We start from the raw sequence: 56,395 nt of genomic DNA, 5'->3' as shown, positions 1-56,395 counted from the left end.
TGACATCATCATGGGCTGCGTCGATCCTGTCATGGATGCCGGCGCGGTGATCCCGAAAGCCGCCGCCTTTGAGGCGGGTTACTCCAACAAGGCGCCGGGTATGCAGATCTCGCGCTTCTGCGCCTCGGGTCTCGATGCCATCAACTTCGCAGCCGGCAAGGTCAAGGCCGGCTCGGACGATATCGTCATCGCCGGCGGCGTCGAAAGCATGTCGCGCGTCGGCATGGGCATGTCTGGTGGCGCCTGGTACATGGACCCCTCGGTCAACTTCCCGGCCTTCTTCATGCCGCAGGGCGTCTCGGCCGATCTCATCGCCACCAAATACGGCTTCTCCCGTGACGATGTCGACGCCTATGCCGTCGAGAGCCAGAAGCGCGCGGCGGATGCCTGGGAAAAGGGCTATTTCAACAAGTCGGTCATTCCGGTGAAGGACCAGAACGGTCTGACGATCCTTGATCGCGACGAGCACATGCGCCCCGGCACCGATATGCAGGCGCTTGCCTCCCTCAATCCTTCCTTCCAGATGCCCGGTGAAATGGGTGGCTTTGAAGCCGTCGGCATCATGGCCCACCCGGAAGTGGAGCGGATCAACTACGTGCACCACGCCGGCAACTCTTCCGGCATTGTCGATGGTGCCGCCGCCGTGCTGGTCGGCTCCAAGGCGGGCGGCGAGGCGATGGGCGTGAAACCCCGCGCCCGCATCAGGGCTTTCGCCAATATCGGTTCCGATCCGGCGCTGATGCTGACCGGCCCGGTGGATGTGACCGAGAAGCTCCTGAAAAAGACCGGAATGTCGCTTGCCGATATCGATCTTTTCGAACTCAACGAAGCCTTCGCCGCCGTCGTCCTGCGTTACATGCAGGCTTTCGACATCAGCCATGATCGGATGAACGTCAATGGCGGCGCCATCGCCATGGGCCATCCGCTGGGTGCAACGGGCGCGATGATCCTCGGTACTGTCCTGGATGAGCTGGAGCGGCGCGATCTGAATACTGCGCTCGTCACACTCTGCATCGGCGCGGGCATGGGCACGGCGACGGTTATCGAGCGGGTTTGAGGCAGGCCATGAGGCGCGAGGTTTACGAGCGGCCCAAGAATGAGATCGAACAGCAACTGGCGCGGCACAATCTGGAAAAGGATATGGCACAGGATCATAGGGCGTCCATCCGCCCTGTTTCCGCTGTCCACATCCGACGGCTCCGGGCAGAGCGTTGGGGCTTGATCGTGTTTCTCGTTCTTGTGGTCAGTTGTATCGGCCTTGCAATCGGACTGTCGTAACCGCAGGGAAATTTGAGGGAAGAGGAATCCCAAATGAGCACTTACACCAATTTCACCATCGAGACGGACGCAGACGGCATTGCCCTCGTCACCTGGGACATGCCGGAAAAATCCATGAATGTCTTCACGTCAGAGGTTCTTGAGGAACTGAACGCCATTGTCGATGCCACCGTTGCCGATGGCGCGGTCAAGGGCGTCGTCTTCACTTCGGGCAAAAGCAGCTTTTCCGGCGGTGCCGATCTGTCGATGCTGAAGTCCATGTTCGCCCTTTATAATGACGAAAAGGCGAAAAGCCCCGACGCTGCCGCGGCGAAGCTGTTCGAACTCGTCGGTCGCATGACCGGCCTGTTCCGCAAGATCGAGACCAATGGCAAGCCGTGGGTCTCGGCCATCAATGGCACCTGCATGGGTGGCGCGTTTGAGCTTTCGCTTGCCTGCCATGGCCGCGTGGCCTCCAGTGCCAAGAGCCTCAAGATCGCTCTGCCGGAAGTCAAGGTCGGCATCTTCCCTGGCGCCGGCGGCACCCAGCGCGTCTCGCGCCTGACGGACGCGCAATCCGCCTTGCAGATGATGACGACCGGCCAGTCGCTGACCGGCGCGCGCGCCAAGGCCATGGGGCTGGTTCATCAGGTGGTGGAGCCGGATCAGCTGGTCGCAACCGCAAAGCAGATGATCAAGGACGGCCTGAAGCCGGTTGCCCCTTGGGATGAAAAGGGCTTCAAGGCCCCCGGCGGCGGCATCTGGACGCCGGCCGCAGCTCAGCTCTGGCCAGCCGCACCGGCCATCCTGCGCCGCGAAAGCGCAGGCAACTATCCGGCCGCCCTCGCCATCCTGAAATGCGTGTATGAGGGCCTGCAATTGCCCTTCGATACGGCACTGAAGGTCGAGCAGCGTTATTTCACCGAAATCCTTCGCTCGAAGGAAGCCTTCGGCATGATCCGCTCGCTGTTCATTTCCATGCAGGAACTGGGCAAGGGCGCGCGCCGCCCGGCGGGCCAGCCGAAGACGGAGTTCAAGAAGGTCGGCGTCGTCGGCGCGGGCTTCATGGGTGCTGCCGTGGCCTATGTCACCGCCGCAGCCGGCATCCCCGTCACGCTGGTGGACCGGGACCAGGAAGCCGCCGACAAGGGCAAGGGCCATTGCGAGGAAAGCGTCAAGGCCGCCATAACCAAGGGCAGGCTGACGCAGGATGAAGGCAAGGCCCTGCTCGGCCTCGTCACGCCCACATCCGATTACGCCGCGCTCTCCGACGCCGATCTCGTCATCGAAGCCGTGTTCGAGGACCGCGACGTGAAGAAGGCCGTCATCGAGGCCGTGGAAGCCGTGTTGCCTGAAGGAGCGATCTTCGCCTCCAACACCTCTACCTTGCCAATCACTGGTCTTGCGAAGAACTCCAAGCGCCCGGTGGATTTCATCGGCATCCACTTCTTCTCGCCTGTCGAGAAGATGATGCTGACGGAAGTCATCCTTGGCAAGGAAACCGGCGACAAGGCGCTCGCCGTCGCGCTGGATTACGTGGCGAAAATCAAAAAGACGCCGATCGTCGTCAACGATACACGCGGCTTCTTCGTCAATCGCTGCGTGCTGCGCTATATGGCGGAAAGTTACGACATGCTGATCGAAGGCGTTCCGCCCGCCATGATCGAAAATGCCGCTAAATTCGCCGGCATGCCGGTCGGCCCGCTGGCGTTGAACGACGAGGTGGCGATCGATCTTTCCTACAAGATCCTGAAAGCCACCGTCGCCGATCTCGGCGAAAAGGCGGTTGATCCGCGCCATATGGAACTCGTGAAGAAGCTGGTGGAAGGCGAGGGCCGGTTCGGCCGCAAGAACGCCAAGGGCTTCTACGACTATCCGCAAAAGCCCGCCAAGAAATCCCTCTGGCCCGGCCTGAAGGACCTCTATCCGCAGCAGAAGCCTGAAGCGGTGGATATGGAGGTACTGAAACAGCGCTTCCTCGTCACCGTGGCGCTGGAAGCCGCCCGCACGGTGGAAGAAGGCATCGTCACCGATCCGCGTGAGGCAGATGTCGGCTCCATCCTCGGTTTTGGCTTTGCGCCCTATACCGGCGGCGCTCTGTCCTACATTGATGGCATGGGCGTCAAGACCTTCGTGGCACTTGCCGAAAAGCTCAGCGAGACCTATGGCCCACGCTTCAGGCCGACGCCGCTGCTGAAGGAGATGGCCGCCAAGGGCGAGACCTTCTACGGTCGCTTCGATCCTTATGCCAGCGCCGCCAAGGCGGCCTGAGGCTTCACGCGAGACATTGAACAGGCCCTTCGGGGCCTGTTTTATTATGCCTGCCTCCCCGCTTTCCGTGCATCCTTTGCTCAGTTGAGGCGTTGAAGGGGCTGACCGGGCAAAACTGCCCGCCGCAGCAATTTAGCATGCGTCAGGAGACAACGATGAAAGCACCACTGCGATCCCACGGTTTCGACAAGCCATCCGACCTGGACGACGAATTGGCCGAACTGGAGGAAGAGGCCGAAGCTGTAGGTGCCGAAGCAAAGGCGGAAAAGCCCGCAGCCAGGAGAACGCGGACCGCAAATACCATCGACCCGGCGCTGCGCGCCGAATTGGACGAGCTTCGCAAACAGGTCGACAAGATCCGCCGCGATGTCAAACGGCTGGAGGCTGCCCAGCATTCCCGCCACGCGCCCGCACGGCCCCACCACGAGCGCGACGGCGAGAATTCCCGCCTGATGACGGTGGTGCGCTCCGTGGCCGTCACCTCGCTTGCCAGCCGCATCTTCGCTTCCTCGCCCGTCATGGCGGCGCTGGTGGCCGTTGTGCCAATTGCGCTTGGCCTTGCCGCACGACGCAATGAGGGGGCGTAAGTCGCTACCTGCCGCGCCGGCACCCGCTGGCCCGGCGGATGCCCAGGAGCGGGTTTTCCGCCGCAATCCGGCCTTCGCCGGGCAGACTTTCGAGCCATCCACAGGCGCCGTGAAAAAACTGTCAAAAAACTTCGCAAGGGCGCTTGCCATGTCCGAACAAGATGTTATAACCCCGCTCACTTTCGGGGCACCAAACAGCCCTGCCCGCCAAAAGCGGAGGTTCTTCAAGGACCTGAAGTGCCCGGATAGCTCAGTTGGTAGAGCAGCGGATTGAAAATCCGCGTGTCGGTGGTTCAAATCCGCCTCCGGGCACCATTTCTCATTATCATCAAATAAGTTTTGTTATGGTGCGGGTGCTCGATGGTAGCGCTCTCAATGTCAGATTAAAAATTTAATACTATCGACCTGTGTATAGCAAGTGAAGCAATGTCGCTTAATTCGCAAATATGCTGCATAATCTTTGCATGACAGATGATGCTGAATATCACTGGAAGAAGCAGTCGGACCGCACTTACATAAGTCGTAGGATAGTCCCTGGGAACAACGAACCTTCGATGCGAATTGCTTCCAAGGTTTTCGATGTAGGCGGAGGCTATGTCTACGCTAGGGAACATGATGAACTTGTCTTGCGAAAGACGTTTTCAGGTAGGCATGAGATAGTCGTTAAGTTTACCGAAGACGACAGGCAAATATTCACCTTAACTATTCAAAAATTCAATAAAACTTCTGGGCCATCTGATAAGTATCACTTTTCATTCGTTGGCGAAGAAATAGACAATCTTATTGAATTCTTGCTCAACATCAAGAATTTCCATTTTCCAGATACTGGAAAGGTGAACATTTCAGATAGTGATCTGAGGCAGATAATTATTGATGAGGATCAGGCTCGCCGTGTTTTTTTAGAAAATCGCGAAATGATAGAGCAATTGGTTCAAAGTGAAGAGTTGACAAGAGATATAGTGGCCCTCGGTTATCGGCGAAAACAGCTTGATGTTTTTGAGCGTCTACTAATCGATGCCGAGTATTTTGCAAAACAGCAATCGAGATTATGCACAACTGCTGAGGGACTTTGGCAAAAATTCTTTGAGAAGAATAACTGGATTTTCGGATATGGGCTATCCTTTTCATTTTTTTCTAACTTAGACGGGCGAGGATTAGAACAACCTGTTGTCGGACATTCTATCGCTACAGTCGGTAAACGGGCAGATGCTCTGCTAAAAACGCAAGCTTATGTGAGTGCCCTTTGTTACGTGGAAATTAAGAGGCACGACACGGCGCTTTTGGATTCAAAGGCCTATCGTTCCGGTGCGTGGAAACCTTCGGAGGAATTGTCGGGTGGAGTCGCCCAATCGCAAGCTACCGTCCAGGAAGCAATGGAATTGTATTCTCGAAAGGTTCAGCCGACAAATAGTGGTGGCGATCCCACAGGGGAGGTAGTCTTCAACTTTGAGCCGAAATCAGTGCTTGTTATAGGTAGTTTGAACGAGTTTCAAACCGACAACGGCCTCAATGAAAATAAGTATCGTTCATTTGAATTATTTCGCAAAAATCTACATCGCCCAGAGATTGTTACCTTTGATGAGCTTTTTCACCGAGCTAAATATATAGTGGAGCATAGCGGCAATCAGACGATTGATTGATTTGCGTACTCATTTGATTCATTTTCATTATTTGGTCCCGTGATTACGGCTTTCCAGTGAATGCCTCCAGCATGCGGGTGACACGCACAAGATCGTCCTCATTCATATGTGCCAGCGCTGCATTGACGCGGTGAAGTAAACGACCGCGTTCGCCTTCCGGCGCGATAACAGTACCGGTGCCAAAGAACGCGATGGCGGGAAGGCTGAGGGCTTTTGCGATACTCTCGATGGTTTCAAACGAAGGCGAGGCGTCGCCCCGTTCCAGACGTCCCATCATCTCAATCGAAAGGTCGGCCTTTTCGGCAAGGGCTTCTTGCGTCAGGCCCAGCGCTTTCCGGTGATGGCGAATATTGCTGCCGAAAATCTTTCTAAGTTCCAATCGTTTCCCTCCGAACTGAAGGGACAGTCGTCTTTGCGAGTTCGCGACTTAAGGCATTGCTATTGCTGAAAATCAGAAATATGCAATAATGATGCAGTATGTGAAGTTTCTGTCGTGAGATTGCAGATGTCCCCTATCCACGCGGACCATTTCCCGTTCCTCGCGCTCGGCGCGTTCGTGCTGATAGTCTTCCTGTGGGTGAAGTGGGAAAGCTTTATCCGGCCGATGTTCATTCCCCGTGTGGAAATAAAACGAATAGTCGACGAACTGGTTCAGCAACATGGAGAACGCGCCGCAGAAATAGCCTGCATGGAGGAAGATCGCGCTTGGCGATATTCCCAAAATTTCGAACAAGGCAAATGGCGACGAGTGCGCGCAGAACTTCGCCGCCGAAAAGAGCTTTAGCCTAAAGATGCTCCCGATTATCCGAATTCTGTTCCGCTCGGTCCCGATAAAGCGCCGCGCGCCCCAGCAGCATCAGGGACACCGGCGTCGTCACCGTCATAAAGATGCCGATGAAGATTTCGTGGAAGGCGAAGCGGTCGCCGGAGACGGAGAAATAGATGATCGAGGCCATGACAATGCCGCCGGTGCCCCAGCTGGTGCCGAGCGTGGGCGCATGCAGACGCTCATAGAAGCTGTTCAGTCTGGCAAAGCCGATGGTGCCGATCAGTGTCAGCGAGGCGCCGAGCAGCACGAAGAAAGCCACGGCAATGGCCGCCCAGAGCGGGAATTCGTGTGCTTCGCTCATTCGATCACCTCGCCGCGCATCAGGAATTTGGAAAGGGCGACGGTTGAGACGAAGCCGAGGATGGCGATCAGCAGCGATGCCTCGAAGTAGATGTCATTGCCGGTGCGCAGGCCGAAGGTCAAAAGAAGCAGCATGGCGTTGACATAGAGCGTATCCATGCCCAGCACGCGGTCCTGCGCGCGCGGGCCGATGGCGATACGATAGACGGAGATCGCCATGGCGATGGCGAGCATCAGCTGCGCCAGCGAAAAGGACCAGAAAAGAATAATCGAACTCATTCGAATATCTCCATCAGCAGTTTTTCATATCGGTTCTTGATAAGGCTTATCCAGGCCGCCTCATCCACATCGTCGAGAACGTGAAGCAGAAGCGTGCCTTGGCTGGAATTATATTCGAGCCATGCGCTTCCGGGCGTCGAGGTGAGGATCGTCGCCAGAACGGCCAGCGCCATCGGGTCGCGAATATCGAGCGGCACCGCCAGGAAGCCGGATTTGCGGTCCCTTTCGCGCTTGAACAGGATGATCTTCACGACCGAGATATTGGACCTGATGATATCGTAAAGCACGATCAGGATCAGCATCGCGAGCTTGTGCCAGTTGCGGATGCGCGGCTTGGCGGGCCTGAGCGACGCCATCGCCCAGGAGGCAATGAGCGCGACACCGGTGCCAAGCAGCAAATGCCCCGGCGAAAAGCTGTTGATCGTCATCCAGAAGAAGATCAGCGAGATCGTCAGCAGCGGGTAGGGGAGGAGACGGCTCATCATGGTTCCGCCTCCGGGTTGCTGCCCGCTCGCGGTGCGGAAATGACGCCCTGAATATAGCTCGCCGGCAGATCGAGAATACGCGCCGTTTCCTGCATGTATCGCATCACCGGTCCCGCCTGCACGGTCATGGCGAGTGTCAGCCCGAGCAGCAGCATCACGGGGGCGATTTCGATGACGAGCACGCGTGGCACGGTGCCTTCGATGGAGGCCCAGAAGGTGCGGATGCCGGCGCGGGTCATCGAAATCAGCGAGGCGAAACCGGCAAAGACGATCAGGAAGACCAGCCACCAGGACAGCGTTGAGACGCTGTCATTGGCGCCAAGGCCCGAAGGGTTGAGAATGGCGGTCAGCATCGAGAATTTGGCGATGAAGCCCGAAAGCGGTGGCAGGCCGGCCAGAAGAATGCCGCAGGCGGCAAAACACGCGCCGAGCACCGCCATGGTGGCGGGCATGGTCACGCCAACCTCCTCTTCCTCCTCTTCCTCCTCGCCCTCGCCATAGGCCTCCATGGTCACGGCAAGAACGTTCGCACCCGCATCCTGTCCGCGCTCCACGAGTTCGATCAGCATGAAGAAGGCACTGATGGTGAGGGTGGAGCTGACCATGTAATAAAGCGCGCCGGCCGCAACCGTCGGATTGCCGGTGCCCATGGCGGCGAGAAGCGTTCCTGACGAGACGAGAACCGAAAAACCGGCAAGCCTCCCCAGCGCCTGCGACGCCAGAACGCCGATAGCCCCGAAAATGATGGTGGCGATGCCGCCGACAAGCAGGGCATCATGGCCGAAGCCGGCAGATTCTCCCGCCGTCTGTCCGAAGAGCAGAAAGGACAGGCGGGCGATGACATAAATCCCGACCTTGCTCATGATGGCGAAGAGCCCGCCCACCGGGGCCGACGCCGCACCATAGGCGGAGGGCAGCCAGAAATTCAACGGCCACATGCCGGCCTTGACCAGAAAGGCGATGCCGAGGACGGCAGAGCCGGTTTCCAAGAGCATACGCTGATCGGGGTTGAGGCCCTCGATACGATGGGCGAGGTCGCCCATGTTCAGTGTGCCTGTCACGCCATAGATGAGGCTGACGCCGATCAGGAAGAACAGCGCGGCGACAAGGTTGATGGCGATGTAATGCAGCCCTGCCTTCACGCGCTGCTGGCCGGAACCATGCAGCAGCAGGCCATAGGAAGCCGCCAGCATCACTTCGAAGAACACGAAGAGATTGAACAGGTCCCCGGTCAGGAACGCGCCGTTGACACCCATCAGCATCATCTGGAACAGCGAATGGAAATGCGCGCCCGACCTGTGCCACTTCGCCATCGAATAGATCAAGGAGGGAATGGCAAGCAGCGCCGTCAGCAGCACCATCAGGCCTGAAAGACGGTCGGCGACGAGCACGATGCCGAAGGGCGCCGGCCAGTTGCCGAGCAGATAGACGCCGCTCGAAACAACGGCGGCGATCTCTGTATTGACCGTCGAGTTCACCTCGCGGAACAGCAATATGGCGACCACCAGCAACAGCACGGTAGAGGTGAGGCTGATGGCGGCCTTCGCCACGCGCTGGCGCTCGTCGAAGAACAGCAGAAGGGCCGCGGTAATCAGCGGCAGCAGGATAGGCGCTATGACGATGTGGAAGGGGAAAGACATCATTTCGTCTCCCTCCCGTCCACATGGTCGGTGCCGGTGAGGCCGCGGGCGGCAAGCAGCACGACGAGGAACAATGCGGTGGTGGCGAAACCGATGACGATGGCCGTCAGCACCAGAGCCTGCGGCACGGGGTCGGCCAGCGTGGAGCTGTCGACACCGTTGACCAGCACCGGCGGCGCGTTGGTCTTGATGCCGCCGACGCCGAAGATGAAGAGATTGACAGCGTAAGACAGCAGCGAAAGCCCGACGATGACCTGATAGGTGCGCGGGCGCAGCACCAGCCAAACGCCGGAGCCGGTCATGATGCCGATGCCGATGGCGAGAATGAGTTCCATTACACGTCCTCCGCTCTTGCGGCTTCAGGCGTGCGAACGCGGTAGTTGCGCAACGATTGGTGTGCCAGTGCTATCAGGATAAGAACAACGGAGCCGACGACCAGCGAGAAGACGCCGAGATCGAACAGCAGGGCGGATGCGGTTGGCATTTTGCCGATATAGGGTATCTCCGTGTACTGGAAATAGGAGGTCAGGAACGGGTAGCCGAAATACCATGAGCCGATACCCGTCGCCGCCGCCATCAAAAGGCCGAAACCCATCCAGCGCAGCGGCAGGATGCGGATGCGGTCCTCCGCCCAGCGTGCGCCGCCGGCGAGATATTGCAGCAGGAAGCCGATGGCCATGGTGATGCCGGCCGCAAAGCCGCCGCCCGGCAGGTCGTGCCCGCGCATGAACAGGAAGATCGAGAAGGTGATGATGACCGGGAACATCCACTGCATCACGATGGACGGCACATAGAGATAGTCGCGCACCGTATCGCCCTTGCTGCGGTCCGGCCGTTCGGCATCGAAGGCGTTCTGCATCTGCTGCTGTTCCGGCACTCCGACACTTTCATGGGCGGGGCGGAAACGGCGAAGCAGCGCAAAGACGGTGAGCGCGACGATGGCCAGAACCGCGATTTCACCGAAGGTATCGAAGCCGCGGAAATCGACCAGAATGACGTTGACGACATTGGTGCCGCCGCCTTCGGTATAGGCGCGTTCAAGGAAATAGGTCGCAATCGCGTTCGGCACGGGCAACGTCATCACGGCATAGGCGATGACGGACATGCCGATGCCGCTTGCGGCCGCCAGCAGGAAGTCACGGGCGCGGCGAAGCTGCGCAGGGAACTCGTTGCTGCTGTCGACTTTCTCGAAGCGTTTCGGCAGCCATCTGAGACCGAGCAGGATGAGAACCGTGGTGACGATTTCCACCAGCAGCTGGGTGATGGCGAGATCCGGCGCGGAAAGCCACACGAAGGTGAGGCAAGTGACAAGTCCCGAGACGCCCAGCATGACAAGCGCGGCGAGGCGATGATATTTCGCCTGCCAGGCCGCACCCATGGCCGCGATCATGCCGATCAGCCAGAGAATGGCGAAGATCGGATCGAATGTCGTGACGCGTGGCAGCGAGAGGGAGAATTCCGAAAGGAAGAGCGGCGAGAAACCGGCAAGAAGCGCCACGAGGATGAGAAGCCTGAGCTGCGGCTGCAGACGCCGCGTGCCGAGCGTGCTTTCCAACCACCGCGCCCATTTCCAGGATACGGTGACGAGAATGCGCTCGAAGATGCGCTGTCCCCGCAAATGCCGGAAGACCGGCGGGCCGTCGTCGCAGCGCGAGAAATAACCGCCGAGCAGGGCATAGATCGTAACGCCGCCGATCAGCGCCGCGATACTCATGATCAGCGGCAGGTTGAAACCGTGCCAGATCGACAGGCTGTAGACCGGCGTTTGCGCGCCGAGAACGGAAAGCACGGCCGAATGCAGGAACGGGCCGATGGAGAGGCTCGGAACGATGCCGACGATCAGGCAGGCAAAGACGAGGAATTCAATGGGGAAGCGCATCCAGCGCGGCGGCTCGTGCGGATGCGGGTTCGGCAGATCGACGGGCTTGGGGCCGAAGAAGACCGTGTGGATGAAGCGCAGCGAATAGGCGACGGCGAATGCGCCCGACAGCGTCGCGACATAGGGCAGCGCCCGATCCAGGAGCGAGTCGGCATGGGTTTCGACGGCTTCGGCAAAGAACATTTCCTTGGAAAGGAAGCCGTTGAAAAGCGGCACGCCAGCCATGGCCGCGCTCGCCGCCATGGCGAGCGTCGCGGTCGCCGGCATATAGGTGTAAAGCCCGCTTAAGCGTCGCATGTCGCGGGTGCCGGTTTCATGGTCGATGATGCCGGCCGCCATGAAGAGCGAGGCCTTGAAGGTGGCGTGGTTGACCATGTGGAAGATGGCGGCAACCGCCGCAAGCGGGCTGCCGAGGCTGAGCAGCGTGGTGATGAGGCCGAGATGGCTGATGGTGGAATAGGCCAGCAGTCCCTTCAGATCCTGCTGGAACATGGCGAAATAGGCGCCGAGCAGCAGGGTTATGATGCCGGCCGCACCCACCAGCCAGAACCATTCCGGCGTGCCCGCCAGCACCGGCCAGAACCGCGCCAGCAGGAAAACTCCGGCCTTCACCATGGTGGCCGAATGCAGATAGGCGGAAACGGGTGTGGGCGCCGCCATGGCGTTGGGCAGCCAGAAATGGAACGGAAACTGTGCGCTCTTGGTCAGCGCACCGCCGAGGATAAGGATAAGCGCCGGTAGATAGAGAGAATGGGCGCGGATGGTGGCCCCTGCCTCGATGATCTTGTCGAGGTCATAGCTTCCCGCCATGTGCCCGAGGATCAGCAAACCGGCCAGCAGGCTGAAGCCGCCGATCCCGGTCACGGTCAGCGCCATGCGCGCGCCGTCGCGTGCGCCGGCGTTCTGATGCCAGTATCCGATCAGCAGGAACGAAAAGATGCTGGTCATTTCCCAGAAGATCGACAGCAGGATGACGTTGCCGGAGAGCACCACGCCAATCATCGAACCCATGAAGGCGAGCAGGAAGGCAAAGAAGCGCGGGATCGGGTCTTCGGCCGACATGTAATAGCGGGCGTAGAGCACCACCAGCAGGCCGATGCCGGTAATCAGCATCGTGAAAATCCAGGCAAATCCGTCCAGCCGCAGGGTAAAGTTCAGGCCGAGCTGGGGCAGCCATTCCACATCATATTTAAGGACCGCGCCACCGCTGACGCTTGTATAAAGAAAGATGCTGCTGACAAGGCCGAAAAGGGCGACTGCGCCCGCGACGGCGGCGGGACCGGCGGCCGCACCCTCACGCGGCATGAAAGCCGTCAGGAGCGCGCCGACGAAGGGCAATGCGACAATGAATGGAAGAATGGTTGCAAGTGTCATATGCGGCGGCGGTTTTCTCTCTGGAATGGGAGCCTACGGCGGGTTTCCGACGCCTCCGATCCCTCAAGGTTCGCGATGAACCTGATGATGCTGACCGCCGGAATGACTAGTACATAATATGCGGAGGCGCGCGTGGAACCACACTGGCAAAGTCTCGGGAAGTTTGTGGCACGATGGCAACAGCAGCGAGCGAGACTTCGGCGTCATCCCTGAGGTTCGGGGCGAATGAAGCGAATTCGCTATAACGAAAGTCCGAACCGGTGTAGCCGATCCTGCAGCCGAAATCGTTGCCGCTATCGCAAGCTTTTTCGCGAAGAGAAACCGAACGGCCCGGATCGACGCTCTGCAATCGCTCAAGGCGGCTGGTTTTGGAAAGGGTCTTGACGCCAGCCTGGGCTTGAAAGCCGATCATGACGAGCAGGCTCGCGACCACGATACCGATCAGCACTTGCGGATGGCGCCTTGAACTGCGGCCTTTCTCCATCCATGGCAAGTTGGCATCTCCTTGATCGTAAAGGTCTCTTTAAGCGTCACCGTTGAGCGAATATCGTGTTGATTTGTTTTAGGGGAAGCCTGACATGCTTGTCCAGCGCGCGTGCGGGAAAAAGCGCCGACCGTGTTCGATTCATTTTTGTTTTTGTGCGTTTGCGGCAAAGTGAGGGCGCCATTGGCTAAAAGCTTTTACAAATTTTACCGTTTGACGCCGTCGCCTTTGTTTCTTAACTTTCAAGCAAGGAATTAACCATAAAGATTGATGGTATTTCGACGGCGGAATGGGGTTCTCTCCCCTTCCAGGCATGACGCCGCACTGCCGTACCGGTGCCGATCCGGTATTTTCGTTTCTTGGTTCAAGAAGGTCTGGCAAGCGTCGATGCCGCATCGTCCGCGATGGGTATGTTCGTTCAAAAATCCCCTTAGGGTGCTGGCATTCTGAACCTTGGCAAAATTGGCCGGGTTTCACCGGCCGTCATGTTGTTGGGGATGTCGGTTGGGGCAGGACTTGCCATCAGATCAAGCGCGCAGATCGGCAGGCGGAAGCCTGGCGGGACGGTTGCGTTTTGCCGGCCTCGACGAGACGCAGTCCGATTTCCTGCGCAGCTATCGCAGCATGCTGGAGCCTTACGTCAAGGCCGGGCTGCGGGACGTGATGACCCGTTTCCGGTCCATGCCGGACTGTTCCCCGTCTTTCGAAAGTGAAAACCAGCTTGAGCGCTTGCACGATCTGCAATCCTCGCACTGGAGCGTTCTGACCGATGCGCGTTTCGATGCGCTCTATGCAGAGCGCGTGAAGGTTCTTTCCGACAATGCCAGCCGCATGGGGCTCGATCCGCGCTGGCAGATCGCCAGCCATGCGGTGGTTCTGGAACATCTCGTCGGCGGGCTGGTGGCCGAACACGCACCGCGCTCCATCCTGCCCGGAAACCGCAAAAAGAGCCGCGAACTGGCGGAAGCGGTCAAGAATGTCGTCCGTTTGGTCATGGTCGATACCGAAATCGCCGTCTCGCTGCGCTTTAACGAATTGCGCCTGCGCCACGGCCGCGAACTGGCGCAACAGCGCGACAATGACCGCTCGGAAGCGGCGAGGTTGCTGGGCACGGCGCTGACGGCCTTTGCCGCGGGCGATTTGCAGGCCCGTATCGGCCGCGATGTGCCGGAAGCCTATCGCGATGTTGCGGCGTCCTTCAATGCGGCTCTGGAAACGATTGGCGCATCGCTGATCGAGGCACAGAGCAGCATCGGCGAGGCTGAGGCGCTGGGCGCGCGGTTTGCCGATATGGGCCGCTCGATTGCCGAGCGTTCCCGCCAACAGGCCGAAGCCCTTGTTGAAACCTCCCGCGCCATTCAGACGATGATCGAAAACGTCGCTGAAAATGGCGCGCGCATATCGGCCACGGAAACGGCCGTTTCCCGTGCCCGTGAGGCGGCGGTCGAAAGCGGCCGGGCGATCGGCGAGGCCATTGACGCCATGTCGGACATCGAACAATCCGCCGAACAGATCGGCAGGATCATCGGTACGATTGACGAGATTGCTTTTCAGACCAACCTTCTCGCCCTCAATGCCGGCATCGAGGCGGCGCGGGCGGGTGAAAGCGGACGTGGTTTCGCGGTCGTCGCGCAGGAGGTCCGGGCGCTCGCCCAGCGTTCCGCCGACGCTGCAAGGGAGATCAAGAGTCTCGTCGGCACCACGAAGACGCAAGTCGAGGACGGCGTGCGCATGGTCAACCGCACGCAGGACGCAATCGGCGGCGTCGTCCGGCAGGTCTCGGGCATTAACGACATGATCGCGGAAGTCTCCCGGCATACGGCCGAGCAGGCCGGCGAACTGCAATCGGTTGCCGCCGATATCGGCGAGCAGCAAAGGCAGGCAGGCCGGAACGCCGTCGATATCAGCGCGAGCGCCTCCGAGGCCGACGCGCTTCAAACCGTCATTCTCGAACTCGGCCGCACCGTCCGCGAATTCCGCATCGCCCGTCAGGGGCAGGCGAGAGCGGCGTCCGGCGCGGACCGGCAGGACGCTTCATTCATGGCCCGTGCGGATAACCGCCCGGATTACGGCCAGGATTACCAACAATTCAGACGTCAGGGAGTCATGTAATGGCAGCCAGAAAAGCAGCTGAGGCGACGCTGAAACTGTCACCGGTGCTGGATCTCAACGAAGCATCGGCCCTGCACGGCAAGCTGATGACGCTGAGGGGAGCACCTTTGTCGGTAGACGCGTCCGAGGTGGAGCGTATCGGTGCGCTTTGCGTCCAGGTCCTCATGGCCGGCGCGAAGTCCTGGGAAGAGGACGGCAAGCCCTTCGGTTTTGCCAGGGTGTCCGATGCATTCGACAAGACGATGAAACTGATAGGCGTCGATATTGACCATTTGCTCCCCAAGGAGATGCAAAAGTGAAGAAAAAAGTTCTTACCGTGGATGATTCCCGGACGATCAGGAACATGCTCCTGGTCACGCTCAACAATGCCGGTTTCGAAACCATTCAGGCCGAAGACGGCATTGAGGGTCTCGAAGTGCTCGAGCAGAGCAACCCCGATGTTATCGTGACGGACATCAACATGCCCCGTCTGGATGGTTTCGGCTTCATCGAGGGTGTGCGCCGCAACGAAAAGTATCGTGCGATCCCGATCCTCGTCCTGACGACCGAAAGCGACGCTGAGAAGAAGAACCGCGCCCGTCAGGCCGGTGCGACGGGCTGGATCGTCAAGCCGTTCGATCCCGCGAAACTCATCGATGCCATTGAACGCGTAACCGCCTGATACGGGACATTTCACGATGGATATGAACGAAATCAAGGAAATCTTTTTCCAGGAATGCGAGGAGCAACTCGCCGAACTGGAATCGGGGCTTCTTAAATTGAATGACGGCGACCGCGATCCGGAAACCGTCAACGCTGTTTTCCGTGCCGTTCATTCCATCAAGGGCGGGGCGGGTGCCTTCGGTCTCGATGATCTCGTGGCCTTCGCCCACGTTTTCGAAACGACCCTCGACTGTGTTCGCTCCAACAAGCTGGAACCGACACAGGATGTTCTGAAAGTCATGCTGCGCTCCGCCGACGTGCTGGCGGACCTGACCAATGCGGCAAGAGACGGCGGCAGCGTCGATGAAACCCGCACACGCGGCCTCGTCAAGGAACTGGAAGCGCTGGCGAACGGCGAGACCGTGCAGGTTTCCGCACCTGTGGCAGCGCCGGCTGCCGTCAAGGCGCCGCAACCCGTCGCAGCCAAGCCGACGGATGAGAGCGGCTTCGAGCCGATCCCGTTTTCCTTCACCGACTTTGCCGACGAAACCACGCCGTTGATGGAGGCGCCGTCCTTCCAGATCACCTTCAAGCCGCATGCAGCGCTTTATTCGAAGGGCAACGAGGCAGCACTTCTCCTGCGCGATCTTTCGCGCATCGGCGAGATGAGCATCAATTGCGACCTGTCGGAACTGCCTTCTCTCGACAAGCTCGATCCTGAAACATCCTATCTCTCCTGGACGGTTTCGATCACGACCGACAAGGGCGAAGAGGGCATCCGCAGCGTCTTCGAATTCGCCGAATGGGATTGCGATCTGGAAATCGTGCCGGTTGTTTCGGACGTCGCAGACGATGCAGAAGAGCTTCCGATGATCCCGGTGCCGTTCGATCTTTCGGCCCTCGATAGCGGACCGGAAGAGCAGCCCGTTGTTGAAATCGCCAAGGCGGAAGCGCCTTATGTTGCCGCAGCCGTTGAAACGGCTGTCGCGACGACGCAGATCGCCCAGAGCGTCAATGCCGCCATCGAAAAGCGCGAAGCGGCGGCAGCGCCTGCCGCAGCCCAGGCGAACGCCAATGCTGCGGCCAATGCCAGCGCCGGCCAGACCATCCGCGTCGACCTCGACCGTGTCGACCGCCTGATCAACCTCGTCGGCGAGCTCGTCATCAATCAGGCGATGCTGTCGCAGAGCGTCATCGAGAACGATGCGAGCGGCACCTCCGCCGTCAATATGGGCCTCGACGAGCTGCAGCAGCTGACGCGCGAAATCCAGGACAGCGTCATGGCGATCCGCGCGCAACCGGTGAAGCCCGTGTTCCAGCGCATGTCGCGTATCGTCCGCGAAGTCGCCGACATGATCGGCAAGCAGATCCGCCTCGTCACCGAAGGTGAGAACACCGAAGTCGACAAGACGGTCATCGACAAGCTGGCCGAACCCCTGACGCATATGATCCGCAATGCCGTTGACCACGGCATCGAAACGCCGGAAAAACGTGAAGCAGCGGGCAAGAACCCGGAAGGCACCATCAAGCTTTCGGCCAAGCACCGTTCTGGCCGTATTCTCATCGAACTTCAGGATGATGGCGCCGGCATCAACCGCGAACGCGTTCGCCAGAAAGCGATCGACAACGACCTCATTGCTGCCGATGCGAACCTGACCGATGAGGAGATCGACAATCTGATCTTCGCGCCGGGCTTCTCCACGGCGGACAAGATTTCCGATATTTCCGGCCGCGGCGTGGGCATGGATGTCGTCAAGCGTTCCATTCAGGCGCTTGGCGGCCGCATTAACATCTCATCGCGCCCCGGCTTAGGCTCGACCTTCACCATGAGCCTGCCGCTGACGCTCGCGGTTCTCGACGGCATGGTGGTGACCGTCGCCGGCCAGACGCTGGTGGTGCCGCTGACGGCAATCGTGGAAACGCTGCAGCCGGAAGCGAAAAACATTCACTCCTTCGGTTCCAACCAGCGGCTGATCTCCATCCGCAACTCCTTCTGCCCGCTGGTCGATGTCGGCCGCGTTCTGAACTTCCGCCCGACCCAGGCCGATCCGGTCGAGGGCGTCGCCCTTCTGGTTGAATCGGAAGGCGGCGGCCAGCGCGCCCTGATGGTCGACGCGATCCAGGGTCAGCGCCAGGTTGTCATCAAGTCGTTGGAAGCCAACTATACCCATGTTCCGGGCATTGCCGCCGCCACCATTCTCGGTGACGGACGCGTTGCGCTCATCCTGGATGTCGATGCCATCGTCAGCGCCTCGCGCGGACAGCCCCTGAAGCAGGAAATGTCGCTTGCGGCGACAGGTTGAAAGCGGATCGTTCATGGCAGCACTTAATTTCAGCGATCAGCGCCAGTCTCCCGACGAGGTTCTTGCCAGCGGCGAATACCCGCTGACGAGACGCGACTTGTCGGAAATCGCGGCGATGATCTATGCCGATGCAGGCATTTATCTCAACGACACCAAGGCGTCGCTGGTCTATTCCCGCCTGTCGAAGCATATCCGCAATCTCGGCCTGTCGGGTTTCCGCGAATATTGCGCACTGGTGTCCTCGCCGGATGGCGCGCAGGCGCGGCGCGAAATGCTGTCGCATCTCACGACCAATTTCACCCGCTTCTTCCGCGAGAACCATCATTTCGAACATCTGCGTGACGAGGTCCTGCCGGGTCTCATCGCGCGGGCGAAGAGCGGCGGACGTGTCCGCATCTGGTCGGCGGCCTGCTCGGACGGGCAGGAGCCCTATTCCATCGCGCTTACCGTGCTCGCCATGTTTCCGAATGCGGCGGATTACGATTTCAAGATCCTCGCAACGGATATCGACCCGAAGATTTTGGCGCAGGCCCGGGCAGGGGTCTATGACGACAATGCGCTCGAAACCGTGTCTCCCGCCATGCGCAAGCAATGGTTCACGGAGGTCGATGCCGGCGGTCGCCGCAAGTTCCGCATCGATGACAAGGTCAAGCGCCTCATCACCTTCAACGAATTGAACCTGATGACGCAATGGCCCTTCAAGGGCAATTTCGACGTGATCTTCTGCCGCAACGTCGTAATCTATTTCGACGAGCCGACGCAGATGCGCATATGGTCGCGTTTCGCCGGGCTGCTTCCGGAAGGCGGTCATCTTTATATCGGGCATTCCGAACGCGTCTCCGGTGACGCCAAGAACCTGTTCGACAATACCGGCATCACCACCTACCGCTTCACTGGCAACGCTTCGGGGAGGAAGGCATGAGCGCACTCGCACGGGTACTCGTCGTCGATGATTCCCCCACCATGCGCGGCCTGATTTCGGCTGTCCTCAAGGCCGATCCGGAGGTTGAGGTGGTTGGGCAGGCCGGCAATGCCATGGAAGCGCGCGCCGCCATCAAGCAGCTCAATCCCGATGTCGTGACGCTCGATATCGAGATGCCCGAAATGAACGGGCTGGAATTTCTCGAAAAGATCATGCGCCTGCGGCCCATGCCGGTCATCATGGTCTCGTCGCTGACCCATCGCGGCGCGGATGCGTCGCTCGCCGCGCTTGAAATCGGCGCCTTCGACTGTGTCGGCAAGCCGGCGCCGGGCGATGTACGCCCTTTCGGCGATCTGGCCGACAAGGTGAAGGCCGCCGCCCGCTCGCAACACGCCGCCTACCGCGCGACGCGCCCGGACGCCGCCGCAGCGCCGCAGCCAACCCCGGTCAGTGAATATCGCGCAGGGCGCAAGGTCGTGGCCATCGGTTCCTCCACGGGCGGTGTCGAAGCGTTGATCGCCGTGCTGCAGAAGTTCCCGGCCAATTGCCCGCCGACCGTCATCACCCAGCACATGCCGCCGACCTTCACCAAGAGTTTCGCCGAACGGTTGAACCGCATCTGCGCGCCCGTGGTGGAAGAGGCAACGGACGGTGCGCGTCTGCAGACCGGTAAGATCTATCTTGCGCCAGGCGGCGAGCGCCATTTGCAGATCGCCAACCGGTCCGCACCCTGCTGCCGGCTTGTTGAGCGCGATCCTGTCAACGGCCACCGTCCTTCAGTCGACGTGTTGTTCGATTCGGTGGCCGAGCTTGCCGGTCGCAACGCCGTCGGCGTCATTCTCACAGGCATGGGCCGCGATGGCGCTGCCGGACTGTTGAAGATGCGTCATGCCGGCGCACGCACGGTCGGCCAGAACGAAAAAACATGTGTCGTCTACGGCATGCCCCGCGTGGCCTATGAACTTGGCGCCGTGGAACAGCAACTCCCGCTGGCCTCCATCGGCGAAGAAATCCTGAAACTAACCACTGCCCGCAAAGAAGGTGCTGACTAATGTCTCTCGCAGAAAAGATCAAAGTTCTGATCGTTGACGATCAGGTGACCAGCCGGCTGCTCCTCAGCGATGCGCTGACACAGCTCGGCTTCAAGCAGATCACCGCCGCCGGTGACGGCGAGCAGGGAATGAAGATCATGGAGCAGCAGCCCCATCATCTCGTCATTTCCGATTTCAACATGCCGAAGATGGACGGTCTCGGTTTCCTGCACGCCGTCAGGGCCAACCCGACCACCAAGAAAGCCGCCTTCATCATCCTCACCGCGCAGGGCGACCGCGCGCTGGTGCAGAAGGCGGCCCAGCTCGGCGCCAACAACGTGCTGGCCAAGCCCTTCACGATCGACAAGATGCGCGCCGCGATCGAGGCGGTTTTCGGATCGCTGAAATGATTGAAGCTGCGGCCAAGCGCGTACATATCATTCAGGGCGAGTACAAGGTCGTCAGCGATCCCGATGTGGTGATGACGACGATACTCGGCTCGTGCGTGGCCGCCTGTCTGAGAGATCCCGTTGCCGGCGTGGGAGGCATGAACCACTTCCTGCTGCCGGGAACGGGGAGCGTGACCGGCGGAGATGCGACGCGTTATGGCGTGCATCTCATGGAGCTTCTCATCAACGGGCTGCTGAAGAAGGGTGCGCGGCGCGACCGGCTGGAAGCCAAGGTTTTCGGCGGCGCCAAGACGATCGCCAGCTTCTCCAATGTCGGTGAGCAGAACGCCATCTTCGCCATGCAGTTTCTGAAGGACGAAGGCATTCCGGTCATAAGCTCCTCCACGGGGGGCGATCATGGTCGCAAGATCGAATTCTGGCCGGTCTCCGGTCGCGCCCGTCAACATCCGCTCAGCGGCGCGGAAACCCAGAAGACGGTTGCTCTGGAAACGCGTCCGGCGCCGGCCCCCAAGCCAGTCGCCAACGACATCGAATTTTTTTAGTCACGGAGTTTCCAATGCAGCTTGCAGAACCCACCGCCGCAACTCCGTTCGAAGAAGCCCTGCCGGATGTGCTGATGCGGGTGGTATCGGAACTGCACGATGTCGCCTATCTCATCGAGCGCATCGAACCGCAATTGCTTGATGTGACCAGCGGTCAATTGTCCGCCGACGGCGTAAAGCTTCTGCAGGGTATCGACCTGGCCGTGCAGAAGACCCGTGGCCTTGCCGAATTCATCGATACCATCACAGGCTCCATATCCAGTGAATGGATCGTGGATGTCAGCACCGCGCTCAGCCTGGTGAAGCTGGCCGAGATGCAAAAAGCCCTTGGCGCTGCCTACCGCCACGGCCACTCGCAGCCCCTGGACAAGGCCTCGGGCGACTTCGACCTGTTCTAGAGCAGATCTGCGTTTCCTGCCTTCCCGCGCGGAATGCGGAGAAAGGCAACGCTCGCGCAAGCTTCGCACCCTATTGTCATTACGGGGCCAAAAGGTCTCGGACTCTATGAATGACGGTGCGGAACAGAATGAATCTGTTAAATCAAATCCCTCAGGTCTTGAAGAATGTCGCGGCGCTGGGGCAGACGCGGCTGCTGATGTTGGGCGGCGTGGGCGTTGTATCCATGGCCATTATCCTCGCGGCGGCTCTTTATGTAAACCGTCCCGCTTACGAGACCCTCTATGTGGGGCTTGAAAAGAGCGACCTCAACAAGATTAGCATTGCGCTCGCCGAGTCGGGTCTCGACTTTCAGGTGGGAACCGATGGCTCCAGTCTTCAGGTCCCCGTCGGGCTCACGTCCAAGGCGCGGCTGCTTCTGGCAGAACGCGGCCTGCCTGACAGCGCCAATGCCGGTTACGAGCTTTTCGACAATGTCGGCTCCCTCGGTCTGACCTCCTTCATGCAGGAAGTGACACGCGTTCGCGCCCTTGAGGGCGAGATCGGCCGCTCCATCCAGCAGATCGACGGCATCGCGGCTGCACGCGTCCATATCGTCATGCCTGACGTCGGCAATTTCCGCCGAGGCGAACAGAAGCCCACCGCATCGGTGATGATTCGCGCCAGTGCCTCGGCCGGCCGCAAGGCGTCCGCATCCATCCGTCACCTTGTCGCCTCGGCGGTTCCCGGCCTTGAAGTCGATGATGTGACCCTGCTTGATTCGACAGGCCAGCTTCTGGCTTCCGGCGACGATGTCACCAATGCCGCCATGAACCGTTCGCTGACGCTGGCGCAGAACGTGCAGCAGGAAATCGAAACCAATATCGACAAGGCGCTGGCGCCTTTCCTCGGCATGGACAATTTCCGCTCCAGCGTCACGGCCCAGCTCAATACCGACAGCCGCCAGATCCAGGAAACCGTCTACGATCCGGAATCGCGCGTCGAGCGCTCCGTGCGCACGGTAAAGGAAGACCAGAAGTCCCAGGAAACGCAGCCGGACACGGCCGCGACCGTGGAACAGAACGTACCGCAGGCTGCACCCCAGGGCGGCGGCGGCGGCCCGCAGTCCTCCGACCAGTCGGCCAAGAAGGAAGAACAGACCAATTACGAGATCAATTCCAAGACGGTAGCCACGGTCAAGAACGGCTACACCGTCGAAAAGATTTCGGTCGCAGTCGTCGTCAACAAGGGCCGGATCGCCAAGATGGTCGGCGAGCCAGCCGATCAGGCGAAGATCGACGCCTATCTTTCCGAAATGCAGAAGATCGTCACCTCGGCAGCCGGCATTTCTTCCGATCGTGGCGACATGGTCACCCTGACGGCAATGGACTTCCTCGAAACGCAATTGCTGGACGAGGCCGCAACCGGACCCGGCGTCATGGAAGTGCTGAGCCGCAATTCCGCAGGTATCATCAACTCGCTCGCCTTTGTCGCCGTCGCCTTCCTTGTCGTCTGGCTCGGTGTGCGCCCCCTGGTCCGCACGGTGACCGGCAACGCCGCCGCCGGTCAGCTCAGCCAGGAGGCCGCCGGTCTCGAACTACCGGATTTCTCTCCCGGCATGGATGCGGGCGCTGGCGGTCTCATGGAAGGTTTCGGGGCGGATTTCGGCTTCGACAGCACCGACGACCTTCTGGCAGGAAACGATGGCGAGGGCACATTCAACCGCCGGGTGCGCGAAGGGCCGGAACGCAGGCTCTCCCGCATGGTGGAAATCAGCGAGGAAAGAGCCGCCAAGATCCTGCGCAAATGGGCGGTGGAAAAAGCAGCATAATATCGAAAAGGCCGGTTTTACCCGGCCTTTTTCCGTTTTTGGGCTTTTTGCTATGCTTGGCGGGCGAGCCGTGGCAATCTCGTTTCGGGACAGTGTTTACAAAAAATTCAGCAACGATACAGTTTGCTGGGAATTGGCTGAGAATGCCGTTTATGGATTGAACAGCTTTTCAGTATGTTTTTTTAGTAATAGACGAGCAGGGAAATACGTGGAAAGGCTGTTGTCAGCTAATGGCAAATCCCAGTCCGTTCCATAAAATGAAGTGATTCGGTCTCCGGGGGCTTGCCGTCCCATTTTGGTAAGTTCTCGAATGGAATGATTCCATCCCGAGGTATAATCTCCCACTGGGAGCAAGAGGGCGTAGGCGATTGAAAGTCGATGTTGATATCCGCAGGCTGTCTGCCAAGCCTATGGAGGGCATGGGTAAGCCCTTGCCGCGCGATCAGCTTGCTAAAAACGTCGCAGCCACGGCTGCTGCCGGTAACGTTGCAGGCGCACTGGATCTGCTCGTAACCTACGCTGGCGCCTCGCACTATCTGCTGGCGCGGGATGATCTTCTCGAAGAAACCGGACTGAAATTCATCGTCACGTCCGACTGGCCTTTCGATCTGGTCCGCAGGCTGGGTATTGAACTCACCAACAGCCAGAACCGGTCTAGCGAAATGGAGAAATGCCTTTCGCTGCTTCAGCCACGATTGCTTCTCCTGCCTGACGACGTTCTGGTTCCCTATGGCATAGACAGGCAATATTCGGCACTCTCCTTCTGCGTGGGACGCATCCGCCTTTCCCTTCTGCTGTTGTTTCCGGAAGAAGCGGTTCCGTCACCGGAGCGTCTTAGGGAAATCGCCCTGTTGACGGGCTATTGCGTCAGTTTCGGCATTGCCAGCGAAGCAAAGACCGTTCGCGATATCGATCTCACGGAGCGCGAGCTCGAATGCCTGTTCTGGATCGCGGAAGGCAAGACGAGCGATGAAATTGCGATGATCCTTGGCATTTCGCGCAATACGATCAATAATTACATTACAAGCGTGATGCGGAAAACCGCGACGAAAACCCGCTCGGAGGCGATTGCCTATGCCGTGCGCAACAACCTCGTATAATGGTCGGACGGATGGTACAGACGAAAGACACTGAGGGTACAGGTCAGACGGGCATGTTTTATCGCAGCCCTGTCGTGACGAGCCGGTCGGATCTTTTTCCGAAGCTTGTCGCCATGCAGAAGCTGGTTGGCGCGCGCAACTTCGTGGTCACGAAGGCTGCCGCTTCCGGTTTCCCCAACAAGAAGAAGATGACTTGCGAGCTGGAAAACTGGGGCATGAATGCCGCAGAACAGAGCGCGCAGTTCATCCGCGCGGTCGGCGACATTCTGCTCGATCATATCGAGACATCGCTCCTGCCGGTCATCTGGCGCAACAAGAACGCTGGCGGTTTTGCCGACCTTCCCGATGTGCCTGCACTTCTGCGCCGCATCGAGAACGACATATTGCCCTATGCTGGGCTCGCGCTTCCGGTTCGACTCGGCACCATTGGCAATGGTTACATCGTTTTCTGCGGCACCAACCTCGTTCTCGACAATGAGGTCGTCATCGAACAGCACATCAAATGCTGTGAAATCATGGTGGACATGCTGGCGCTGGACGAGCGCAAGGCGGCGCCTTCCGAGGCGCTGAGCGAGAGGGAAATCGCCTGCCTGCAACTGGCGGGGGACGGCCGTATCAGCGAAGAGATCGCGGTCAAGCTCGGGCTTTCCGTGCACACCGTCAACGCCTATCTCGGCTCGGCGACGATCAAGCTCGATAGCGTAAACCGCATCCAGGCGATCGCCAAAGCCATCCGGCTCGGTTATATCCACTGATGGTGAACGGGTTTCCCGTGCCGTAAACCAGTCATTTCGGGCCGCTCCATTGCCGTATATGGGCCGAGGACCGGCGGTTTCCTGTATTTCGCGTTTTTTAACAGTTGCCAGCTAAAACTGTCGCAGGTTTGGCTTTGGGGAACTGTTTCATGCATAACCGCCTCTTTAAGTCCGTTGCTGGAAAGGTCGTCGCACTGACGATCGGCATGATCGCGCTCAGTGTGGCGGCAGTTGGGTTTTCGACCTACATTCGCTTGAAGGACAACATTATCACCACCGCCTTGCGCGACACGCGCGGCGCGATGCGCAGCATGGCTATCCTCTACGAGATGAAAGTCGGCGGCGTCGCTCTTGAACTGGTCGAAGCGGAGTTGAAGAGTGTCGGCCGCGCCAGTATCGGGACATTGCGCGACAACGATCTCGTCGATCGCACGGCCGCAGCAAACGGAGGCATCGCCACCGTCTTTGAAACCAGGGCCGGGGATTACGTCCGTCTAACCACCAATCTGAAAAATGAAAAGGGCGAACGGGCAACCGGCACGAAACTCGCCGCCGATCACCCTGCTTTCGCGAAAGTCTCGAAAGGCGAATCCTATTTCGGTCCCGCCACACTTTTCGGCACCAACTACATGACGGGTTACATGCCTGTTCTGAACAAGACAGGCGCAACCGTTGGCATCCTGTTCGTGGGTGTTCCCATGGAAGTTTACAATGCGCAGATATACAGCCTGCGTGACCTGATGCTGATCTGTGGCGCGCTCGCCATGCTTGGCGTCGGATTGCTCGCCTATTTCGTCATCAAGCGCACACTTCAGCCGCTTGGCAAGTTGACCGATGCGGTGAAATCGCTTTCGGACGGTAATCTCGACACACAGATTCCCTACGCCGCCAACACCAATGAGTTCGGTAATATCGCCCGCGCGCTGGTAATTTTCCGCGAGAACGCGATCGAGAAACTGGCGATTGAGGGCAAGAGCGCCGAGGAACGCTCCGCAGCCGAGTCCGAACGTTCTCGCAACGATGCCGAGAAGCAGGAAATGGATAGCCAGATCGAATTTGCTGTCAGCGAGATTGCTTCCGGTCTCGGCAGGCTTTCGCGTGGCGATCTGAGCCGCACGATCGAGACGCCTTTTGCGGGCCGCCTTGACCGCCTGCGCACGGACTTCAACGAATCCCTCCTGAACCTGCGCGATGCGCTGGGGCAGATCCGCGAGCGCACGCTTATCATCCAGCATAGCGGCTTTGAAATCGAGCAGTCGTCGGTCGATCTGTCGAAGCGTACCGAAAATCAGGCCGCTTCGCTGGAAGAGACCGCCGCCGCCGTAGATGAAATCACGGTTACCGTCAGATCATCGGCCGAGCGGGCGCGGGAGGCGAATGAGGCCGTCCTCGTCACCAAGCGGAGTGCCGACAGTTCCGGTTCGGTCGTCAGCAACGCCGTGGACGCCATGGGCCGCATCGAAGACGCCTCGCGCAAGATCGAGCAGATCATCGAGGTTATCGACGACATCGCCTTCCAGACCAATCTTCTCGCGCTCAATGCCGGCATCGAGGCCGCGCGTGCGGGCGAGGCGGGCAAGGGTTTTGCTGTTGTAGCCCAGGAAGTGCGCGAGCTTGCCCAGCGCTCCGCCGACGCGGCCCGCGAGATCAAGCAGCTCATCAACCAGTCGACGCATGAGGTCAGCTCCGGTTCGAAGCTGGTACAGGAGGCGGGTACGGTTCTTTCCGCCATCAGCCAGCAGATCGTGACCGTCAGCCAGCATGTCGAAACCATCGCAACGGCAACGCAGGACCAGTCTTCCGCGCTTCACAACGTCAACAGCTCCGTCAACCAGATGGACCAGATGACGCAGCAGAATGCGGCGCTTGCCGAACAGTCGAGTGCGGCCAGCCGGGTACTGTCCGGTGAGGTGGAAGCGCTGCTCGATCTGGTGCAGCGGTTCCAAATGGAGCAGGGGGCAGTGGCCGGCAAGGATCGCTACAATCAGGCGGCCTGATACCTCTGTTTTTTTGAAGGCCAATACCGCTCCCGGATTGCAAGGTCCGGGAGTTTTTATTCGGCCGCCGCCCGCGCCGTACTGGAAATCTGGTTGATATAGGCTCGGAGCGCCGCCGGCTTGACCGGTTTGTGCTGAACCGAAATCCCGTATTTCTCGGCGTCGCTGCGCACTTCCGGGCTGCGGTCCGCCGTCACAAGCAGGGCGGGGATCGGCTTGCCGTAAAATGTCCGGATGAGACGGATAGCGCTGATGCCGTCGCCATCGTCCAGATGGTAATCGGCAACGATGACGTCGGGTGCTGCGGCCAAAGCGAGGAAGGGTTCCTCCAGCGTCGCCACGGAACCAGCGGGTAAAACCTCGCAACCCCATCCCGTCAAGAGCAGAGTCATACCCTCGAGGATTTTCGGCTCGTTGTCGATGCAAAGGACGCGGACGCCCTGAAGGCGGTCGCTGGCTGCGGGACCGATTGTCCCGCCATCGGTTTTGGCCGGTTCGAGGCGGTCCGCTTCGCGCGGCAGGTGAATGCGGAAGGTCGTGCCTTTCCCGGGGGTGGAAATCAGCTGTACCGGATGGTGCAGCATGCGCGACAGCCGGTCGACGATGGAGAGACCGAGCCCGAGGCCGGATGCCGTTTTGGCGCCTTCGTCCAATCGGGCGAATTCCTTGAAGACGGTGCGAAATTTGGATGAGGGGATGCCGATACCGGAGTCCGTCACCTGAATGACCACTTCGCCGCCCCGGCGGCGCGCACCGACGATCACCTTGCCCCTCAACGTATATTTGATGGCATTGGAAACCAGATTTTGGATCAGACGCCGCAGCAGATTGGGATCGGAGCGGACCGTGAGCGAGGTCGGCATGACGACAAGGTCGAGGTTCTTCTCCTGCGCCATCGGTGCGAAATCGGTTTCGATGCGTTTCAGCAACTCATTCAGCGGCACCGATGTCATGCGGGCCTTCATCGAGCCGGTGTCGAGGCGGGAAATATCGAGAACCGCACCGAGAATGGTTTCGACCGATTCCAGCGCCGAATCGATATTGTGGACGAGATCGCTTTCTCCCGATGCGCCAAGCCGCTCGACCAGAGAGGAAGAATAGAGGCGGGCGGCATTCAGCGGCTGGAGAATGTCGTGGCCGGCGGCGGCGAAAAACCGTGTCTTGCCGATATTCGCCTCGTCGGCGGATGCCCTCGCTTCCGCCAGTTCGCGGTTGACCCGGGTAAGCTCCACGGTTCGCTCCGCCACGCGCTGCTCCAGCGTCTCGTTTGCCTGTTTCAGCGCCTGATCGCTCGCCACACGCTGGGTAATATCGGTGAAGGTGGCGACGATGCCCTTGTCCGGCATGGTGTTGGAGCGCACTTCGATGATGCGTTCGCCGCCCGCCAGCACCAGCGAGAAGGGCAGGTCCATGGTCAGGAAGCTGGTAATCAGCTCATTCGTGTCGCCGTCAGGCATGTCGCCGCGTTCCTGCAGCATCGAAACGATATCCGTGAGCGGTACGCCCACCTGCCCGAATTGCTCGGGCAAATCCAGAAGGGTGCGGAAGCGCCGGTTCCAGATGGTCAGCTGCTGCGAACTGTCGAAAACCGCAATGCCCTGATCCATCTGGGCCAGCGCCGTCTGCAACATGTCTTGGTTATATTGCAGGGCCTCGCTTGCCTGGTCGAGCAGCCATGCCGTGTCGGCGCTGGTGTCTTCCGCCTTCTGAAGAATGATCGAGAGCACAAGGCGGGCGGAAGAGGAGCCGATGGCGCTGCCCAGCAGCTGTTCGGAGAAATGGATCAGCGCCATATCCGCCGGCTGGTCGTCATTCAGTTTCCTGCCCGCCGTCTTTTCATAGGTGGCGAGTGACCGCAGCATGCGCTCCTCGCCGAGATAACGGGCGACCGCGCTTTTGAGATCTCCGACGCTGACACGGGTTTTCCAGCCGCGCGTGGCGAATTGCGATTTGGAGTGGCGCTTGACGAAGATGCCGGACTGGATGCGCTCCACCGGCCTCGGATTGCGCGAAAGCGAGCCGAGCACAAAGGCAAGGCTGTTGACAAGCAGGCTGAGAATGACCGCATTCACGAATGGATCGGCTTCAGGCCCGTTGAACACCGTGCTGCCGGAAAACAGGAAGCCGAGAATATTTGCGGCGACTTCGGAATTATCCGGTCCGCCGAAGCTTGGCAGGAACAGCAGATAGGCCCAGACGAAAAAACCGGAAGTCAGCCCGGCGATTGCGCCGCGCGCATTGGCGCGCCGCCAGAACAGCCCGCCGAACAAAGCAGGGGCCATCTGGGCAATGGCGGCGAATGCGAGAAGGCCGATGGAGGCGAGGCCCGTGGCGCTGTCGGCGGCGCGATAATAGCCATAGCCCAGGAGCAGCACCGCAAAGATTGCCGTCCTGCGGATGTTGAGCAGCGTCTTGGCGAAGTCGTCCCGGTGCGGCGAACGGTTCAGCAGCTTCTGCCGCAGGAAGATCGGCATGACGATATCGTTGGAAATCATGATCGATAGCGCCACCGAAGCGACGATCACCATCGCAGTCGCCGCCGAAAATCCACCGATGAAGGTGATCAGCGACACCACCGGCATCTGATGATTGAGCGGCAATTGCAGCACGTAGAGGTCGGCGTCGCCATTGGCGCCGAGCGTCAGAATGCCGGCCAGCGCAATCGGCAACACGAAGATATTGATCGCGACAAGATAGAGCGGCAGCAGGAACCCCGCCATGCGCAGCTCTTGCGGCGTGCGGTTTTCAACCACGGTAACGTGGAACTGGCGCGGCAGCAGGATGATGGCGAAGCAGGAAAGCAGCGTCATCACGGCCCAGCGGCTGACGGGCGTGTGATGGGATATGGCCCGCATGGCCTGTTCGTTGTCGGAGGCCAACTGCCACAGATGCACGGGGCCGTCGAAAAGCACGAAGAGCACATAAAAGCCGACGGTGCACATGGCGACAAGCTTGATCAGCGATTCCATCGAAATCGCCAGAATGAGCCCGTCCTGATGTTCGGTGGCATCGGTGTGGCGGGTCCCGAACATCACGGCAAAACCCGCCATGACAATGGTGACGACCAGCGGCAGATCGAGGAAATAAAGATTGCCGCTGCCAATGCCGTAATCGCCGGGATCGACCATCGTCGCGACCGAGCTGGAAACGGCTTTCAGCTGCAGCGCGATATAGGGAATGGCGCCGACGAGAGCGATGATGGCGACGATCATCGCCACGGTGGAGTTCTTGCCGTAACGGGCGGCAATGAAATCCGCAACGGACGTCAGCTTTTCCGTTTTCGCCAGTTCGACGATGCGGCGGATGATCGGCATGCCGATGGTAAAGGCAAGGATCGGACCGGTATAGATGCCAAGAAATTCCAGCCCCCTGTCTGCCGCGAGCCCCACTCCGCCGAAATAGGTCCAGGAGGTGCAATAGATCGCCAGGCTGAGCGCATAGACGAACGGGCGCCCCTTGTTCGGAGCGTTTCTCTTACGGCTCTTCCTGTCCCCATAGCTTGCAACCGCAAACAGCAGCAGGACGTAAGCGAAGGCCGAACCGAATATGATCCACCCAGGAAGCACGCATCCTCCCCATGCAGGAATTCCTTGATATGAGCATAGGCGAATTCTTCGCCGTTGAGAATGAGCGCGGTCTGAGCATAAAGTTCAAGGTGAGCGTGCAGAAAAGCTAATAAATGCAATCCCGCGGATTCCAAATGATGCCCGGACCTTATATGGTTCCATCCGTAGGGACAGTCACATAGCTTCAGCTCGCGAAGCAGGAGAGAGGGACAATCTGAATGCTTAACGAATTTAAAACCTTCATTGCCCGCGGCAATGTCATGGATCTGGCCGTGGGTGTTATTATCGGAGCGGCTTTCAGCAAGATCGTCGACTCCGTCGTCAACGATCTCATTATGCCTATTGTTGGCGCGATCTTCGGCGGTTTCGATTTTTCGAACTACTTTCTGCCGCTGAGTTCCAATGTCAACGCCACGTCGCTCGCCGCCGCCCGCGATCAGGGCGCCGTCTTCGCCTACGGCAACTTTCTGACGGTCCTCATCAACTTTCTTATTCTTGCCTGGATCATTTTCCTGATGGTCAAGGGCGTCAACAAGCTTCGTGATTCCGTTGAACGCAAGAAGGTAGAGGAAAAGCCGGCAGCTGCCCCGCCGCCGGAAGACGTCAGGCTCCTGACCGAAATCCGCGATCTTTTGAAGACGCGCTGATCCGGTTACGCCCGCCTTTATCCGCCGGCCTCTAGTGGCCGGCGGTTTCCCGTTAGCGCCGATCCATAAAGAAAATCCATGATCGCCTCACGGAATATCATGCACATGGCTGGTTCGATGCGATAAGAAGGCACCAAACGGAGTGTCTTTAATGTCCATTTTGAACAGTCTGAGTGCGCGCTCTCTGGCGGCTCCCGAGAGCGGCATCGTTGAAGTCGTGAATTATGCCCGGGGGCGGGACAATCTTCTGCCGTTGTGGGTCGGCGAGGGCGATCTGCCGAGCCCGGATTTCATCAATCAGGCCGCCATCGATGGGCTGAACAATGGCGAAACCTTCTACACCTGGCAGCGCGGCATTCCGGAATTGCGCCAGGCGCTGAGCCGTTATTACGAGCGGCATTTCGCAGCGTCGCTGCCGCCGGAGCATTTTTACGCGACCGGTTCCGGCATGCAGGCTATCGTGCTTGCCGTGCAGGCGCTGACCTCGCCCGGTGACGAAATGGTCTATCTGTCTCCGACATGGCCGAATATCGTCGCCGCCATTGGCGTGGCGGGTGCGAAGGCCGTTCCGGTCGGTATCGATTTCCGCGACGGCCGCTGGGATCTCGATATCAACAGGCTGGAAAACGCGATCACGGATAAGACGAAGGCGCTTTTCATCAATACTCCTTCCAATCCCACCGGCTGGACGGCGACCCTCGACAATCTTCGTGATGTTCTGGCGCTTGCCCGCAAACACGATCTGTGGATCGTCGCCGACGAGATTTATGCGCTTTATCACTATTCCGGCAGCCGTGCGCCATCCTTCCTTGATGTCATGGAGCCGGACGACAAGATCGTCTTCGCCAATTCCTTCTCGAAGAACTGGTCCATGACCGGCTGGCGCGTCGGCTGGCTTGTTGCACCGCCGGCCATCGGTCAGGTGATCGAAAACCTCATTCAATATTCCACGTCGGGTGTCGCGCAGTTCATGCAGCGCGGTGCCGTCGCCGCCCTTGATCACGGTGATGGTTTCATCCGCGAGAACTACGAACGCGCTTTGACCTCCCGCGACATTCTTTGCGATGCGCTGATCGCCACCAACCGTGTGGAAACTCTGAAACCGGACGGCGCGCTTTATGCCTTCCTCAAGATAGACGGCGTGACGGACAGTCGCGCCACCGCGCTCGATATCGTCGACAAGACCGGGGTCGGTCTTGCGCCCGGCACGGCCTTTGGCCCGGGAGGGGAGCTTTTTCTCCGCGCCTGCTTCCTGCGCAACCCCAGGCAGATGGAAGACGCGGCCGATCGGCTGGCATCCTATATCCTCGGCAGGTAAGCGTCGGCTTTCCGTGCCAGGGTTTGCCCTGCCGTGCCGGGATCGCGCTGCGGTAGGGAAATCGACAACAAAATCACAGCGAAGGCCTAAAACTGCAACCCCACGGCGCAACCATCGACGTGGGGCGTTTTCTGTGATATGCGCTCCTTGTTCCATTTATGAGAACATTTTCACTAATAAATAAAAAGCACTTCATTGCGCTAACCAATCGTAAGCCACCTTTTTAATGGGGCGGTGGATTGGCCGCGTATTCGCTGTGCAAGTAATCAATGATGAAGAATTATTGGCTTTGATGAGCTCAAGAAAAGCAAACAGGGAAGTAGTGTCATGGCTGTTCTGGTCACGGGTGGGGCCGGTTATATAGGAAGCCACATGGTGTGGGCTTTGCTCGACGCCGGGGAAGAGGTCGTTGTTGTCGACCGGCTTTCAACGGGGTCGCGCTGGGCTGTTGCGCCTGCGGCGCGTTTTTACCTGGGCGATGCGGCGGACCGCGCCCTGCTCGACCAGATTTTCGAAGAAAACCGGATCGAAACCATTTTCCATTTCGCAGGCTCTGTCAGCGTTCCTGAATCCATCAGCCAGCCGCTCGAATATTACGAAAACAATACGGGCACGACCCGCGCCCTCGTCGCTGCGGCGGTGAGCCATGGCATTCGCAATTTCATCTTCTCCTCGACAGCCGCCGTTTATGGAAACCAGCCCTTTGATGGTCCCGTTCCTGAAACCGCGATCCTCAGCCCGGAAAATCCTTACGGCCTGTCGAAGCTGGCGTCCGAAATCATGCTGCGCGATGTCGTGCAGGCGCATGTTTTCAACTATGTGGCGCTGCGTTATTTCAATGTCGCCGGAGCCGACCCGCAGGGCCGCGCCGGGCCTTCGCCCACGGGCGTTGCGAACCTCATCAAAGTCGCCTGCGAAACGGCAAACGGTCATCGCGACCGGGTGGACGTTTACGGAACGGATTACCCGACCGCCGATGGCACCGGTGTTCGCGACTATATTCACGTCAGCGACCTGATCGACGCACATATGCTGGCCATGGCGCATCTGCGTGCCGGTGGCGGCACCCGCACACTCAATTGCGGTTATGGCGTCGGTTATTCGGTTCTGGAGGTCCTGCAGGCTGTGCAGCGGGAATCGGGACGCGATTTCCCGATCATCCATTGTCCGCGCCGCCCGGGCGATATTGCGGCCATGGTGGCGGATTCGTCGCGTATCCAGTCGGAACTGGGCTGGCGTCCCCGCTTCAACGATCTGGCGACAATCGTTCGCACGGCGCTTCAGTGGGAGGCCAAACGCCAGACCCTGCAAAGCGACAGGATTCCGCCGGTGCGGCGCAAGCTGGCTGCAATAGGCTGAGCGGCCTTCGCCTTACCGTACACGGTCTTTCTTGGCGGAAGCATAGATCGCCGGCCGATCCGGTGGAGCGGCTGGGCTAAGCCAGCGATCCCGGTCGAAGAAACTGCGTGTCAGCTTCAACCCCGGCGATTGTTCGCTTGCGAGCAAAATCACGTTCAGGCGGTGCGGCGCCGTTGGTTCCGGTTTTATGGAAACCGAAATACCGAAATGTTGTGCCTGATAGGGCTGCATCCGGCGTGCCGGCTCAAGCATGTCCGCCAAATCGGCCCAGCGTGTCTGTCCGATAATCATGGCGACCGCTTCATCGAGCTTTGTCAGAACGGCCGCTCCGTCCGGTGTCTTGGGCGCGACGGCCTTCATCCTGATGGAGCGAATTTGTCCCGAGGCTTTCCCCCTTATTTCGAGAAAGAGCGATGCCCGCTCGGCTGGGTCTGATGCGTTTCCTGCCGCAAGATCGGCCATGCATTCGAAATTGCGGATGTTGACCGGGCTCGCGTGCCAGCCCTGTGGGTTGGAAAAACCTGCGGCAGTAATGCGGTCACAAAGCTCCTTGCCGGAAACAACGAAATCGCGGGCAAAAGATGCCCTGTCGCCCGCTTGCTCGAATTTCAGCAGGTGGGGCGGCAGAGAGACTTTTGGGGCAACCGGTTTCTGCCGTTTGACAGGCTTCATCTTCGGCGGTGGTTCCACGGAGCCTGTGGTGGATGCCAGATTGAGATAAATCAGCAGGCTTTTGAGATGTTTCCTGTCATTGGCCAGCAGCACCGTTGCGCCGATGGCAAGGCAAACGGCCAGCACCGCAAACAGCAGCGCGCCATGGCTCACTCTCTTCTGCAAGCCCGCGTCCATCGCAAGACCTCAAGGCTGGCGGGGGAGGGCGTCAGCCGGTTCTGATATGGCTTTTCGGGCCGTTGGTAGCCCGGTGAATATTTGGTTCGAGCGGTCGCTCTGAAAATTTTATGCAATTCACTGCCGAAGTTTCCGGCGATGCGGGTCCTATTCGGCGTTATTCTTGCCGCCGTCCTGTCCGCTGGCGCTGCTTTCATCGTCCGCAACCGGAATGGCGTAGGAGCCGTTCAGCCAGCGGGCGAGATCGAGCGAGCGGCAGCGATCCGAACAGAAAGGATAGTCTTCGCGTGTCGAGGGCCGCCCGCATTCAGGGCATGGCTGGGATTTGCGAAGCGGGGTGACGGTTCCGGCGCCTTCAGTGGTGGACTTTGCCATGGCCTATCCTTCAAGCCAGCCCGAAGTCACTTCAAATCCTTCTCCAGAAAGAAGCGACATGGTTTCATAAAGCGGCAGGCCGACGACATTGGTATAGGAGCCGGTCAGTTTCTGTACGAATGCGCCGGCAATGCCCTGGATACCATAAGCTCCCGCTTTGCCGCGCCACTGGCCCGAGGAGATGTAAGCCTCGATCTCGCGCGTGGAGAGGCGCTTGAAGCGCACCTTGGTCTCCGCCACCTTCTGCCGGATTTTGCCACCGGGGGTCACAAGACAGATGCCGGTATAGACCCAATGGCTGCGCCCCGAGAGAAGATGCAGCGCCGCGGAGGCCTCTTCCGTATATTCAGCCTTGCCGACGATGCGGCGACCGACGGCGACCACCGTATCGGATCCCAGGACATAGGCGTCTTTCCATGCCTGCTCGTTCTTCAGCGCCGTCTGCGCGGCTTCCGCCTTCTGCAATGACAGACGGCGGCAGAGCGTGCGCGGGTGCTCGAGCTTGGCCGGCGTCTCGTCAATATCCATCGGCATCAGACGTGCAGGCTCGATGCCGATCTGATGCAGCAGCTCCAGACGCCGCGGCGAGCCGGATGCCAGAACGAGCTTTTGTTTTGAATTGGTCATTGCGCTGCCCGGGCGTCCGATGCGGAAGGTGGATTACTTGAAGCGATAGGTGATGCGGCCCTTGGTGAGGTCGTAAGGTGTCATTTCGACCAGCACCTTGTCGCCCGCCAGAACGCGGATACGGTTCTTGCGCATGCGGCCCGCCGTGTGGGCGATGATTTCGTGGTCGTTCTCAAGCTTCACGCGGAATGTTGCGTTCGGCAGCAATTCGGTTACGATGCCCGGGAATTCAAGGACTTCTTCTTTTGTCATGTAAGGGTTTTCTTCCTGTTGATAGTGCCGGACATATCGAGTCCGGGAAAATTGCGCGGAAACTACACAATCCCGGCACATTTGTGAACCTCTAAAGCATCGGCTTGGAAATCGCGATTGATTTTAACAGGCCGAGGCAGTTTTCAGTCTTTTGAAAGCGTATCCGCCACCGGCTGCTGCCGCCTCGGCAGTCGTTCCGAGATCAGCTTAGCCAGATGGTCCCGTACCTCGCGATAGGCGTCGAGGATCTGCTCCCGCGTCCCTGTAATGACCGTCGGATCCATCGTTGGCCAATAGACCACATCGAGAGAATTCGAGCGCGTCAGCTCCAGTGCGGCATGATGGGCTTCGGGTGTCAATGTAATGATCAGATCGAAAAAATCATCCTCGATCTCGTCAAGAGTGCGTGGTTTGTGCTTGCCGAGCGAAAAACCCTGTTCTTCCAGCACCGCATCCACGAATGGATCGCGCTCACCCGCCCGCACGCCGGCGGACTGGATGTAGATCCCGGGCGCCACCAGCCGTTTGGCGATGACCTCCGCCATTGGAGAACGGATGGAGTTCATGCCGCACATGAAAAGGACCGATTTGGGCGCTCGCCCCTCGTTTGGTGCTGCGGCAGGATCGATCATCTCTAACCCCGCCAATAAAGCACACAGACAAGGGTGAAGAGGCGGCGCGCCGTGTCGAAATCTATCCTGATCTTGCCGGAAAGCCGGTCCATCAGCGTCTGCGAGCCGTCATTGTGAATGCCGCGCCGGCCCATGTCGATAGCCTCGATCTGGCTCGGCGTAGAGGAGCGGATCGCCTCGTAATAGCTTTCGCAGATCAGGAAATAATCCTTGATGATGCGGCGGAACGGCGTCAGCGACAGAATATGGGTCGCGACATCCTTCTCGTCTTCGGTGCGGATTGAGAAAACCAGCTTGGAATCGACCAGCGATATATGCAGCCGATAGGGGCCGCCATCATGGCCGAAGGGTTCGAAGCTGTTTTCTTCAATCAGATCGAAAATGGCGACGGCGCGTTCATGCTCAACGTCGGGCGTGGACCGGCCGATGCTGTCGTCCAGTACCACGTCGCAGAGCCGGAAATCGCCTGAAGCCATCGCTTAACTTTCCGGATTGAGGCGAATGGAGACCGAACGCGCATGCGCGTCCAGCCCTTCCGAATGGGCAAGGGTGATCGCCGCGGGCGCAAGCTGTCGCAACTGCTCCGGCCCGAGCCGCAGGATCGACGTGCGCTTGACGAAATCCAGCACCGAAAGGCCGGAGGAGAAGCGCGCCGAGCGTGCCGTCGGCAGCACGTGGTTGGAACCGCCGACATAATCGCCGATTACTTCGGGTGTATGACGCCCGACGAAGATTGCTCCCGCATTGCGGATGTTGGCCATCAGCGCATCCGGGTCATCGACGGCAAGTTCCAGATGCTCGGCGGCGATGCGGTTGGCGAGCGGAATGGCGTCGGCGAGATTTTCGACCAGGATGACCGCGCCGAAATCTGCCCAGCTTGCCGCCGCCGTCTCGGAGCGTGACAGGCGCTTCAACTGCCGCTCGACAGCCGCTTCAACGGCCTTGCCGAGTTCGGCGTTGTCGGTGATGAGGATGGACTGCGCGCCGCGATCGTGTTCCGCCTGCGCCAGAAGATCGGCGGCCAGCCAGTCCGGATCATTGTCCTTGTCGGCGATGACAAGCACTTCGGAAGGCCCGGCGATCATGTCGATGCCGACGGTGCCGAACACCTGGCGTTTTGCGGCCGCCACATAGGCATTGCCGGGGCCGACGATCTTGGCGACCGGCGCGATGGTTTGCGTGCCATAGGCAAGTGCGGCCACAGCCTGCGCGCCGCCGATGCGATAGATTTCCTCGACGCCCGCAATACGCGCCGCAGCCAGCACCGCCGGATTGACCGCGCCGCCATTGGCCGGCACGACCATGACGATGCGCTCCACACCGGCAACCTTTGCCGGCACCGCGTTCATCAGGACGGAGCTTGGATAACTGGCGGTACCACCCGGCACATAAAGGCCGACGGCCTCGATGGCGGTCCAGCGCGAGCCGAGGCCTACGCCGATCTCGTCCTCGTAGATGTCATCCTTCGGCATCTGCCGTGCATGGTGTTTTTCGATACGACGGGCGGCAAGTTCAAGCGCCTCGATCACGCTGCTGTCGACGGCGGCAAAGGCCGCGTCGATTTCATCCGCCGTGACACGCATCGAAACCTTAGTGAAATCGATGCCGTCGAATTTCTGGGAATAATGGGCAAGGGCCGCATCGCCGCGATGGCGGACATCGTCGATGATGTCGCGAACGGTTGCGTTGACGTCTTCGGAAACTTCTCTCTTGGTTGTCAGGAAGGTCGCGAATTTCTGTTCGAAATCAGCCGATGCCCGCTCCAGCCAGATTGCCACGCCATTACCCTTTCATAGTCCCCGCGGGTGGACCCGCGAGGTGCACGAACTCACCGCAGAAAAATTGCGGCTCTGGTATGTGGCATAAATCGAAACGGTGACGAAAGGCAACCGTTGCAATGGCGCGGTGTGCTTATTCGCTGTCTGGATGATGCGGTTTGGCAGCCGTTTCCCATGCGCCGCTCACATCGGTCAATTGCGCCTCGATGCATTCGACATCAAGAGCGATGGTGCCGCCGCCGGAAAGCGCCAGTTCCACAAGGCCATCAGGGCCTTCGCCGTTTGGTTTGAAGCGCATCGCAAGAAGCGAAAGCACCTGCTCCCTGTCGGCAAGATTGATTGACTGCGAGCGAACGGCAGAGACGCGTTTCAGGAAAACGACGCTGCGGCAGCGTTCCGGCGGCAGGTTCTTTTGGTCAGTGCTTTCCCAGACGAAACGGTTGGCGGAAAGCGTGAATTGGCCATGCTTCGGCTCGAAGGCGACATCCTTCAGCTTGAAGACACTGTCCTGCATATGCGTCGAAATGACGGAGAGATCTTCAGTATCCAGCGCGAGTAATTTCAGGCCGCTCATCTTTTTCTTCCTTCTTCTGCGGTGCGGACCGCTATTTCCATGACTTACATTGGAAATAGGCAGTCCGGGCCCACTCTGCAACGGGTAGAAAACGGATGAGCGGCGAAGACAGGATCAATCGCTGACGCGTTCGACCAGCGCACCGCAGCGGTTGAGCTTTTCCTCAAGGCGTTCGAAGCCGCGATCCAGGTGGTAGACGCGCGACACCATGGTTTCGCCTTCCGCCACGAGGCCGGCAATGACCAGCGATACGGAAGCGCGCAGGTCGGTCGCCATGACAGGCGCGCCCTTCAGGCGGGAGACGCCTTCGATGCGGGCCATCTGGCCGGAAAGCGAAATCTTCGCACCGAGACGGGCGAGTTCCTGCACATGCATGAAGCGGTTTTCAAAGATGGTTTCGGTGATGTGGGAGACGCCCTGCGAACGGGTCATCAGCGCCATGAACTGTGCCTGCAGGTCGGTGGGGAAGCCGGGGAAAGGTTCGGTGACGATATCGACCGGCTGGATACCGTTGCCGTTGCGCACGACGCGAAGGCCGGTCTCCGTCTCGCTGATCGTGGCGCCTGCAAGCCTGAGCGTGTCGAGCGCGTTGTCCAGCAGCGCTGCGCGCGTGCCTTCCAGCACCACGTCACCGCCGGTCATTGCCACTGCCATGGCATAGGTGCCGGTTTCGATACGATCCGGCAGAACGCGATGGCGCGCGCCGGAGAGAGAGGTAACGCCTTCGATGGTGATGGTGGAGGTGCCGGCGCCTTCGATCTTCGCACCCATGGCGATCAGGCACTGGGCCAGATCGACCACTTCCGGCTCGCGCGCGGCGTTGTGGATGACGGTGGTGCCGCGGGCAAGGCTTGCCGCCATCAGCATCACATGTGTCGCGCCGACGGAAACTTTCGGGAAGGTATAGACAGCGCCGATCAGGCCGCCCTTGGGAGCGGTGGCGTTGATGTAGCCGCCATCGATCTCCATCGTTGCGCCGAGCGCCTGCAGGCCCTCGATGAACAGGTCGACCGGGCGCGTGCCGATGGCGCAGCCGCCGGGCAGCGAAACGCGGGCGCGGCCCTCACGTGCCAGAAGCGGGCCGATGACCCAGAAGCTTGCGCGCATCTTGGACACCAGCTCGTAAGGTGCGGTGGTATCGACAATGGTGCGGCAGGTGAAATGCACAGTGCGGGAATAGGCCTCGCCCTGGCTTTCGCGGCGACCGTTGACTGAAATATCCACGCCGTGATTGCCGAGAATGCGGATGAGCTGCTCCACGTCAGCCAGATGCGGGACGTTTTCGAGCGTCAGCGTATCGCTGGTCAGAAGCGATGCGATCATCAACGGCAAGGCGGCGTTTTTTGCGCCGGAGATGGGGATGACGCCGTTGAGCTTGTTGCCACCCGTAATTCTGATGCGATCCATGCGTCCCTACGGGCCTGTGCCCGCCTTTCTATCGTGCCTTGCGGAAAGGCGTGTCCTTAGACCAGTTTCCGCGGCGTTTCAATTTTATGCTGGTGAATTCTCTATGAGGATGATTCGTCCGTTTTTGCGGCAGGCAGGCCAATCGTCTGGTCTTCTTCGCCTGCGCGGCGCGCACGAACCTGCTGTTTGCGCTTCAAAAGATTTTCACGAAGCTTCTTGGCCGCGCGCGCCTTGCGCTCCGCCTCGCGCTGTCGTGCCTTTTCGCCCGGCCCCGCCTGAAGCTTGCCATCGGTCACCGGGACGGATGCCTCCGCGGAAGCACCGGCGGAAACCGCTGCCTTTGCCTGTTTGTCATGATGTTCGTTCATAGAATGAGCAATATCTGAAAAATGCATTTTTCAACAGGGGGCACGCTTTTTTGCCCCGCTTGATGAAGAATATCGTTTTGCGACTTGCGCTCGTCAAAAACCTATGGCAATAGGCCGCCACGCTTGATGCTGAAGCAAATGCTTCGGCACCGGATGCTGCTATAGCTCAGGGGTAGAGCACTCCCTTGGTAAGGGAGAGGCCGAGAGTTCAAATCTCTCTAGCAGCACCATCAAACAGCCTGCAAAATAAGGCTTTTGGCGAACCTCCCAATATAGGCAAACAAGAACAAACGCGCACCGTTGCGCACAGTTTGGCACAGTGTTTGGCACACATGTGGCACAGCCTGTTCTATAAGTGTTCTGATGTTGCGGGGGAGGGCAAATGCGCCAGATGAAGAGAATCGCGATAATATTGGCGGCGTCGATCGCCAGTTTCATACCGGATTTTTCGGCGGCAGGGCAGGGGGTGTCTTGCGCCTCGCTGATCGTGATCGACGGCGACACGATCAAATGCGACGGCCAGAACATGCGCCTGCTGGGCGGCGGGGTGCCGTTCAAGTCTGGCGTGGATGCTCCCGAAATGGGGAACCGTGCCAAGTGCGATTATGAGAGAGATTTGGCGCTGAAGGCAAAAGCCAGGCTGAAAGAACTGCTGCTGGATGGCGTGCCTCGCATCGAGGACAGCGGCGCACGGGACCGGACGCAAAGCCGCCGGCCGCTCGTGAATATCTATCTCCCCGATGGGCGGGAAGCTGGGCAGGTTCTGATGGCGGAAGGATTGGCGCGAGAATGGCGCCCAAAGCACCGTATCGATTGGTGCAATTGATCTGCATCTCCTTTACGGAGATTCGGAGACAAAACCAAAATGGTTTTGGATTTGATAAGCGAAACGGTTTCGCTTTTGGCACAAGCCAAATCCGCAACCGTTGCGGATTTGAGAACCCGCTGGTAGTACGAGGCTGCCGGCGGGTTTTTACGTTTAGCCGCCGGGTGAGGCCTTCTCCCGCTCCATGCGGTCTACCCGCTGGCGAAGGTCTAGGATCACGTCTCTCGCGCCGTATACGCTCGTCTGAGCCTGTTTCAGCTCGTCAAGCTGGCGCTGTTGGTCCGCATCGGTGTTCGCTTGGCTGGTCCATACTCGTTCAAGCTCGGCGCGGGGGACTTGGGCCTCCCTCACCTCTTTGACGGATGCCTCCATTCGGGCCCGATCTTCTGAACCGCGCGCGGTCCGCCACTCCATTTCCTTCTGCGTCACCATCTTGTCGACAACAGCCGTGATCGCTGATTGTGCCGTTTCCGCATTCTTCGCGACGATGAGATCAAGGCGATCCTGCCCTTTGCTGAGGCTATTGTAAAAGAACGCGCCGCCGGTCGCGAGAACGGTAAAGCACACGCCAGCCGCCGCCCAGATGACCGGCCATTGCGTCTTGCTGGAATTGCGAAGCTCATTTGAAAGCTGAGAAATGCTGGCATTGATGGTCTGGAACCCGGTGTTCATGTTGGACCGGAGATCAACAATGTCTTTGCCCTGGTTCTCAACCCGCTCGGATAATCGGGCATATTGGGCCATCGGATCGAAGCCGTTGCTGCTCATCTCTTGGTTTCCTGCCATTATCCCAGCCTGCATGCGAGTAAAAGAAAGCCCCCGGCCATAGGTCGAGGGCCATAGGTCGTTACTTCACTTCCTTCTTGTTCCATGCGATCCACCAGACGACGGACGCCACAGAGATGAGACCGCCGGTCAGGGTGACGGCCATCTCTTCGGTCAGGACGCCCTTGCTGATAAGGACGCCCGAGCCGAACTGCAGAAGGATGCGCAAAAGCTGCTGCACGGTGTTCCAGTCCATTTTACTTCTCCACTTTCTTGGCTTCGGATACGGCGATGCTGATCGTCAGGTAGGCGCTGGAAGCGGCCACCAGCGTTGATGCGAGCGTTGCCGTGTCTTTGTTCGCGCAAAGCTGCTGGAGGCTCTGGTGGGCCGCCTGAGCTGCAGCTGCGGTCTTCGGCTTGAGCTTGTCGGCAGCGATGAAGGGCTGGAGCACGGCATAGGCGGTTTCGCCAGCCGAGCAAACCTGCGGCAGACTGTTTCGAATGCCGGTGTCGATAGAGCCGGTAGTGGCTGAACAGGAGGCAAGCGAAAGCGCCGCCACTGCGAGAATCGCAATGCGTTTCATTGATCGTTCCTTTAATGAGAGGGTTCAGAGTTTCGCGAGGACTTCCGCGCGCAGTTTATCTCCGCAGGCGCGCGCTCCCTTTATTGATAAATCAAAGGCAAGAACCGTAAAGTCCCATTTCCCCCTCTGAGCTATTCCGAGATTGTGCTCTACCTCGGCGTGTGACAGGACGGTGCGATCCGTGACCTTGATGCCGTACTTGCGGCAGAGATCAGCGACGACGGATGTCAGCTTGTCCCACTGCGCTTTCGTCATCGGATATTTGCCAGGCATGAACGGAGCCTCGACAGAGCCACCCATGCAACACAGGGAAACACCGATCGATCCGGTATTGCAGTTCAAGGTGTGGGTCGCATAACCCTTCTTGGCTGGCGCCTCGTTGAGCTTGATCGATGGAATGCCGCGGACGAGGTTGCCGTCAGCTTCGATCAGGATGTGATAGTGGCCCCGGTCGAACTCGGTTGCCTTGTGCGTGCCGGCCGTCCAGTGGCAGATGATGCGGTCCATCTTGGCTGCTGGCATCCAGTCGGCCGGCACCACTACGTCAGCCTTGCTGGCAACCGGCTGCGCTGGCGTCGGCTTGCTGCCACCTCGCAGCGTCACGAGTTCGTCAAGCGCTCCATTGATTGCAGTCAGCGTCTCACCGCCGGCGTCTCCGTCCGCGCCAAACCGAGGCAGCGGGAAGCCGAGCGAAATCAAGCGCTGCTGTACGTCGCGTACAGTCGCCATGATGTTCTCCTGATTGTGGGTTATGGGTGCCGGGTTACGCTGTGATGGCTTCAGCCCACATGGCGTCAACCTGGGCTTCTGTCAGGCCGAGAGCGGCAGCGATCAGCAACAGTGTCGGGTGATTGCGGTTGAACGTGCTGGCGTCGGCCCATTCGATCTGGGCTTCGGCCTTTGGCAGACCTTCGGGCATTGCACCGATTGCCGCCTCTACTGTTTCCAGAGAAATGCCGTTCCTAACCAGCGTGAGCCGAAGCTGACGTTTCGTGATCGGCGGCAAGACTTCGGGCGGGTTCAGGAAAGCAACGACTTCCGGGTCGTCGTCTTCAAGAAGTTCCTCGGCTATTCCGGTCTGAAATTTGGCATACAAGCCGACGACGACGCCGGCTTCATCACGTTGAACATAAACGCTCATCTTCTTACTGCCCCCTCTGGTCAATCCAGCCCTTGGTTCCAAGGACGTTCAGCGAAACAGAGCCGCTGAAAATGGTGACTGAAAACTGGATTCTTCCGCTGGTGTCGGTGAATATTCCACCGTTGAAAAAGGCGGAGTCCACTTCACCAGCAGCAGTGGTGACCGTTCCCGAAAGGATTGGATCGCCAGCGCTCGCAACACGCGTCTGAACGTTGCCGACCGCGTTTTGCTGTTGTGTCATGGTGATTTTGGGTTCCACGACGATACCGGTCGGAACCGTTAGGGCCAGAAGCGTCAACGACTGAGCCGCCGTGCTGCTTCGATCCGTTTGAGAGCTTGCAAGGTCAAAGTGATCACCGCGCTGTGTGAACGCGAGGATCGTGCCACCAGACCTGATAATCGAGCCAATCCGGCGCTTGCGGTCGTAATTCGCTGGCATCGTGGGTGCCGTAGCGGAGAGCGAAAACAGCGCGTCAACAACACCAGTGTCGGAACGCTGGATGAGGAAGACGTGATACGTGTCATTGGCGATTGCAGCAGCAGTGTCGCGCCCACCGTTGCCTGAACCGACCGCCCATACAGCATCAAGCCTTTTCGTGAGTACAGAAGAAAGCACCATGCACCAAGGCAGAGCGCTGTCATCCGCCGCCTCTCCTGGCGCGATATCAATATCATTGACCGCATCTGTTGCGTTGTTCGAGAGAGTCAATCCGGAAATGTGGCCACGGGAGACGCTGGAGATATTGATATCCCTGTCCGGCGCATTCATCACCCGCACTGTTCCAGTCGTCACCCGCCCAGCGTCAAGGCGGACTATCTTCGTCCGGTCTGCTGGATCAGCAACGCGAAGGGACGTGTCACTAATAACTGTGACGCCATCGAAAAGCGTATCGATACCGTTCTGTTTGCTGTTTCCGCCGGTCCCACCAGCAGTCGGGGGTCTTGGAAAATTCGCATCCTGCACAAGGTCATCCACGACTTGGTTGAACTTCGCGCTTTCGATCGTCGTATTCGGCACGGCTGTGGTGCCGGCTGGCTTCGAATAGACGCCTGAACCGTTACGAGGCATGTGGCCCTCTCCAGAATAGAAAAAGGCCCCCAAAGCGGCGGCCTTAACGATGTTTTGATGTCCGATTCGACACCGGACATGTTTTCTCGGATGATGCCCGAAATGGTCGGGGGACATCATGAAACGAACAATGCTCTTTATCGCACTCGGCGCCTTATCAGCGTGCGCAGCGTCGACCGGCGAGGATATCCCCGGTCCGAGCGGAAAGCCGCTGAAGGAAACAAAGTGCAACGGCTCGCCGTCCGCTTGTCTCAAGTCCGCTGCGGCAGCCTGCAAGGGCCCCTACCAAGTCATAGACAGTTCCAGTAACGCCGGAGGCATCTTTGCGGACGTGTTGCCGGGCCCTGTTACGTGGTATCGAATGAGCTACCAATGCGGCCCATCAGACGGCCGGATGCCGACGTTCGCCTTCCGCGGCCAGAGCTACACCCCGCCACCTGTTATTGTTACGCAGCCTCGCACCGTCACCACAAACTGCTCGAGACTTGGCAACAGCGTCAGCTGCACCAGCTATTGACCTTCCATTGGTGAAAGGTGCATTCTCGGCGCCATGATCCGGATCGTTCAAATCGCCTGCGTTGTTGTGCTCTCCCTCGTGCTTTACGGGGTGAAGACCGCTGTTTTCGGCGCGTCCGATATGTTCGGACCCGGCTTCGGCTGGGGGCTCGGAATCGGTATTTTCCTAGCCATGGGCGTGTATGGCCTCATCTGCTGGATCGACCCTTCATCGCGCCCCCGCGGTTCCTCCCCCGATAAGTAAAGCCCTCGCAACAGGGTCAAGCGCTCGCGGCGCTTCACGCGGCGCACCGCTCATCAAAGCCTGAACAACGGCGTTTCGGTTTGAACCAACAAGCGCCTTCGCCAGATCCTCGCGTGCACGCTCTCCGGACTGAGGTAGTAGGGCTTTAGCGACCTTGCTTGCCTGATCGAACATCACCGATCGAGCAGCACCCCGCACGCCACCTGCCTTGAATGCTTCTGCTGCACCGAAGCCGCCCGTTTCGATAACGCCCAGTTCAGCCTGTGCGGCCTGCCGCGCGGCTGTCTCACTGTTGCGGGTCACCGTGTTGGCGGTGTCGGCAAAGACCCGTTCATTGTCCAGAACCTTGATCAGCCGATCGGCTTTATCCTGGCCGAACAATGTCGCGAGGCGAGAGCGATTCCAGTCGCCTTCACCCTTGATGAGCTTGTTCAGCGCAGAGACATCATTCGCATTGTTGCCGACGATGCGCTCAACTTCCGCCCGGGCGCCTTGCGAAAGACGCAGCGGCACGGCAGATGGTCCGATCTGCATGTTCTGAGGCAAAGCGCCTTCCTGCACCTCTCTAACCAGTTCCGAAGGCCGAGGAGCCTCCCGCCCGCTGGAAAGGACAGTTTGACCACGCTGCAAAGCTTCACGCTGACGGGCGAGCTCAGCGAAATTCGCATCCACTTCCTTGATGCGCGGCACCGATGCGCGAAGGGCGTCATCAAGCATCTGGCGGGTCTCTGACAGTGCACCGATAACCTTGGGGTTCGTCTCGGTCGCCAGCATACCATCGATCGCCTGCCGTGTTTCAAAGGCAATGCGGGGATCGGTCGTCACCTGATTGGTATTGTGGACATTCATCATGTTGCGGACACGCTGAAGCCCGCGCTGCGCATCACCTCGAAGGTTCTGGATGCTTCTATCCAGATCATCGGTGATGGCTGTGAAATCGTAGCGCGTCGGCTGACGGAAGACCTCGCCATACTGCGGCCCCAGCGCCTGCTGGTTCGTCTGTATGGTCGCATTGACCTCAGCCGGCACGATAGAGCGCGGCCCAAGGTTATCGTCAATGGCAGCGCCGATACGGGCATTTGCGCCTGCCTGACGGTCAGCGAGTGCCGTGCGAACGATTTCCTGCCCACGGCCTGGAGACGCGGCCAAGGCACCAGCCTGCTTTTGGAAATTCGGGCCAAGGTCGGCCAGCATGGCATCCGGTCCCATGTCGGCAAGGCGAGCGCTGACTGCTGCAGCGTCGAGGCCATCATCAGCGGCAGCACGGGACAGATGCGATAGCGCTTCCGGCTTCATCCCTGCGGCGCGGGCTGCGCGCCAGTTGCGGCCAGCGTTTATGAGCGACTTTGTACCTTTCCCGATCAGGTTCGCGGCGACGGGGGCGACGAGGCCCATTGCTGCGCCAGCGCCAAAACCTTTTCCGGTCGCTTCCAGATCACCCCCAGACCGAACTGCGGCGTCAGCACCGCCTATCAGACCGCCCGACAGAGTACTTGCGCCAGTCCTGATGAGAGCGGAACCACCACTTGCACCGAAGGCCGCTGGTGCGGCAGCGATCAGCGGGGCGGTACCGGCGACGGCGCCGGCGATGTTCGCCCCGGTGGTGACATAAGGGTGTTCGTCCTGCGCCTGCTGGCTGATGTCCTGGGCGAGTTTCAGGTTCTCGTCGTAGGTTCCACCATTCATCACCGTTGAAGCGATTGCAGCGCCACGTTCGCCAGCACCACGCAGGACAGGGCCAGCTACAGGAACGCCATCCAGCAAACCTGTCAGGCCAGCGCCTACCGCACCGCTCGCGCCTTCCATGCGCTGCTTCTGGTCTTCTGCCGCAAGCAGGGCCTGCCCTTCCTCGAAAGACAGGTGTTTTCCTTCCGGCTTCGGCTTGGCGTATTTCGACCAAGGACCGTCACCGGAAGGCTGCTGCTGATACTTTTCCCAAGGACCGGCCATTATTGAACCTTTTCCCAATTGGATTGCTGCGAAGGATCGCCGCCCTTGAAGCGGTAGCCGTCAACGACCTGCCCCGCAGAGAGTACGCCATCGCCGCCGGCCGGTCGCTTATAAGTCGGTCCAGCATCTCGGATCATGGCGCCAATCACGGTTTCGCGGTTCTTTCGCTTTTGTTCGAGAACTTCCGGCTTATCTCCCGGCTGCGGGAAATACTGCTTGTTGGCGTTGTCGAACTCTTCCGGAGAAATGACAGCGCCAGACTCCCGGCGAAGCTGCGCATTGATAAAATCGCGCCGCGCCTGATCGTATTGCTGAAAGTCTTCGCCCACGAGGTTATTGGCGATGAAACCCGGAACATACGGGCTGTTGGTGAGCGCCTGATCAATCGTGTTGAGCCCTGCGTTACCAAACTTGTCGATCAAGCCGCCCGATTGCGTCATGCGATCAGCAAACCCGCCAGCCTTGCTTTCATCAATCGTCACCTTCGGCTCTGTCAGCGGGATCATCCCTTGACGCTGCGGGGTGACCGGTGGCTTTGGGGCCTGAGGCGGTGCGGGAGGCGTCGGCGTGGCCGGTGCATCAGTCCCGAAAATATCGACGCCACCGGGCGACTGTGGCGGCGCTGGTGGTGTCGGAGCCTGAGGGGTGGACATTGGTGATAGCGTGCCATCTGCCGACTGACCAAAGACACCCTGAGGCGTCATGAAGATGATTTCGCCGTTCGGGCCGGTGATGGTCTTGCCTGCGCCGAGTTGCTGCGCCTGTGCGGGCGTCAGCGTACCGGCGTCCATCAAGCCATTGAGAGCCTGAGCCTCGACAGACTTGCCATCGAACCGGAACTGACCATTTCCAGCAGCAGGAGCGTTGACGCGCTGCGTCTCTCCCGTCTCGGGATTGAACAGCGTCGTATCATCCAGCTTCTGCCATGTCTTCGACGGCTTGCCGCGGAGTGCTTCCAGCTGAGCCCGCTTGTATTCCTGCTCAAGCTGATACGACGGATCACTTTGCTTCTGACGCTGTTCGAGCAACGACTGCGCATAGGCGCGGCTGCCTTCCGACGAATACGGATTATTGATCACCTGCATGATCTGCTGAAGCGACGGACCAGACTGCCCCGGCGCGGCGGGGGCGGCAGGGTAATACTGCGGGGCTTCAGGCTGGCGCGGCGAAGACGAGAGGGCTTGTGCTACCATCTGGTTGCGGGGCGCCACAGCGGCGTTCGTGGTCGAAGCCATCTCACCGACCGGCAAAGCGTCCGACGCGCTGTCTGGGCTCGCCTGTGGCGAAGCGAGGGCTGCAACAACAGGCGAAGGCTGGGCGGCTTGTGGAGCCGGAGCCATGAGGGCGTTTGTTACGGCACCACGGCTGTTCGGGGCCGATACCATCGGGTCACGATATCCATCGGACTGAGGCGCAACAGCCTCGATCGCATCAGCAGCCGACATGCCGGCAGACGGATCAAGGCTTGCCACCTGTGTGCCGCCCCCAGCAGCTTTCATGAAGCGCTTCCCATACTCACCGATGCTTGTGCCAAGCGAATCCTTGCGGTCAGTTTTGCCTACACCACCTGGACCGCCTAGCCATGCCTGCGCCGCACCTTCTGGGCCGTATTTCTGAACGTAGGAGCCAAACTTGCTGTCAAATATGGCGTCCTGCAATTTGGGGTTAGCCATGAACTCTTCGGGCGTCACTGCACGGCCGAGCGCTTCCTGAGACCACGGGCCGATATTGGCTTCCATGATCTGGTAACGACCGAGCGCGCGCCCCATCTTTGGATGTGTTGGACCAACGGCGTTATAATCTCCGCTGCCCGCGCTTTCGATAGACGCGATGGCATCGCGATAATTGCCAGAGCCCCCCGGAGACGTGGCGGAGACCTCCCCCGCTGCATCAGTCATGGGAATGCTGCTTGACGCTGGTGCGGTCGTGGTGGCCGGAGAGCCAAAGCCGGACATGAGCGCAGCCGCATCATCTGCAGCCGACTTCTTGCCCGCTGCCTCGCCTGCATCAACCTTGCCCATCAAGGCGCGATAGATCAGCGCATTACCGATGGCGTTCAGCCCCTCACCTACATTCCGCGGCGCTGAAGACGTTTTGACGGCGAGCGCTTCCGCAATGGAGCGCTTCCGCTTGAGGCTTTCGGGGGTCTCGCCAGTGTTCCCGCCAAAGATAAAGGCCATTACGCTGCCATCCTTTCCCCGAGTTCAAAAAGCTTGCCGTAGTCGACATGCTTGACGCCGCCGATTTCCTTGATTGCATCGGGGCGCTTCTTTTCGGCCTCTTGCGCCATGACGCCAACGTGTCGGCGGCCGTCGTCTCGGGCTCCCTTGTACTGGTATTCATAGAGGTTGTGGCCCATGAGCCTTCCGACCTTCTTCACGTCCTTCTTGACGCGCCGATCCGAAGCCATGATGGCAGCAGACCCTAGTCCGAAGAGACCGCCCATAATGCCCTGACGCTGGGCCATCTGAGCCTGATACTGCCCAAGCTGGGCCTGATAGTTCCGATCCACCAGGCCCGCATAATCCACAGTCGGCAGGTTCGGCTGATTGGTACCTGCGGCGAACTGCGGCATTTGCACCTGAGAGCCGGACATCAGCGCGCCAATCTCGTTCAGCGGCTGGTTTCGCTCCGTCAAAGCCTCCTGCACCGCCTGCTGACGGCCATTCAGCAACAACGAGGTATAGGCGTCATTGTTCGCCTGCGCTTGCGTCGTGAGTTCGCGCGCATATCCGTCACTACCTGCTTTGAAGCCCTGATTTGCAAGGCGCGTGCGCAAATCCTCGTCACGCTGGGCGATGATCGGATCAAGACGTTTCCGGCCAAGTTCCATCAGGCGCGCTTCCGTCGCCTCGTTATTGAGGTTGACCGGCTTATTCAGGTAGTCGCGGAGGAAGTTCGTCTGCTCGCTGGCAATAGTGCCAAGGTTCAGACTGGCCTTGTCATTTTGCGCTTTGATCGCCTGTTGCTGCGGACTGAGCGAGGTAGTCTGCTCATACTGCGGAATCCAGTATGTCGCGCCGCTCGTCGGGTCGGTGAACGACTGTCCGCCGTTGGTGCGATAGGTCACGCTCCCATCGGGGCCATACTGGTTGACGTTGCCAAGCTGGGCGTTTGCAAGCGCCGTCGTGACGTTCGTCCCCGTCTGGGCGGCCGCTGTCGCCTTCGGATCTGGCGCGGCTGGTGCCTTCGGCTTACCCATTGGCTAATTCCTTCCTGTTGAACTTGGAGGCCCGCCATGCGTCATCCGTGAGAATGAACACATGTTCGTCCCTGTCCCGGCCGCGAAGTCTCGGGATCACGTAAAGATCAAATCCATATGCCTTCAGCATTCGATGAAGCGCCTCATCTTCCGGCGCCACGCGCATCACGAGGCATTGAATGCCCCACTCCTTGAACGGAATTCCGAACATCGCGGCCAGCGTTTTACGCGTCAGCCATTTGCTTGAGGTGGCCGCCCCCGATATCTCGATGACACCGGCCTCTGGCTCGTAGTTGTGCCAGACCATTCCGCCGATGAGCTTGTCATCCTCGCAAATAGCCATAGCCTGGCAATTGCCGAAGTCCCGACCTTTGCCCGGCCAAATCAGATCAGCAATCCAGCGCGAGAAGGCGCTGATTTCGTTCTTCCCAACGATGCCCCAGGTTATCAATTCATCACCGATCCGCGTTCGTAGAGAAGTTCGAACGCTACAAGTTCGGTACGCGGCAATGGCGTAACACCGCACGTCACCTGAATTTGCGCCGACGCAACAAAGCCGGAAGCGCCGATAGACACCCATTTGGTGCTGACCAGCGCCGCCGAAGCACTATCCCACTTTGCAACGTCCCAAAGACCGCTATCCCACTCATCGGCGGCAAAGTTGGCAACGGACGCGGGAGGCGTCGGAAGCTTGATCTCATAATTCACCGAAGCGGAAATCTTCGGGACGAACGGCACGTTGGAAAGGAATGTCGCGCGCGCCGAATGGACAATCTTGAACACACCCGGCGAACGGAGATGATCGGGCAAGCCAACATAGGTGCAGACATAAGGCAGCCCGTCATCCGAACCGCCAACATCCATTTGATGAATTGTCCCGTCATTGGTGCCGAAGAAACCGAAGATGCCATAACGGCAAAGAGAGCGGGTTTCCCACCCGGTGAATTTCGTCCATGCCCCGGTTTCCAGATTGGCAACGAAACAATAGGGCTGGACACCATCATCAACGACCGGAAGGGAAACGACCATCATGTTGTTTGTCGGCCATTTCATAATCTCCCATGGCATCGTGCGACGGGCGATGACCTCTTTCTTCCATTCCGGCTCAATTGCTGCTGTGACCGATGCCAGCGACAAAGCCGCTTCGTCCTTGTTGACCGCCTGCGAAATCGGAACAATGCCGTCTTCCACGCCGAGCAGCAGATCACCACCGGCCTGCATCTGGCAGTTCATGCCCATGGGCGGGGTTACCTTGTAAATGCCGACTTTCTGCCAGTCTGACGCGCTTTCCGGGTTGGTGCCTTGGAAGACTGCCACTTCTCCCTGCGTCGAAACAACGACCCACTTGTCATCCAGGCCATCGCCAGAATCCATCGACCACTTGCCGCCCATCAGGAGAGAGCCTCCCTCCTGAAACACCCCCGCAAGGCTGAACACCTTCGCCAATCCGCCAATGCTGTCTACGGGCAGATACCAGACGTTCATCGTGTTCTTTTCGATGAAGAACAGGCGGCTGGCGAACGACCAGACGAAAGAGAGCGCCGAAGTAGCAACCCCCGTAAAAGCAGGCGTCGACGTTGTATTGATCGGGGTGAAGGTCGATCCGTCGTAAAGCAGCGCATCGTCAGCGCCATTGACTGCATAGAGGTAATCACCGCCGGCAGTGCCAAACTGTGCCGTAGAGTAATATCCGGCCGACTGGCCCGTTACTTCGGCCGTTGGGATAACATCTGCGTCGACAACGCTGGTGATGTCGAAAATGTTGGCCTGATCTGAGGCGAAGAACTGTTCGGCCGTGCCGCTCTTGTAGGTCCACATCCGCAGGACCGGACCGGTCGAAATCGTGGCATACTTGCGGGATCCGCCACGAAGCCGCGCGCTGGTCTTCGTCGGAAACCAGTTCTCAAGCAGCCGCGCGCCGCCTGGCTTGGCGTTGGCCAAAGCCTCGTTTGCGATCCATCCCCGGACGGGCGGCTGAACGAGGTAGGACGACGACACCGCGCGCTGCCGAACCTTCTTTTGCTTGGCTGCAAAGACCATCAGGGATTGACCTTGAACGGAAAAGCGAACTTGGCGTCATCGAACCGGCGCGTGTTGCCGCTGATCACGGGCTTGGAGCCCTTGTCATTGTTCATCGCCGTGTAAAGCGCCTTGTTGAAATTGTTCTCGTCATCATCGGAAGCGACACCCTTCTGAGAGCGATACGCCCAGATTATGCCAAGCTCCAGCGCATGCTCTGAAAGCCTGAAGGTGTCATTATCGGCAACAAAACCTGTCTGATTGTCGCCGGCCTCAGGTTTGACGATCAGGTTCGAAATGTATGGATACCGAATGGTTTCCGTGACATCCATAACCGGCAGGATGTGCATCTCGTCGCCGTAGATGATCCATTGGCCGGTAACGGGCTGGATCGGCACCGAAATAAGCTCCAACCAGTCATCGATGCTGCCAACTTTCTCGATCTCCCACGACCAGCGGCTTGACCATATCCGGCCCTTCGTCGGCATGCGCTGATAATCCGATGGCAAGGCGAAGGCTTCCGCCGTGCCGTCACCAGTGAAGGTGTAGACCTTCGTGAGAGCCTGCCAGTCGAATTCAGCATCGCGTATCTGGATGGCCACCTCATTTGCAAGGCGCACCATTTCGAGCATCTCCCGGTCCTGAGAGGACATAACCACATCAGGCCGCGTAAGGCCGACCGCGAGACACACGTTCTGAACGACTGACAGGATCGTCATTAGGCGGCCTCTTCGTCCAGCAGGGCGCGCAGCGTGGCCTCGCCGGCGTTGTGGTGGTACTTGATGCCCTTGGCGTCCAGTTGCGCCTTAAGCTGATCCTTGACCGATTCCGAAGCCCCCGGCTTGGTCTTCTCTTCCAGAAGCGCCATAGCCGCGGCAAGGCGTTCTTCCAGATCCTCCTGATTGGCGCGGAGAGCGGCGATTTCTTCGGCACGCTCGGCTTCACGCTCTGCGGCTTCTGCGCCCTTCATGTTTTCGAGGAAGGCTGCCGCCTGAGTTTTGAGGGCCCGCATGTTGGGAAGACGGATGCGCTCAAGCTGGGCTTCCATCAGGTCGCGCACCTCTTCGACCGTCCGGATGCTGTATTTCTTGAGTTCGTCAGCCATCGCCGTCGAAACACCCGGCCAGATTGCCAGCGGCGTGCCGTTGGTCGGCAGTTCGTGACCTTTCAGCCATGCCTCATAGGCCGGCTCGATCGCCGCCCAGCGCGCCAGCATGAACTTGGTCTTTTCGCCATTTTCGCCGTCAAGAATTTCTTCTGTCGGCTTCAGGTGGCGGATGCGTTCGGAGGTGCTGGTTCCGGTCGGAGAATGAAGGGGCGCATAAGTGGCCCAATCGACCTGGACGTTCTCAAGGACGCGTTTGCCCTTTTCGTCCAGTTTGAAGCCGTGGGCATCTACCTCATCATTGAGCGGGTCGCCTTTAACGGGCAGGCGCTCGAATGTCTGATGAAATCCGAGAACCACGACAAGCGGCTTATTGCTTTCAGCCATGTTGAAATCTCACTATTTTGGAAGGTGGAAAAGGAAAGGCGGCCCGAAAGCCGCCCTCTGTATCGATCAGTACCCGTCTGTAGCTGTCAGCGCGGGCAGTTCAGCATGACAATCTTTGCCGAAGCATCGATCGCCACAGCGCCGCCCGAGTCCGTCACAGCACCGGCAACCTTCAGGGTGCCGTCCGTGGTGGTCGAGAGCGTCAGGGCGTTGCCGTCAGCACCAGAGACAAGCGCCGGGGTCAGGGTGACGGGGCCGCCAACCTGAATCCAGCAATAGTCACCGGAGGCCGGAGCCGCGCAGAGAACGCCCGCGAGGTTTGCCGCCGTGTCCGACACGTCAGAGGTGACATCGTTCGTCACGCCCGTGGAGACGCCGCCGGGAGCGTAAAAGCCCACAGCATTGCCTGCCACAGCCGCAATCGAACCCGCACCGCCGAGATACCGCACGAAGCGGTAAGTCTTGTTGTCGTGCGAGACGTACAGATCACCCACGCCGGGTGCCTTGCCGGATTCGATCCCGGTAAGGTCTGCGGCGGTATAGGTCTGAGAGAGGTTTGCGCCTACAAAAGCCGTCATGTTCAGCCCTCCTTAAGCCGCATCGAGCAGGACGCCCTGCAACGAACGGTTCGAGCAAACCATGTTGCCCATCCAGTAGTAGGGGATGACGACCGCATCCTGGTTGACCGGCTTCTTCTCGTCGTCCTGCGACCACTGAGCCTCTTGGTGCTGAGCGATGTACAGGTAATCGGTGTTCAAGAAGTAGCCCTTCTCGGCCGTCGTGGTGAAGTTGGCATTGTCATCGAAGATGACCTGTGCCGACTTGTATTTGAGGTTGGCAAAGCCGGAGTTTGCCATGTCCTCGTCCATGTAGCGCTGAAGCTGCTGCTCGCCGCTCTCATACACGCTGTAGAAGTCGTGGCTGAGAACGATCAGATCCGGCTTGTCAGCGCCGCGGTTGAGGCGAAGCCACAGCTTGTTGAACTCGCCCTTGAGCGTGTCCTTCGTGTAGGCATTCGAGCCGGCGATTTCGAGGAACTTGTTCTGCCAGAACGTCCACGTTGCCGAGTTGATGCCGCCGACCGTGCCTTGGCCGTTGGACTGGATGATCTGCGCCAGGCCGCCGATCTGGTTTGCCAGCGAGCCGTCAGAATAGGCGTCAACGCTGAAGTTGTTGGCGGCGGTCTTGAGAACGTTCGCCTTCTTTGTCTTCACCAGGTTGATCATCTGCGAGCGACCGGAGTTCTTGCGAAGCTCGGCGCCGGATGCAACGACGTGAAGCGCTACCTGCGCCCAGTCATATTTCGCGGAAGTCACGATGTCCGACTGGTTGACGTTCAGCGTGTCGAACCCGGCATAACGCTGATACGTGCTGTTCTCGGCGTATTCGAGCGGGATCTGAATTTCAGTGCCGCCGTCGAGATTGATAATGCGCTTCTTCTTCTTGAGAACGTTCAGAAGGGCGTTGTGCTTGGAAACGTTGTCGGCCACTTCCTTGGCGCTGTTGCGCAGAGTGGTGGAAACCATTTCCGTGAAGATAGTAGACGGGCCAGCTGCCATCGTCAGTTTCCTTTGTGCTTATCGTACACGGCCGCCAGTTCTTCCTCTTCGGTAAGATCCCTGCCGCGACCGGACGATGTTGAACGGAGGTTTGTTGCGTTTGCCCTTTTCGCCGCCGCGACTTTTGCCGGGTTGAACCGCACCGGATTTACCGGAGACCCCAACTCGTGAGAAGTAGGGTCTATGACAAGCAAGACGACGAACAAATTCTCCCCTGAAGTCCGCGCCCGT

General features: G+C 59.2%; 56 protein-coding genes, 2 tRNA genes and 3 pseudogenes (1 of these 61 cut by a window edge). 25 read left to right on the top strand and 36 right to left on the bottom strand.

Translation table 11 applies throughout. The features are described from left to right. From ACQZ48_RS21510 to ACQZ48_RS21485, 6 genes are all read left to right on the top strand, one after another. On the top strand, positions 1–1,057 hold the 3' portion of the coding sequence (locus tag ACQZ48_RS21510; RefSeq protein WP_137409742.1) for an acetyl-CoA C-acetyltransferase. 152 nt of this gene lie to the left of the window's left edge; only the last 1,057 of its 1,209 coding nucleotides appear in the window; its start codon lies beyond the left edge, outside the window; the stop codon is at positions 1,055–1,057. 8 nt (positions 1,058–1,065) lie between these two features. Beyond that, the gene (locus tag ACQZ48_RS21505; RefSeq protein ID WP_269823393.1) at positions 1,066–1,278 is read left to right on the top strand and encodes a hypothetical protein; all 213 of its coding nucleotides are present in this window, start codon (positions 1,066–1,068) and stop codon (positions 1,276–1,278) included. Positions 1,279–1,311: 33 nt separating this feature from the next. Beyond that, the gene (locus ACQZ48_RS21500; RefSeq protein WP_448729442.1) at positions 1,312–3,528 is read left to right on the top strand and encodes a 3-hydroxyacyl-CoA dehydrogenase NAD-binding domain-containing protein; all 2,217 of its coding nucleotides are present in this window, start codon (positions 1,312–1,314) and stop codon (positions 3,526–3,528) included. A 155-nt stretch (positions 3,529–3,683) separates the two neighbouring features. Next, positions 3,684–4,115: a hypothetical protein gene (locus tag ACQZ48_RS21495; protein WP_448729441.1), complete on the top strand. Its 432-nt coding sequence runs from the start codon at positions 3,684–3,686 to the stop codon at positions 4,113–4,115. Positions 4,116–4,354: 239 nt separating this feature from the next. Next, positions 4,355–4,430 (top strand) — tRNA-Phe (locus ACQZ48_RS21490). 149 nt (positions 4,431–4,579) lie between these two features. Beyond that, positions 4,580–5,755: a Shedu immune nuclease family protein gene (locus ACQZ48_RS21485; RefSeq protein WP_035239403.1), complete on the top strand. Its 1,176-nt coding sequence runs from the start codon at positions 4,580–4,582 to the stop codon at positions 5,753–5,755. A 43-nt stretch (positions 5,756–5,798) separates the two neighbouring features. On the opposite strand, the gene ACQZ48_RS21480 is transcribed toward ACQZ48_RS21485, so the two are convergent. Then, positions 5,799–6,134, bottom strand: a complete 336-nt coding sequence (locus tag ACQZ48_RS21480; RefSeq protein WP_210256777.1) for a helix-turn-helix domain-containing protein — start codon at positions 6,132–6,134, stop codon at positions 5,799–5,801. A 126-nt stretch (positions 6,135–6,260) separates the two neighbouring features. On the opposite strand from ACQZ48_RS21480, the gene ACQZ48_RS21475 reads away from it, so the two are divergent. Next, positions 6,261–6,539, top strand: coding sequence for a hypothetical protein (locus ACQZ48_RS21475; RefSeq protein WP_191217088.1), 279 nt, complete (start codon positions 6,261–6,263; stop codon positions 6,537–6,539). Between the two features lies 1 nt (position 6,540). On the opposite strand, the gene mnhG is transcribed toward ACQZ48_RS21475, so the two are convergent. From mnhG to ACQZ48_RS21440, 7 genes are all read right to left on the bottom strand, one after another. Further along, positions 6,541–6,885, bottom strand: coding sequence for a monovalent cation/H(+) antiporter subunit G (gene mnhG / locus ACQZ48_RS21470; RefSeq protein ID WP_137409748.1), 345 nt, complete (start codon positions 6,883–6,885; stop codon positions 6,541–6,543). Beyond that, entirely contained in the window at positions 6,882–7,163 is a 282-nt protein-coding gene (locus tag ACQZ48_RS21465) for a K+/H+ antiporter subunit F (RefSeq protein ID WP_077985397.1), read from the bottom strand. The genes mnhG and ACQZ48_RS21465 overlap by 4 nt, the downstream gene beginning before the upstream one ends. Then, the gene (locus tag ACQZ48_RS21460) at positions 7,160–7,648 is read right to left on the bottom strand and encodes a Na+/H+ antiporter subunit E (protein WP_191217087.1); all 489 of its coding nucleotides are present in this window, start codon (positions 7,646–7,648) and stop codon (positions 7,160–7,162) included. The genes ACQZ48_RS21465 and ACQZ48_RS21460 overlap by 4 nt, the downstream gene beginning before the upstream one ends. Beyond that, a complete protein-coding gene (locus ACQZ48_RS21455) occupies positions 7,645–9,291 on the bottom strand; it encodes a monovalent cation/H+ antiporter subunit D (protein ID WP_191217086.1) in 1,647 nt (548 codons plus the stop codon). Before ACQZ48_RS21455 ends, ACQZ48_RS21460 begins: the two co-directional genes overlap by 4 nt. Continuing rightward, a complete protein-coding gene (locus tag ACQZ48_RS21450) occupies positions 9,288–9,623 on the bottom strand; it encodes a Na+/H+ antiporter subunit C (RefSeq protein ID WP_020810384.1) in 336 nt (111 codons plus the stop codon). The genes ACQZ48_RS21455 and ACQZ48_RS21450 overlap by 4 nt, the downstream gene beginning before the upstream one ends. Further along, positions 9,623–12,541 (bottom strand): monovalent cation/H+ antiporter subunit A, encoded by a 2,919-nt coding sequence (locus ACQZ48_RS21445; RefSeq protein ID WP_077985400.1) that lies wholly within the window; start codon positions 12,539–12,541, stop codon positions 9,623–9,625. Before ACQZ48_RS21445 ends, ACQZ48_RS21450 begins: the two co-directional genes overlap by 1 nt. Positions 12,542–12,647: 106 nt before the next feature. Further along, positions 12,648–13,025: a hypothetical protein gene (locus ACQZ48_RS21440; RefSeq protein ID WP_137410952.1), complete on the bottom strand. Its 378-nt coding sequence runs from the start codon at positions 13,023–13,025 to the stop codon at positions 12,648–12,650. A gap of 453 nt (positions 13,026–13,478) precedes the next feature. Here ACQZ48_RS21440 and ACQZ48_RS21435 point away from each other — a divergent pair, with 453 nt between their 5' ends. The 13 genes from ACQZ48_RS21435 (at position 13,479) to ACQZ48_RS21375 (ending at position 27,045) form a co-directional block, all read left to right on the top strand. Next, positions 13,479–15,137 (top strand): globin-coupled sensor protein, encoded by a 1,659-nt coding sequence (locus tag ACQZ48_RS21435; RefSeq protein ID WP_448729440.1) that lies wholly within the window; start codon positions 13,479–13,481, stop codon positions 15,135–15,137. Continuing rightward, positions 15,137–15,436 (top strand): STAS domain-containing protein, encoded by a 300-nt coding sequence (locus tag ACQZ48_RS21430; RefSeq protein WP_077985403.1) that lies wholly within the window; start codon positions 15,137–15,139, stop codon positions 15,434–15,436. The genes ACQZ48_RS21435 and ACQZ48_RS21430 overlap by 1 nt, the downstream gene beginning before the upstream one ends. Continuing rightward, a complete protein-coding gene (gene cheY1 / locus ACQZ48_RS21425) occupies positions 15,433–15,798 on the top strand; it encodes a chemotaxis response regulator CheY1 (protein WP_003493773.1) in 366 nt (121 codons plus the stop codon). Before ACQZ48_RS21430 ends, cheY1 begins: the two co-directional genes overlap by 4 nt. Before the next feature lie 16 nt (positions 15,799–15,814). After that, on the top strand, positions 15,815–18,082 hold the full coding sequence (locus tag ACQZ48_RS21420; protein ID WP_191217085.1) for a chemotaxis protein CheA: 2,268 nt from the start codon (positions 15,815–15,817) through the stop codon (positions 18,080–18,082). A 13-nt stretch (positions 18,083–18,095) separates the two neighbouring features. Further along, entirely contained in the window at positions 18,096–19,004 is a 909-nt protein-coding gene (gene cheR, locus ACQZ48_RS21415) for a protein-glutamate O-methyltransferase CheR (RefSeq protein WP_137409749.1), read from the top strand. Continuing rightward, positions 19,001–20,056 carry a protein-glutamate O-methylesterase CheB gene (gene cheB, locus ACQZ48_RS21410; protein ID WP_077985406.1) on the top strand — a complete coding sequence of 352 codons (1,056 nt, stop codon included), beginning with the start codon at positions 19,001–19,003 and terminating at the stop codon, positions 20,054–20,056. Before cheR ends, cheB begins: the two co-directional genes overlap by 4 nt. Further along, positions 20,056–20,445 (top strand): chemotaxis response regulator CheY2, encoded by a 390-nt coding sequence (gene cheY2 / locus ACQZ48_RS21405; RefSeq protein ID WP_003503467.1) that lies wholly within the window; start codon positions 20,056–20,058, stop codon positions 20,443–20,445. Before cheB ends, cheY2 begins: the two co-directional genes overlap by 1 nt. Then, positions 20,442–20,987, top strand: coding sequence for a chemoreceptor glutamine deamidase CheD (gene cheD / locus ACQZ48_RS21400; protein WP_077985407.1), 546 nt, complete (start codon positions 20,442–20,444; stop codon positions 20,985–20,987). Before cheY2 ends, cheD begins: the two co-directional genes overlap by 4 nt. 14 nt (positions 20,988–21,001) lie before the next feature. After that, positions 21,002–21,385 carry a chemotaxis protein CheT gene (cheT, locus tag ACQZ48_RS21395; RefSeq protein WP_077985408.1) on the top strand — a complete coding sequence of 128 codons (384 nt, stop codon included), beginning with the start codon at positions 21,002–21,004 and terminating at the stop codon, positions 21,383–21,385. Positions 21,386–21,513: 128 nt separating this feature from the next. Beyond that, complete coding sequence (gene fliF / locus ACQZ48_RS21390) at positions 21,514–23,193, top strand: flagellar basal-body MS-ring/collar protein FliF (protein WP_191217084.1); 1,680 nt, start codon at positions 21,514–21,516, stop codon at positions 23,191–23,193. Positions 23,194–23,561: 368 nt separating this feature from the next. After that, a complete protein-coding gene (gene visN, locus ACQZ48_RS21385; protein WP_162520460.1) occupies positions 23,562–24,293 on the top strand; it encodes a transcriptional regulator VisN in 732 nt (243 codons plus the stop codon). A gap of 53 nt (positions 24,294–24,346) precedes the next feature. Continuing rightward, positions 24,347–25,048, top strand: a complete 702-nt coding sequence (visR, locus tag ACQZ48_RS21380) for a transcriptional regulator VisR (RefSeq protein ID WP_162520484.1) — start codon at positions 24,347–24,349, stop codon at positions 25,046–25,048. A gap of 149 nt (positions 25,049–25,197) precedes the next feature. Then, complete coding sequence (locus ACQZ48_RS21375; protein WP_077985411.1) at positions 25,198–27,045, top strand: methyl-accepting chemotaxis protein; 1,848 nt, start codon at positions 25,198–25,200, stop codon at positions 27,043–27,045. A 56-nt stretch (positions 27,046–27,101) separates the two neighbouring features. Here ACQZ48_RS21375 and ACQZ48_RS21370 read toward each other — a convergent pair. Continuing rightward, a pseudogene (locus ACQZ48_RS21370) lies at positions 27,102–27,485 on the bottom strand (response regulator); the annotation flags it as partial. A gap of 74 nt (positions 27,486–27,559) precedes the next feature. Then, a pseudogene (locus ACQZ48_RS21365) lies at positions 27,560–30,611 on the bottom strand (sensor histidine kinase); the annotation flags it as partial. A 218-nt stretch (positions 30,612–30,829) separates the two neighbouring features. Here ACQZ48_RS21365 and mscL point away from each other — a divergent pair. The 3 genes from mscL (at position 30,830) to galE (ending at position 33,935) form a co-directional block, all read left to right on the top strand. Further along, positions 30,830–31,258 carry a large conductance mechanosensitive channel protein MscL gene (gene mscL / locus ACQZ48_RS21360; protein ID WP_077985413.1) on the top strand — a complete coding sequence of 143 codons (429 nt, stop codon included), beginning with the start codon at positions 30,830–30,832 and terminating at the stop codon, positions 31,256–31,258. A 151-nt stretch (positions 31,259–31,409) separates the two neighbouring features. Beyond that, a complete protein-coding gene (locus ACQZ48_RS21355) occupies positions 31,410–32,576 on the top strand; it encodes a pyridoxal phosphate-dependent aminotransferase (protein WP_173988110.1) in 1,167 nt (388 codons plus the stop codon). A 327-nt stretch (positions 32,577–32,903) separates the two neighbouring features. Continuing rightward, positions 32,904–33,935: a UDP-glucose 4-epimerase GalE gene (gene galE / locus ACQZ48_RS21350; protein ID WP_448729439.1), complete on the top strand. Its 1,032-nt coding sequence runs from the start codon at positions 32,904–32,906 to the stop codon at positions 33,933–33,935. 12 nt (positions 33,936–33,947) lie between these two features. Here the strand turns inward: galE and ACQZ48_RS21345 are convergent, their stop codons facing one another. From ACQZ48_RS21345 to ACQZ48_RS21300, 10 genes are all read right to left on the bottom strand, one after another. Beyond that, entirely contained in the window at positions 33,948–34,784 is an 837-nt protein-coding gene (locus tag ACQZ48_RS21345) for a DUF6030 family protein (protein WP_173988112.1), read from the bottom strand. A gap of 147 nt (positions 34,785–34,931) precedes the next feature. Further along, positions 34,932–35,159, bottom strand: a complete 228-nt coding sequence (gene yacG, locus ACQZ48_RS21340; protein WP_077985416.1) for a DNA gyrase inhibitor YacG — start codon at positions 35,157–35,159, stop codon at positions 34,932–34,934. A gap of 3 nt (positions 35,160–35,162) precedes the next feature. Beyond that, positions 35,163–35,786 carry a Maf-like protein gene (locus ACQZ48_RS21335; protein ID WP_077985417.1) on the bottom strand — a complete coding sequence of 208 codons (624 nt, stop codon included), beginning with the start codon at positions 35,784–35,786 and terminating at the stop codon, positions 35,163–35,165. Positions 35,787–35,819: 33 nt separating this feature from the next. Beyond that, entirely contained in the window at positions 35,820–36,038 is a 219-nt protein-coding gene (gene infA, locus ACQZ48_RS21330; RefSeq protein WP_003503453.1) for a translation initiation factor IF-1, read from the bottom strand. Between the two features lie 143 nt (positions 36,039–36,181). Beyond that, a complete protein-coding gene (locus ACQZ48_RS21325; protein ID WP_004432476.1) occupies positions 36,182–36,670 on the bottom strand; it encodes an arsenate-mycothiol transferase ArsC in 489 nt (162 codons plus the stop codon). A 2-nt stretch (positions 36,671–36,672) separates the two neighbouring features. Continuing rightward, positions 36,673–37,146 (bottom strand): UPF0262 family protein, encoded by a 474-nt coding sequence (locus tag ACQZ48_RS21320; RefSeq protein ID WP_137409753.1) that lies wholly within the window; start codon positions 37,144–37,146, stop codon positions 36,673–36,675. Positions 37,147–37,149: 3 nt separating this feature from the next. After that, positions 37,150–38,448, bottom strand: coding sequence for a histidinol dehydrogenase (gene hisD, locus ACQZ48_RS21315; protein WP_077985419.1), 1,299 nt, complete (start codon positions 38,446–38,448; stop codon positions 37,150–37,152). 133 nt (positions 38,449–38,581) lie between these two features. After that, positions 38,582–39,022: a DUF2948 family protein gene (locus tag ACQZ48_RS21310; protein WP_077985420.1), complete on the bottom strand. Its 441-nt coding sequence runs from the start codon at positions 39,020–39,022 to the stop codon at positions 38,582–38,584. Positions 39,023–39,136: 114 nt separating this feature from the next. Continuing rightward, positions 39,137–40,429 carry a UDP-N-acetylglucosamine 1-carboxyvinyltransferase gene (murA, locus tag ACQZ48_RS21305; RefSeq protein WP_077985421.1) on the bottom strand — a complete coding sequence of 431 codons (1,293 nt, stop codon included), beginning with the start codon at positions 40,427–40,429 and terminating at the stop codon, positions 39,137–39,139. Positions 40,430–40,530: 101 nt separating this feature from the next. Beyond that, on the bottom strand, positions 40,531–40,797 hold the full coding sequence (locus ACQZ48_RS21300; protein WP_191217077.1) for a hypothetical protein: 267 nt from the start codon (positions 40,795–40,797) through the stop codon (positions 40,531–40,533). 155 nt (positions 40,798–40,952) lie between these two features. Between ACQZ48_RS21300 and ACQZ48_RS21295 the strand changes: the two genes are divergently transcribed. Then, positions 40,953–41,027: transfer RNA gene (locus ACQZ48_RS21295), tRNA-Thr, on the top strand. A 152-nt stretch (positions 41,028–41,179) separates the two neighbouring features. Next, positions 41,180–41,623 (top strand): thermonuclease family protein, encoded by a 444-nt coding sequence (locus ACQZ48_RS21290; RefSeq protein WP_448729438.1) that lies wholly within the window; start codon positions 41,180–41,182, stop codon positions 41,621–41,623. A gap of 153 nt (positions 41,624–41,776) precedes the next feature. Here ACQZ48_RS21290 and ACQZ48_RS21285 read toward each other — a convergent pair whose 3' ends face one another. The 16 genes and pseudogenes from ACQZ48_RS21285 to ACQZ48_RS21210 form a co-directional block, all read right to left on the bottom strand. After that, positions 41,777–42,391, bottom strand: a complete 615-nt coding sequence (locus tag ACQZ48_RS21285) for a hypothetical protein (RefSeq protein ID WP_448729437.1) — start codon at positions 42,389–42,391, stop codon at positions 41,777–41,779. A 79-nt stretch (positions 42,392–42,470) separates the two neighbouring features. Beyond that, positions 42,471–42,644 carry a Pam3-gp28 family putative phage holin gene (locus ACQZ48_RS21280; RefSeq protein ID WP_206912884.1) on the bottom strand — a complete coding sequence of 58 codons (174 nt, stop codon included), beginning with the start codon at positions 42,642–42,644 and terminating at the stop codon, positions 42,471–42,473. Between the two features lies 1 nt (position 42,645). After that, positions 42,646–42,972 carry a cell wall anchor protein gene (locus tag ACQZ48_RS21275; RefSeq protein WP_448729436.1) on the bottom strand — a complete coding sequence of 109 codons (327 nt, stop codon included), beginning with the start codon at positions 42,970–42,972 and terminating at the stop codon, positions 42,646–42,648. Between the two features lie 24 nt (positions 42,973–42,996). Continuing rightward, entirely contained in the window at positions 42,997–43,701 is a 705-nt protein-coding gene (locus ACQZ48_RS21270) for a peptidoglycan recognition protein family protein (protein ID WP_448729435.1), read from the bottom strand. Between the two features lie 34 nt (positions 43,702–43,735). Further along, the gene (locus ACQZ48_RS21265; RefSeq protein WP_448729434.1) at positions 43,736–44,113 is read right to left on the bottom strand and encodes a hypothetical protein; all 378 of its coding nucleotides are present in this window, start codon (positions 44,111–44,113) and stop codon (positions 43,736–43,738) included. A gap of 4 nt (positions 44,114–44,117) precedes the next feature. Next, the gene (locus ACQZ48_RS21260) at positions 44,118–45,437 is read right to left on the bottom strand and encodes a hypothetical protein (protein WP_448729433.1); all 1,320 of its coding nucleotides are present in this window, start codon (positions 45,435–45,437) and stop codon (positions 44,118–44,120) included. A 469-nt stretch (positions 45,438–45,906) separates the two neighbouring features. After that, a complete protein-coding gene (locus tag ACQZ48_RS21255; RefSeq protein WP_448729432.1) occupies positions 45,907–47,892 on the bottom strand; it encodes a hypothetical protein in 1,986 nt (661 codons plus the stop codon). Then, positions 47,892–50,072, bottom strand: a complete 2,181-nt coding sequence (locus tag ACQZ48_RS21250) for a hypothetical protein (protein ID WP_448729431.1) — start codon at positions 50,070–50,072, stop codon at positions 47,892–47,894. Before ACQZ48_RS21250 ends, ACQZ48_RS21255 begins: the two co-directional genes overlap by 1 nt. After that, positions 50,072–51,094 (bottom strand): tail fiber domain-containing protein, encoded by a 1,023-nt coding sequence (locus tag ACQZ48_RS21245; protein WP_448729430.1) that lies wholly within the window; start codon positions 51,092–51,094, stop codon positions 50,072–50,074. Before ACQZ48_RS21245 ends, ACQZ48_RS21250 begins: the two co-directional genes overlap by 1 nt. Next, a complete protein-coding gene (locus ACQZ48_RS21240) occupies positions 51,087–51,545 on the bottom strand; it encodes an N-acetyltransferase (RefSeq protein WP_448729429.1) in 459 nt (152 codons plus the stop codon). Before ACQZ48_RS21240 ends, ACQZ48_RS21245 begins: the two co-directional genes overlap by 8 nt. Then, positions 51,542–53,134: a hypothetical protein gene (locus tag ACQZ48_RS21235; protein WP_448729428.1), complete on the bottom strand. Its 1,593-nt coding sequence runs from the start codon at positions 53,132–53,134 to the stop codon at positions 51,542–51,544. Before ACQZ48_RS21235 ends, ACQZ48_RS21240 begins: the two co-directional genes overlap by 4 nt. Further along, positions 53,134–53,736, bottom strand: a complete 603-nt coding sequence (locus ACQZ48_RS21230; protein WP_448729427.1) for a hypothetical protein — start codon at positions 53,734–53,736, stop codon at positions 53,134–53,136. The genes ACQZ48_RS21235 and ACQZ48_RS21230 overlap by 1 nt, the downstream gene beginning before the upstream one ends. Positions 53,737–53,831: 95 nt before the next feature. Further along, entirely contained in the window at positions 53,832–54,605 is a 774-nt protein-coding gene (locus tag ACQZ48_RS21225; RefSeq protein ID WP_448729426.1) for a hypothetical protein, read from the bottom strand. Positions 54,606–54,691: 86 nt separating this feature from the next. Beyond that, entirely contained in the window at positions 54,692–55,183 is a 492-nt protein-coding gene (locus ACQZ48_RS21220) for a hypothetical protein (RefSeq protein WP_448729425.1), read from the bottom strand. Between the two features lie 12 nt (positions 55,184–55,195). After that, positions 55,196–56,164, bottom strand: a complete 969-nt coding sequence (locus ACQZ48_RS21215) for a phage major capsid protein (protein WP_448729424.1) — start codon at positions 56,162–56,164, stop codon at positions 55,196–55,198. A gap of 2 nt (positions 56,165–56,166) precedes the next feature. Further along, a pseudogene (locus ACQZ48_RS21210) lies at positions 56,167–56,395 on the bottom strand (hypothetical protein); the annotation flags it as partial.

This window comes from Agrobacterium sp. 22-209-1 (assembly GCF_053522485.1).
The sequence above is the reverse complement of the archived record's forward strand: the minus strand, read 5'-3'. Positions and strand labels throughout refer to the sequence as shown.

Bases quoted from the DNA above. Each gene is read 5' to 3' on its own strand.
- ACQZ48_RS21505 (WP_269823393.1), top strand. From the start codon at position 1,066: ATGAGGCGCGAGGTTTACGAGCGGCCCAAGAATGAGATCGAACAGCAA.
- ACQZ48_RS21500 (WP_448729442.1), top strand. From the start codon at position 1,312: ATGAGCACTTACACCAATTTCACCATCGAGACGGACGCAGACGGCATT.
- ACQZ48_RS21495 (WP_448729441.1), top strand. From the start codon at position 3,684: ATGAAAGCACCACTGCGATCCCACGGTTTCGACAAGCCATCCGACCTG.
- ACQZ48_RS21485 (WP_035239403.1), top strand. From the start codon at position 4,580: ATGACAGATGATGCTGAATATCACTGGAAGAAGCAGTCGGACCGCACT.
- ACQZ48_RS21475 (WP_191217088.1), top strand. From the start codon at position 6,261: ATGTCCCCTATCCACGCGGACCATTTCCCGTTCCTCGCGCTCGGCGCG.
- mnhG (WP_137409748.1), bottom strand. From the start codon at position 6,885: ATGAGCGAAGCACACGAATTCCCGCTCTGGGCGGCCATTGCCGTGGCT.
- ACQZ48_RS21465 (WP_077985397.1), bottom strand. From the start codon at position 7,163: ATGAGTTCGATTATTCTTTTCTGGTCCTTTTCGCTGGCGCAGCTGATG.
- ACQZ48_RS21460 (WP_191217087.1), bottom strand. From the start codon at position 7,648: ATGATGAGCCGTCTCCTCCCCTACCCGCTGCTGACGATCTCGCTGATC.
- ACQZ48_RS21455 (WP_191217086.1), bottom strand. From the start codon at position 9,291: ATGATGTCTTTCCCCTTCCACATCGTCATAGCGCCTATCCTGCTGCCG.
- ACQZ48_RS21450 (WP_020810384.1), bottom strand. From the start codon at position 9,623: ATGGAACTCATTCTCGCCATCGGCATCGGCATCATGACCGGCTCCGGC.
- ACQZ48_RS21445 (WP_077985400.1), bottom strand. From the start codon at position 12,541: ATGACACTTGCAACCATTCTTCCATTCATTGTCGCATTGCCCTTCGTC.
- ACQZ48_RS21440 (WP_137410952.1), bottom strand. From the start codon at position 13,025: ATGGAGAAAGGCCGCAGTTCAAGGCGCCATCCGCAAGTGCTGATCGGT.
- ACQZ48_RS21430 (WP_077985403.1), top strand. From the start codon at position 15,137: ATGGCAGCCAGAAAAGCAGCTGAGGCGACGCTGAAACTGTCACCGGTG.
- ACQZ48_RS21420 (WP_191217085.1), top strand. From the start codon at position 15,815: ATGGATATGAACGAAATCAAGGAAATCTTTTTCCAGGAATGCGAGGAG.
- cheR (WP_137409749.1), top strand. From the start codon at position 18,096: ATGGCAGCACTTAATTTCAGCGATCAGCGCCAGTCTCCCGACGAGGTT.
- cheB (WP_077985406.1), top strand. From the start codon at position 19,001: ATGAGCGCACTCGCACGGGTACTCGTCGTCGATGATTCCCCCACCATG.
- cheY2 (WP_003503467.1), top strand. From the start codon at position 20,056: ATGTCTCTCGCAGAAAAGATCAAAGTTCTGATCGTTGACGATCAGGTG.
- cheD (WP_077985407.1), top strand. From the start codon at position 20,442: ATGATTGAAGCTGCGGCCAAGCGCGTACATATCATTCAGGGCGAGTAC.
- cheT (WP_077985408.1), top strand. From the start codon at position 21,002: ATGCAGCTTGCAGAACCCACCGCCGCAACTCCGTTCGAAGAAGCCCTG.
- fliF (WP_191217084.1), top strand. From the start codon at position 21,514: ATGAATCTGTTAAATCAAATCCCTCAGGTCTTGAAGAATGTCGCGGCG.
- visR (WP_162520484.1), top strand. From the start codon at position 24,347: ATGTTTTATCGCAGCCCTGTCGTGACGAGCCGGTCGGATCTTTTTCCG.
- ACQZ48_RS21375 (WP_077985411.1), top strand. From the start codon at position 25,198: ATGCATAACCGCCTCTTTAAGTCCGTTGCTGGAAAGGTCGTCGCACTG.
- mscL (WP_077985413.1), top strand. From the start codon at position 30,830: ATGCTTAACGAATTTAAAACCTTCATTGCCCGCGGCAATGTCATGGAT.
- ACQZ48_RS21355 (WP_173988110.1), top strand. From the start codon at position 31,410: ATGTCCATTTTGAACAGTCTGAGTGCGCGCTCTCTGGCGGCTCCCGAG.
- galE (WP_448729439.1), top strand. From the start codon at position 32,904: ATGGCTGTTCTGGTCACGGGTGGGGCCGGTTATATAGGAAGCCACATG.
- ACQZ48_RS21345 (WP_173988112.1), bottom strand. From the start codon at position 34,784: ATGGACGCGGGCTTGCAGAAGAGAGTGAGCCATGGCGCGCTGCTGTTT.
- yacG (WP_077985416.1), bottom strand. From the start codon at position 35,159: ATGGCAAAGTCCACCACTGAAGGCGCCGGAACCGTCACCCCGCTTCGC.
- ACQZ48_RS21335 (WP_077985417.1), bottom strand. From the start codon at position 35,786: ATGACCAATTCAAAACAAAAGCTCGTTCTGGCATCCGGCTCGCCGCGG.
- infA (WP_003503453.1), bottom strand. From the start codon at position 36,038: ATGACAAAAGAAGAAGTCCTTGAATTCCCGGGCATCGTAACCGAATTG.
- ACQZ48_RS21325 (WP_004432476.1), bottom strand. From the start codon at position 36,670: ATGATCGATCCTGCCGCAGCACCAAACGAGGGGCGAGCGCCCAAATCG.
- ACQZ48_RS21320 (WP_137409753.1), bottom strand. From the start codon at position 37,146: ATGGCTTCAGGCGATTTCCGGCTCTGCGACGTGGTACTGGACGACAGC.
- ACQZ48_RS21310 (WP_077985420.1), bottom strand. From the start codon at position 39,022: ATGAGCGGCCTGAAATTACTCGCGCTGGATACTGAAGATCTCTCCGTC.
- murA (WP_077985421.1), bottom strand. From the start codon at position 40,429: ATGGATCGCATCAGAATTACGGGTGGCAACAAGCTCAACGGCGTCATC.
- ACQZ48_RS21300 (WP_191217077.1), bottom strand. From the start codon at position 40,797: ATGAACGAACATCATGACAAACAGGCAAAGGCAGCGGTTTCCGCCGGT.
- ACQZ48_RS21290 (WP_448729438.1), top strand. From the start codon at position 41,180: ATGCGCCAGATGAAGAGAATCGCGATAATATTGGCGGCGTCGATCGCC.
- ACQZ48_RS21285 (WP_448729437.1), bottom strand. From the start codon at position 42,391: ATGAGCAGCAACGGCTTCGATCCGATGGCCCAATATGCCCGATTATCC.
- ACQZ48_RS21280 (WP_206912884.1), bottom strand. From the start codon at position 42,644: ATGGACTGGAACACCGTGCAGCAGCTTTTGCGCATCCTTCTGCAGTTC.
- ACQZ48_RS21275 (WP_448729436.1), bottom strand. From the start codon at position 42,972: ATGAAACGCATTGCGATTCTCGCAGTGGCGGCGCTTTCGCTTGCCTCC.
- ACQZ48_RS21270 (WP_448729435.1), bottom strand. From the start codon at position 43,701: ATGGCGACTGTACGCGACGTACAGCAGCGCTTGATTTCGCTCGGCTTC.
- ACQZ48_RS21265 (WP_448729434.1), bottom strand. From the start codon at position 44,113: ATGAGCGTTTATGTTCAACGTGATGAAGCCGGCGTCGTCGTCGGCTTG.
- ACQZ48_RS21255 (WP_448729432.1), bottom strand. From the start codon at position 47,892: ATGGCCGGTCCTTGGGAAAAGTATCAGCAGCAGCCTTCCGGTGACGGT.
- ACQZ48_RS21250 (WP_448729431.1), bottom strand. From the start codon at position 50,072: ATGGCCTTTATCTTTGGCGGGAACACTGGCGAGACCCCCGAAAGCCTC.
- ACQZ48_RS21245 (WP_448729430.1), bottom strand. From the start codon at position 51,094: ATGGGTAAGCCGAAGGCACCAGCCGCGCCAGATCCGAAGGCGACAGCG.
- ACQZ48_RS21235 (WP_448729428.1), bottom strand. From the start codon at position 53,134: ATGGTCTTTGCAGCCAAGCAAAAGAAGGTTCGGCAGCGCGCGGTGTCG.
- ACQZ48_RS21230 (WP_448729427.1), bottom strand. From the start codon at position 53,736: ATGGTGCGCCTTGCAAATGAGGTGGCCATCCAGATACGCGATGCTGAA.
- ACQZ48_RS21225 (WP_448729426.1), bottom strand. From the start codon at position 54,605: ATGGCTGAAAGCAATAAGCCGCTTGTCGTGGTTCTCGGATTTCATCAG.
- ACQZ48_RS21220 (WP_448729425.1), bottom strand. From the start codon at position 55,183: ATGACGGCTTTTGTAGGCGCAAACCTCTCTCAGACCTATACCGCCGCA.
- ACQZ48_RS21215 (WP_448729424.1), bottom strand. From the start codon at position 56,164: ATGGCAGCTGGCCCGTCTACTATCTTCACGGAAATGGTTTCCACCACT.